Annotated in this window: 42 protein-coding genes, 1 tRNA gene and 2 pseudogenes (1 of these 45 cut by a window edge); 23 read left to right on the top strand and 22 right to left on the bottom strand. The window is 61.7% G+C overall.

What is annotated here, in order from left to right; genetic code table 11:
• The first annotated feature begins 167 nt into the window (after window positions 1-167).
• Genes HX839_RS27850 through HX839_RS27840 form a run of 3 tightly spaced genes read left to right on the top strand, consistent with a single transcriptional unit; the run spans window position 168 to window position 3,733 of the window.
• Window positions 168-827: a paraquat-inducible protein A gene (locus HX839_RS27850; protein WP_003214364.1), complete on the top strand. Its 660-nt coding sequence runs from the start codon at window positions 168-170 to the stop codon at window positions 825-827.
• Complete coding sequence (locus HX839_RS27845) at window positions 814-1,437, top strand: paraquat-inducible protein A (RefSeq protein ID WP_003214366.1); 624 nt, start codon at window positions 814-816, stop codon at window positions 1,435-1,437. Before HX839_RS27850 ends, HX839_RS27845 begins: the two co-directional genes overlap by 14 nt.
• On the top strand, window positions 1,430-3,733 hold the full coding sequence (locus HX839_RS27840) for a PqiB family protein (protein WP_003214369.1): 2,304 nt from the start codon (window positions 1,430-1,432) through the stop codon (window positions 3,731-3,733). The genes HX839_RS27845 and HX839_RS27840 overlap by 8 nt, the downstream gene beginning before the upstream one ends.
• A gap of 170 nt (window positions 3,734-3,903) precedes the next feature.
• Here the strand turns inward: HX839_RS27840 and mksF are convergent, their stop codons facing one another.
• The 3 genes from mksF to mksB are packed head-to-tail and all read right to left on the bottom strand — an operon-like array spanning window position 3,904 to window position 8,715.
• Window positions 3,904-6,744 (bottom strand): Mks condensin complex protein MksF, encoded by a 2,841-nt coding sequence (mksF, locus tag HX839_RS27835; RefSeq protein ID WP_008437530.1) that lies wholly within the window; start codon window positions 6,742-6,744, stop codon window positions 3,904-3,906.
• Complete coding sequence (gene mksE, locus HX839_RS27830; protein WP_003214375.1) at window positions 6,741-7,448, bottom strand: Mks condensin complex protein MksE; 708 nt, start codon at window positions 7,446-7,448, stop codon at window positions 6,741-6,743. Before mksE ends, mksF begins: the two co-directional genes overlap by 4 nt.
• The gene (gene mksB, locus HX839_RS27825) at window positions 7,438-8,715 is read right to left on the bottom strand and encodes an Mks condensin complex protein MksB (protein ID WP_003214377.1); all 1,278 of its coding nucleotides are present in this window, start codon (window positions 8,713-8,715) and stop codon (window positions 7,438-7,440) included. Before mksB ends, mksE begins: the two co-directional genes overlap by 11 nt.
• Window positions 8,716-8,921: 206 nt before the next feature.
• Between mksB and HX839_RS27820 the strand changes: the two genes are divergently transcribed.
• Both HX839_RS27820 and rimI read left to right on the top strand, forming a co-directional pair.
• On the top strand, window positions 8,922-9,659 hold the full coding sequence (locus tag HX839_RS27820) for a hypothetical protein (RefSeq protein ID WP_003214379.1): 738 nt from the start codon (window positions 8,922-8,924) through the stop codon (window positions 9,657-9,659).
• A complete protein-coding gene (gene rimI / locus HX839_RS27815) occupies window positions 9,652-10,104 on the top strand; it encodes a ribosomal protein S18-alanine N-acetyltransferase (RefSeq protein WP_003214382.1) in 453 nt (150 codons plus the stop codon). Before HX839_RS27820 ends, rimI begins: the two co-directional genes overlap by 8 nt.
• A gap of 135 nt (window positions 10,105-10,239) precedes the next feature.
• Here the strand turns inward: rimI and HX839_RS27810 are convergent, their stop codons facing one another.
• Complete coding sequence (locus tag HX839_RS27810; RefSeq protein WP_003214383.1) at window positions 10,240-10,644, bottom strand: hypothetical protein; 405 nt, start codon at window positions 10,642-10,644, stop codon at window positions 10,240-10,242.
• 150 nt (window positions 10,645-10,794) lie between these two features.
• Here HX839_RS27810 and can point away from each other — a divergent pair, with 150 nt between their 5' ends.
• Complete coding sequence (can, locus tag HX839_RS27805; protein WP_003214385.1) at window positions 10,795-11,439, top strand: carbonate dehydratase; 645 nt, start codon at window positions 10,795-10,797, stop codon at window positions 11,437-11,439.
• Here can and HX839_RS27800 read toward each other — a convergent pair.
• The 3 genes from HX839_RS27800 to acpA all read right to left on the bottom strand — a co-directional run bounded on the left by HX839_RS27800 (window position 11,436) and on the right by acpA (window position 15,124).
• The gene (locus HX839_RS27800) at window positions 11,436-11,960 is read right to left on the bottom strand and encodes a hypothetical protein (RefSeq protein ID WP_003214386.1); all 525 of its coding nucleotides are present in this window, start codon (window positions 11,958-11,960) and stop codon (window positions 11,436-11,438) included. The two genes, can and HX839_RS27800, sit on opposite strands and share 4 nt — an antisense overlap.
• A gap of 171 nt (window positions 11,961-12,131) precedes the next feature.
• Complete coding sequence (locus HX839_RS27795; RefSeq protein ID WP_177047080.1) at window positions 12,132-13,301, bottom strand: hypothetical protein; 1,170 nt, start codon at window positions 13,299-13,301, stop codon at window positions 12,132-12,134.
• A 122-nt stretch (window positions 13,302-13,423) separates the two neighbouring features.
• On the bottom strand, window positions 13,424-15,124 hold the full coding sequence (acpA, locus tag HX839_RS27790; RefSeq protein ID WP_177068020.1) for an acid phosphatase: 1,701 nt from the start codon (window positions 15,122-15,124) through the stop codon (window positions 13,424-13,426).
• Between the two features lie 159 nt (window positions 15,125-15,283).
• Here acpA and HX839_RS27785 point away from each other — a divergent pair, with 159 nt between their 5' ends.
• Window positions 15,284-15,574, top strand: a complete 291-nt coding sequence (locus HX839_RS27785; RefSeq protein WP_003214393.1) for a nucleotidyltransferase family protein — start codon at window positions 15,284-15,286, stop codon at window positions 15,572-15,574.
• A pseudogene (locus tag HX839_RS27780) lies at window positions 15,571-15,916 on the top strand (DUF86 domain-containing protein). Before HX839_RS27785 ends, HX839_RS27780 begins: the two are co-directional and overlap by 4 nt.
• 23 nt (window positions 15,917-15,939) lie before the next feature.
• Here the strand turns inward: HX839_RS27780 and HX839_RS27775 are convergent.
• Window positions 15,940-17,358: a short-chain fatty acid transporter gene (locus tag HX839_RS27775; RefSeq protein WP_008437512.1), complete on the bottom strand. Its 1,419-nt coding sequence runs from the start codon at window positions 17,356-17,358 to the stop codon at window positions 15,940-15,942.
• Between the two features lie 189 nt (window positions 17,359-17,547).
• Between HX839_RS27775 and HX839_RS27770 the strand changes: the two genes are divergently transcribed.
• Window positions 17,548-18,831 carry an MFS transporter gene (locus HX839_RS27770; RefSeq protein ID WP_102368096.1) on the top strand — a complete coding sequence of 428 codons (1,284 nt, stop codon included), beginning with the start codon at window positions 17,548-17,550 and terminating at the stop codon, window positions 18,829-18,831.
• 105 nt (window positions 18,832-18,936) lie between these two features.
• On the opposite strand, the gene HX839_RS27765 is transcribed toward HX839_RS27770, so the two are convergent.
• Window positions 18,937-20,307, bottom strand: coding sequence for a gluconate:H+ symporter (locus HX839_RS27765; protein WP_177039573.1), 1,371 nt, complete (start codon window positions 20,305-20,307; stop codon window positions 18,937-18,939).
• A gap of 217 nt (window positions 20,308-20,524) precedes the next feature.
• Between HX839_RS27765 and HX839_RS27760 the strand changes: the two genes are divergently transcribed.
• Window positions 20,525-21,430: a cation diffusion facilitator family transporter gene (locus HX839_RS27760; RefSeq protein WP_177068019.1), complete on the top strand. Its 906-nt coding sequence runs from the start codon at window positions 20,525-20,527 to the stop codon at window positions 21,428-21,430.
• A gap of 3 nt (window positions 21,431-21,433) precedes the next feature.
• Here HX839_RS27760 and HX839_RS27755 read toward each other — a convergent pair whose 3' ends face one another.
• Complete coding sequence (locus HX839_RS27755) at window positions 21,434-22,108, bottom strand: heavy metal response regulator transcription factor (RefSeq protein WP_008437506.1); 675 nt, start codon at window positions 22,106-22,108, stop codon at window positions 21,434-21,436.
• 161 nt (window positions 22,109-22,269) lie between these two features.
• Here HX839_RS27755 and HX839_RS27750 point away from each other — a divergent pair, with 161 nt between their 5' ends.
• The 3 genes from HX839_RS27750 to HX839_RS27740 are packed head-to-tail and all read left to right on the top strand — an operon-like array spanning window position 22,270 to window position 27,804.
• Complete coding sequence (locus HX839_RS27750) at window positions 22,270-23,493, top strand: TolC family protein (RefSeq protein WP_177068018.1); 1,224 nt, start codon at window positions 22,270-22,272, stop codon at window positions 23,491-23,493.
• Between the two features lie 18 nt (window positions 23,494-23,511).
• The gene (locus tag HX839_RS27745; protein ID WP_003214413.1) at window positions 23,512-24,624 is read left to right on the top strand and encodes an efflux RND transporter periplasmic adaptor subunit; all 1,113 of its coding nucleotides are present in this window, start codon (window positions 23,512-23,514) and stop codon (window positions 24,622-24,624) included.
• A gap of 18 nt (window positions 24,625-24,642) precedes the next feature.
• Window positions 24,643-27,804, top strand: coding sequence for a CusA/CzcA family heavy metal efflux RND transporter (locus HX839_RS27740; RefSeq protein WP_177068017.1), 3,162 nt, complete (start codon window positions 24,643-24,645; stop codon window positions 27,802-27,804).
• A 37-nt stretch (window positions 27,805-27,841) separates the two neighbouring features.
• On the opposite strand, the gene HX839_RS27735 is transcribed toward HX839_RS27740, so the two are convergent.
• The 4 genes from HX839_RS27735 to HX839_RS27720 form a co-directional block, all read right to left on the bottom strand.
• Window positions 27,842-29,245 carry a heavy metal sensor histidine kinase gene (locus tag HX839_RS27735; protein ID WP_177020529.1) on the bottom strand — a complete coding sequence of 468 codons (1,404 nt, stop codon included), beginning with the start codon at window positions 29,243-29,245 and terminating at the stop codon, window positions 27,842-27,844.
• Window positions 29,242-29,916, bottom strand: a complete 675-nt coding sequence (locus HX839_RS27730; protein WP_003214417.1) for a heavy metal response regulator transcription factor — start codon at window positions 29,914-29,916, stop codon at window positions 29,242-29,244. The genes HX839_RS27735 and HX839_RS27730 overlap by 4 nt, the downstream gene beginning before the upstream one ends.
• Window positions 29,917-30,135: 219 nt before the next feature.
• Window positions 30,136-30,321, bottom strand: a complete 186-nt coding sequence (locus HX839_RS27725; protein ID WP_008437498.1) for a hypothetical protein — start codon at window positions 30,319-30,321, stop codon at window positions 30,136-30,138.
• A gap of 160 nt (window positions 30,322-30,481) precedes the next feature.
• Window positions 30,482-31,810 carry an OprD family porin gene (locus tag HX839_RS27720; RefSeq protein ID WP_134325732.1) on the bottom strand — a complete coding sequence of 443 codons (1,329 nt, stop codon included), beginning with the start codon at window positions 31,808-31,810 and terminating at the stop codon, window positions 30,482-30,484.
• A 238-nt stretch (window positions 31,811-32,048) separates the two neighbouring features.
• Between HX839_RS27720 and HX839_RS27715 the strand changes: the two genes are divergently transcribed.
• The 4 genes and pseudogenes from HX839_RS27715 (at window position 32,049) to HX839_RS27705 (ending at window position 34,434) form a co-directional block, all read left to right on the top strand.
• Window positions 32,049-32,381: a DUF2790 domain-containing protein gene (locus HX839_RS27715; protein WP_008437494.1), complete on the top strand. Its 333-nt coding sequence runs from the start codon at window positions 32,049-32,051 to the stop codon at window positions 32,379-32,381.
• Between the two features lie 49 nt (window positions 32,382-32,430).
• Window positions 32,431-33,264: pseudogene (locus HX839_RS31955) on the top strand (PAS domain-containing protein); the annotation flags it as partial.
• A 108-nt stretch (window positions 33,265-33,372) separates the two neighbouring features.
• A complete protein-coding gene (locus tag HX839_RS31950; RefSeq protein ID WP_371132413.1) occupies window positions 33,373-33,804 on the top strand; it encodes a methyl-accepting chemotaxis protein in 432 nt (143 codons plus the stop codon).
• Between the two features lie 54 nt (window positions 33,805-33,858).
• Window positions 33,859-34,434 carry a flavin reductase family protein gene (locus HX839_RS27705; RefSeq protein WP_177068016.1) on the top strand — a complete coding sequence of 192 codons (576 nt, stop codon included), beginning with the start codon at window positions 33,859-33,861 and terminating at the stop codon, window positions 34,432-34,434.
• A 164-nt stretch (window positions 34,435-34,598) separates the two neighbouring features.
• Here the strand turns inward: HX839_RS27705 and HX839_RS27700 are convergent, their stop codons facing one another.
• Complete coding sequence (locus HX839_RS27700) at window positions 34,599-35,483, bottom strand: LysR family transcriptional regulator (protein ID WP_177068015.1); 885 nt, start codon at window positions 35,481-35,483, stop codon at window positions 34,599-34,601.
• 121 nt (window positions 35,484-35,604) lie between these two features.
• Here HX839_RS27700 and HX839_RS27695 point away from each other — a divergent pair, with 121 nt between their 5' ends.
• A complete protein-coding gene (locus tag HX839_RS27695; protein WP_214499967.1) occupies window positions 35,605-36,975 on the top strand; it encodes an MFS transporter in 1,371 nt (456 codons plus the stop codon).
• A gap of 121 nt (window positions 36,976-37,096) precedes the next feature.
• Here the strand turns inward: HX839_RS27695 and HX839_RS27690 are convergent, their stop codons facing one another.
• On the bottom strand, window positions 37,097-37,897 hold the full coding sequence (locus tag HX839_RS27690) for an AraC family transcriptional regulator (RefSeq protein ID WP_003214430.1): 801 nt from the start codon (window positions 37,895-37,897) through the stop codon (window positions 37,097-37,099).
• Between the two features lie 137 nt (window positions 37,898-38,034).
• Here HX839_RS27690 and HX839_RS27685 point away from each other — a divergent pair, with 137 nt between their 5' ends.
• Both HX839_RS27685 and ddlA read left to right on the top strand, forming a co-directional pair.
• Complete coding sequence (locus HX839_RS27685; RefSeq protein WP_177051842.1) at window positions 38,035-38,673, top strand: LysE family translocator; 639 nt, start codon at window positions 38,035-38,037, stop codon at window positions 38,671-38,673.
• A gap of 43 nt (window positions 38,674-38,716) precedes the next feature.
• Entirely contained in the window at window positions 38,717-39,811 is a 1,095-nt protein-coding gene (ddlA, locus tag HX839_RS27680) for a D-alanine--D-alanine ligase (RefSeq protein WP_102604729.1), read from the top strand.
• 97 nt (window positions 39,812-39,908) lie between these two features.
• Here the strand turns inward: ddlA and HX839_RS27675 are convergent, their stop codons facing one another.
• Together HX839_RS27675 and ggt are read right to left on the bottom strand one after the other, a co-directional pair.
• Window positions 39,909-40,637 carry a polyphenol oxidase family protein gene (locus tag HX839_RS27675; protein WP_177068014.1) on the bottom strand — a complete coding sequence of 243 codons (729 nt, stop codon included), beginning with the start codon at window positions 40,635-40,637 and terminating at the stop codon, window positions 39,909-39,911.
• Between the two features lie 23 nt (window positions 40,638-40,660).
• Window positions 40,661-42,487, bottom strand: a complete 1,827-nt coding sequence (gene ggt / locus HX839_RS27670; RefSeq protein ID WP_177068013.1) for a gamma-glutamyltransferase — start codon at window positions 42,485-42,487, stop codon at window positions 40,661-40,663.
• 197 nt (window positions 42,488-42,684) lie between these two features.
• Between ggt and HX839_RS27665 the strand changes: the two genes are divergently transcribed.
• The gene (locus HX839_RS27665; protein ID WP_218173695.1) at window positions 42,685-43,575 is read left to right on the top strand and encodes a bifunctional helix-turn-helix transcriptional regulator/GNAT family N-acetyltransferase; all 891 of its coding nucleotides are present in this window, start codon (window positions 42,685-42,687) and stop codon (window positions 43,573-43,575) included.
• Between the two features lie 165 nt (window positions 43,576-43,740).
• Window positions 43,741-44,781, top strand: coding sequence for a DMT family transporter (locus tag HX839_RS27660; RefSeq protein ID WP_177068011.1), 1,041 nt, complete (start codon window positions 43,741-43,743; stop codon window positions 44,779-44,781).
• Window positions 44,782-44,862: 81 nt separating this feature from the next.
• On the opposite strand, the gene HX839_RS27655 is transcribed toward HX839_RS27660, so the two are convergent.
• The 4 genes from HX839_RS27655 to HX839_RS27640 form a co-directional block, all read right to left on the bottom strand.
• Window positions 44,863-44,939: transfer RNA gene (locus HX839_RS27655), tRNA-Met, on the bottom strand.
• 269 nt (window positions 44,940-45,208) lie between these two features.
• Entirely contained in the window at window positions 45,209-45,529 is a 321-nt protein-coding gene (locus HX839_RS27650; RefSeq protein ID WP_177068010.1) for a DUF6124 family protein, read from the bottom strand.
• A gap of 481 nt (window positions 45,530-46,010) precedes the next feature.
• Window positions 46,011-46,322 carry a DUF6124 family protein gene (locus HX839_RS27645; protein ID WP_371315659.1) on the bottom strand — a complete coding sequence of 104 codons (312 nt, stop codon included), beginning with the start codon at window positions 46,320-46,322 and terminating at the stop codon, window positions 46,011-46,013.
• Window positions 46,323-46,352: 30 nt separating this feature from the next.
• Window positions 46,353-46,673: a DUF6124 family protein gene (locus HX839_RS27640; protein WP_177068009.1), complete on the bottom strand. Its 321-nt coding sequence runs from the start codon at window positions 46,671-46,673 to the stop codon at window positions 46,353-46,355.
• A gap of 427 nt (window positions 46,674-47,100) precedes the next feature.
• Between HX839_RS27640 and HX839_RS27635 the strand changes: the two genes are divergently transcribed.
• Window positions 47,101-47,612, top strand: partial view of an MFS transporter gene (locus HX839_RS27635; RefSeq protein WP_063033153.1) — the 5' portion only. The gene runs 706 nt beyond the window's last position; only the first 512 of its 1,218 coding nucleotides appear in the window; the start codon lies at window positions 47,101-47,103; its stop codon lies beyond the right edge, outside the window.

Here is a 47,612-nt window from a genome sequence, read left to right as displayed (position 1 = left end):
AATTCCGAAACCCCTGATTGCTAACGCAATCAGGGGTTTTGTTTTGCGCGGTCGGAAACTTTACCGACATGCTCGATATACAGCGGCACCCCGACAAATTTGCACAGTTATTTCTGAACCAGAACACTAGAATAGGCACCTAATCTTTTTTAGAGTCCGAGCCCTATATGCCCGACCCGGTTGATGCCCTTGAGGCGTCAGACTTACCGCTGGACGAACTCGTGGCATGCCATGAGTGCGACTTGTTGATGCGCAAGCCGGAGCTTGCCCGCGGTGAAAAGGCCCAATGCCCGCGCTGCGGCTACGAGCTGTACGCTCACCGCCACAACGTTGTTGAACGAAGCCTGGCGTTAGTGCTTGCGGCGCTATTGTTGTACGTCCCCGCGAACTTTTTACCCATCATGCAGCTCAATCTACTCGGGCAGTCCTCGCAGGACACCGTATGGACCGGCGTGGTCGGCCTGTTCGACACCGGCATGCAGGGCGTCGCCGTGGTGGTGTTCCTCTGCAGCATGGGCATTCCATTGCTCAAGCTCCTGTGCCAACTGGCGGTATTGCTGAGCATCCGCTGGAACATCGGCCGTAGCTACGGTCTGCTGTTTTATCGCATCTACCATCATCTGAAAGACTGGGGGATGCTCGAGGTCTACCTGATGGGCGTGCTGGTGGCGATCGTAAAGCTGGCCGACATGGCCACCATCACCGTTGGGCTGGGCCTGGCCTGCTTCGTAAGTCTGTTAATGGTCCAGATACTGCTGGAGGTGGTCATGTCACCTCACCAGATCTGGGAAGCGCTGTCAGGAGAGGATGCTCATGCGGGCGATTGATGCGGGCATTCTGATCTGTACCGAATGCCACGAACTAAACAAACAAGACCCGGACACCGACGAGCAAACCTGCACCCGTTGCGGTGCGCTGGTCCATGCTCGCCGGCCGAACAGCCTGACACGCACCTGGGCGCTGCTGATCACGGCAGCCATCTTGTACATCCCGGCCAATTTGTTGCCGATCATGACCGTAAGCTCCCTGGGCCAAGGCGATCCGAGCACCATCATGTCCGGCGTGATCCAGTTGATGCAGCACGGCATGTTCCCGATCGCCGCTGTAGTGTTCATCGCCAGCATTCTGGTGCCCACCTTCAAGCTGGTGGGCATCGGCTTGTTACTGTTCTCGGTGCAGCGTCACCAGCCACTTTCCGCGCAACAACGCATTATCATGTACCGCTTTATCGAGTTCATTGGCCGTTGGTCCATGCTGGATATCTTCGTGATTGCCATCCTGGTGGCGGTCGTAAACTTTGGGCGACTTGCCAGTGTCGAGGCCAATCTCGGTGCCGTAGCGTTCGCCAGTGTGGTGATCTTGACGATGCTTGCCGCAGTAACTTTTGATCCCCGACTGATTTGGGATAACACGGAGTCGGACGACGACCATGAGTGATTTGCCTAAGGCTAAAACCCGCCCAGCTTCCAACTGGTCGGCCATTTGGGTGCTGCCCCTGATTGCCCTGATCATCGGTGGCTGGTTGGGATGGCGTGCGTACAACCAGCAAGGTATCGAGATTCAGGTACGCTTTGAAAGCGGCGAAGGCATCCAGGCCAACAAGACCGAAGTGGTCTACAAAGGCATGTCCGTGGGTAAGGTCAAAACCCTGGCCCTGGATGACGAAGGTAACAATCGCGGGGTGATTGCTACCATCGAGATGAACAAGGATGTGGAGCAATACCTCAAGACCAACACCCGCTTCTGGCTGGTAAAGCCAAGTGTCAGCCTGGCCGGGATCACCGGCCTGGAAACCCTGGTCTCGGGTAACTACATCGCCGCCAGCCCAGGCGATGGTGAGCCGACGCGCAAGTTCAAGGCCCTGTCCGAAGAACCGCCTTTATCCGACGCCAAGCCCGGCCTGCACCTGACGATCAAAGCTGATCGACTCGGCTCGCTGAACCGTGGCAGCCCGGTGTTCTACAAGCAGATCCAGGTCGGCCAGGTCAAAAGCTACCTGCTCTCCGAAGACCAGACCACCGTTGAAATCAAGGTTTACATCGAGCCGACCTACGCCAGCCTGGTGCGTAAACACACGCGTTTCTGGAACGCCAGCGGCATCAGCATCGACGCCAACCTTTCCGGCGTAAAAGTCCGCAGTGAATCCCTGGCCAGCATCGTTGCCGGCGGTATCGCCTTCGCCACGCCGGAGAACCGCAAGGACAGCCCACCGACGGACCCGAGCCTGCCGTTCCGCCTGTACGAAGACTTCGATGCAGCCGCGGCGGGCATCAAGGTCAAAGTCAAACTCACCGACTTCGAAGGCCTCCAGGCGGGCCGCACCCCGGTGATGTACAAAGGCATCCAGGTCGGTAGCTTGAAGACCCTGAAGATCGACCCGGATCTTTCCAGTGCCAATGCCGAACTGACCCTCGACCCACTGGCCGAAGACTACCTCGTTCAGGACACCCAATTCTGGGTAGTCAAGCCGTCTATCTCCCTGGCGGGCATAACCGGGCTGGAAGCGTTGGTCAAAGGTAACTACATCGCCATCCGTCCCGGCGACAAGGGCACCGCGCCACAACGGGAGTACGTCGCCCGCGCCAAGGCGCCGCCACTGGACCTGCGTTCCCCCGGCCTGCACATGGTGCTCTTCACCGACAACCTCGGTTCCCTGGATGTCGGCAGCCCGATCCTCTACAAGCAGGTCAAGGTCGGTTCCGTGCAGAGCTACCAGTTCTCCCGCAAGAACAAGCAACTGGTGATCGGCGTCCATATCGAGAAAGAATACGAAGGCCTGGTCAATGGCTCGACCCGTTTCTGGAATGCCAGCGGCGTGACCCTGACCGGTGGGCTTACCGGCGGCATCCAGGTGAAAAGCGAATCCCTGGCCAGCCTGATGGCGGGCGGTATCGCCTTCGAAACCCCGGAGCCGAATGTGCCGCTGAAAAAGCGCATCCCACGTTTCCGTCTGTTCCCGGATCGCGAAGCCGCCAACCAGCACGGTACATTGGTGACCATCAAGGTCGACCGCGCCGATGGCCTGCGCCCGGGTACCCCAGTGCGCTTCAAGGGCCTGGACGTAGGCAAGATCGAAAGTGTCGACCTGAGCGCCGACATGCAATCGGTGCTGCTCAGCGCGCGTATCACCCAGGTGGCCGACCGCATCGCACGGGCCGGCAGTCAGTTCTGGGTGGTCAAGCCTGAACTGGGCCTGATGAAAACGTCGAACCTGGAAACCCTGGTGACCGGCCAGTACATCGAAGTACAGCCAGCGACCAAAAGCATCGGCCCACAGAAGAGTTTCGTCGCGCTGGACAAGCCGCCAGAAGCCGTTCATCAGGAGGAGGGCCTGAGCCTGGTACTCAGCGCCGCACGCCGTGGCTCGTTGAAGGAAGGCGTTCCGGTCACTTACCGCGAAGTCACCGTAGGCAAAGTTACCGGCTACGAGCTGGGCCAGACCGCCGACCGTGTGCTGGTTCACATCCTGATCGAGCCCAAGTACGCGCCTCTGGTGCGCAGTGGCAGCCGGTTCTGGAACACCAGCGGCTTCGGGCTCGACTTCGGCTTGTTCAAGGGCGCGACTGTTCGCACGGAGTCCCTGGAGACCCTGGTCGCCGGCGGCATCGCCTTTGCCACGCCGGACGGCGAGCGTATGGGCAACGCTGCACGGCCCCAGCAGACCTTCCCGCTGTTCGACAAGTTTGAAGATGAATGGCTGACCTGGGCGCCTAAAATCCCGCTCGGCAAATAGATCGAGGCGCGGCCTTCGCGAGCAAGCCCGCTCCCACATTTGACCCAGTTCCCATTGAAGGAACCCGATTGAATGTGGGAGCGGGCTTGCTCGCGAAGAGGCCCTCAAGAACACCAAAAAAAGGCCGCGATCCAGAAGATCGCGGCCTTTTTGCATTTCAGCGCAACTGATTAAACCTCATCCAGCTCCGGCTCATCCGCCTGCACATTCACCGTTGCCTTCACCACATCGTGACGACGGATGTACTTCCAGTCCGCCTCATCAATGTAGATCCCGTTCGGCCCGCTGCCGCCTTCCAGGTCGATCGCCACCTGGGCGGAAACCTGCGGCTTCACACTGGCCAGAATCGGCACGAAGCCCAGCTGCAAGCTGGTTTCCAGCAACGCCGCCTGGTTCTTCTCATCGATATCCGCCGCCTCGTCGAGGTAGTACGGCAAGCGCACGCGCCCGGCCTGGTCGCGGTCCATCAAGTGCAGCAACAAATACATGTTGGTCAGCGCCTTGATGGTCATGGTGGTGCCGTTGGAGGCGGCGCCATCGATGTCGGTGTGAATGATCGGCTGGCCGTTGACCTTGGTGATCTCGAACGCCAGTTCGAACAAGTCCTTGAGGCCCAACTGGTTATGATTGGCCGCTACCAGGCGCGCCAGGTATTCCTTGGCCTCTTCGTTCTTGTTGTCCTGTTCGGCGCTCTGGCTCAGATCGAACACCGACAGGGTTTCGCCTTCTTCATACTGACCGGCACTGTGGATGATCTGGTCGATATGCTTGAGGGCTTCCTTGTTCGGCGCGAGCACGATGCGGAAGCTCTGCAGGTTGGACACCTGGCGCTTGTTGATCTCACGGTTGAACAACGCCAACTGGTGCTCAAGGCTGTCGTAGTCGCTGCGGATATTGCGCAAGGTGCGTGCGATATCCGTGACCGCCGCCCGCCGGGCCTTGCCCAGGGTCAGCGCTTCATCGGTACGGTGCGCATAAGCGTTGATCAACAGATGCAGGCGGCGCTCCATATCGTCTTCACTGTCGAACTTGGCCACGCCCTTGAGGCGCACCTGTGCGTACAGCGCGTCGATCTGGCCATCAGCGCGCAGCAGGCCTTGCCAGCTGTCCTGGTAGTCATTGAGCAGCGGCAGCAGGTTGTCCATGGAGTCGTCGACCGGGTCCATGAACGGCGTACCAAACGGCAAGTCTGCCGGCAGCAACTGACGACGACGCAACGCGTCATCCAGGGTGCGCTGCTTGGCTTCCATATCACCAATCTGCCTTCCTACCAATTGCAGCTTGGCCGACAGTTGCTGGACGCGCTCGGTAAACGCATCGCTGGAGCGTTTCAATTCGTCCTGGGCCGCTTCCATCTGCGCCAGGCTTTCCAGCTTTTCGCCTTCCTCGGCGCTCAGGGTTTGTGCACGGCGGAAATCTTCCAGCGCCTTCTGCGCGTCCAGTACCTGTTGGTACAGCGCTTCAGTCTGGGTCTTGCTCGCCGCGCGGTCGGCCGCCACGGCTTGCTGGGTTTTCAGTTGCTTGAGTTCTTTTTCCAGACGCTCTTTCTGGTCGCGCAACGCGGCGCGGTCAGCCAGTGCCTGCAACGCCGGTGGCTCGATGTGCGAGATGTCGATGGCCAGCCCCGGCACTTCAAAACGCTCGCCCTTGAAGCCATCAAGGATCTGCTCCAGGGATTTCACCCACAGGCCGTCCTCGTCCAGCGTGATGCCATGCTCACCCAGCGGCAAGCTGAACAGCGAACTGTTGAACAGGCGCATCAGACGCTCGACATCCTGCTGCGAGAATTCTTCCCGCAGCTTGGCGTAGCTGTTGTTGTCGGCGTGATCGAGTTGCTGCTTCACCGACTTCAGGCGTTTTTCCAGGTCCCGCAGACGTTCGTCCAGATCCTCGGCGCTGAACTGACGCGACTGCGCCAAGGCCCCGGCCAGTTCATCGTGAGCATCCTTGGCGGCCAGCAGTTGCTGCTCCAGCACCTTGACGTCATCCACCAGCGCGAAGCGGTGCTTGAGCACTGACAGCTCACCCAGCCAGCGCTGAATCCCGCTGATTTCCCGCTCCAGGCGCATCAGCTCCTGAGTGCCGCCGCGCTGGTCGTTCTGCAGCGAATCCTGCTCGTTGCGGTAATGCTCGGCCTGGATCGTCAGTTCTTCCTTGCGCGCACTGGCGTAGTCCGACCAGGTGCCCAGCAACGAATCCAGCAGCGGTGACAGGCGATGCAGCTTGCCCCGCAGAATGTCCCGCTGCTTCACGCCGTTGGCCAAGGCTTCTACCAGAGGGCCGGCAGCCACCAGCGAGTTGTAGTCCTGCTCCATGCGTCGTACATCGCGGAAGGCTTCTTCGCACGCCGCGATGTAATCGACACTGCCGGAACGCAGGCTGTGTTCGAACGCATCCAGAAACAGCTGCTTCAACTTGGCCGCGGTGATTTCCCGCATGTGCAGCAAATTGATAAACAGCGCGCGGAAGGTCTTCAGGCTCTGCTCGCTGGTGGAGCGCAGCGGAATCAGGGTCAGGTCCAGCGGGATCGACGTATGGCCGCCCACCAGCAAACGCCGCAGCTCATCGGGCTTGAGCTCATAGGCTTTCAGGCCTTCGCGCTCAAGGTTGGTGAACAGCTCTTTCTGGCGCAGGCAGGTGTCGTTCTTCTGGTAGTGCGCCAGGTCCAGCTTGCCGGCGTAGGCAAAGAACTGGTGACCGAAACCACCGCCCGGGCCGCGACCGACCACGCCGATCACGTGCGGGCCATGGGGAAGCGAGACTTCCACGAGGATGTAGCTGGTGTCGGTGGCAAAGTAGAAACGCCGGGATTGCTCCAGGGTGTACTTGCCGAAACTCATGTCCGACATGCGCGCCAGAATCGGGAACTGCAAGGCGTTGATCGACGCCGATTTGCCGAGGTTGTTCGCGCCGTACACCGACAGCGGTTCTTCCAGCGGGAACAAACCCAGGCTGTAACCGGCGGTGTTCAAAAGGGCGAAGCGGCGAATGCCGTAGCGTTCCTTGCTCATGCGTCGGTCTCCTGTTCTTCGGCAATGGCGCGGGCCAGGGCGTCTTCTTCGCTTTCTTCTGCAAAGTCACTCAAGTCCAGCGGGTCATCGGTCTTCAGCAGTTTTTCATCGCTGTCTTCGTCGATGATCACCGGGGCCGGCAACGGCAATACGCTGTGGATGCTCGCGGCCAGGTCGCGGTCTTGCTGGACCGAGAGGCACACATCGAGGAAGCGGTGCATCGGCGGCAGGAAGCGGTAGATGCCGTTCTCTTCACCGGCAAAACCCAGCTGGGTCATGCGGCGCATGATTTTTTCTTCCAGTTCCTCGACGGTCTGCACTTCGGCCTGGATAAACAGGTCGCGGTACTTTTCCAACAACGACGGCAGTTCGTCACGGCCCAGGCTGCCACCGTCGAGCACGGCGATCGGGTCGCGGCCCTGGTCGGCCAGGTGCTCGACGATGATGAAGGTGAACAACGCCAGGCGCTGGGCGGTCTTGTTGACCTGCGCGGCGGCCACGGCCGAGTCCGGCACGAAGTAGTAGAAACCCCGCGTGTCGCACACCAACTCAAAGCCCAGGGCCTTGAACAACGTGCGGTACTGGTCCTGGAAGTTCGACAGTTGGGCGTACAGCTCCGGGTCCCGGCGGCTGACGTGGTAACCCTTGAACAGCTCGCGAAAGATCGGCGCCAGCTGGGACAGTTCGGATAGATCAAGATGCATGAGGGGTGCTCGCAGAATTCCCGGCCGTATCAATACTGGCTGGAAGCAGGGCGAATGAGCGCAGGCTGACCTGGTGCTCGTGAGTGTGGTAATCCCGTCGTTCCAGACGTTCGCGCTTGAAGCGTTTTTCCCGCGACAGGCGTGAGAACCAGTACAGCAACTCGTCGGTTGCGCCGTCCGGTTCCTGCTCCAGCAGCCAGGTCATCAGGTCCGGCATCGGCAGCGCGTCTTCACAGCGCTCGAGCATTTCCTTGACCGTGCGCGGTGCGCGAGGGGCTTCGCCCTTGTGGGATTTATGCGCCTTGGGGAAACGCGCCGGCTTCGGTTCGAAGTTGGCCAGGGCGTACACGTAGGCTTCGACCTGGCTGGCACTGCCGAGAAAGGTGCTTTGCGGCCGGGTGAACATCGGCATCGCCGCTTGCGGCACCGCGTCCAGGCCCTTGCGGCGAATCGCCGACAAGGCCAGCGCCGCGCCCCGGGTCACGGCGTTGTGCCGGCGTGCTTCTTCCCGCAACGGCAGCAGCAGTTCCCGGGCGTGACGCAAGGTCAGTTGGGCGCTGGTCTGCATTTCGAGAATGCGCGCGTGGGTGCGCAGCAGCATGTCGTCGTCCACCAGGTGGCCGAGGCGCTGCTGCTCGGTGAGCATGCGCAACAGTACGTTTTCCACCTTGCGCACGCCTTGTTCGAAGGCGCCGTCGGCGTTCACCAGTTGAATCATCGGCTCGACGTATTCGTCCCAGGTCGCCAATACTTCGGCGTAGCGCTGGCGCAACGGGATCTGCCGGTCGCTGGTCTTGGCGCGATCGGCCACGGCAGCGAGGGCCTGTTCGTCGTTGGCGAGTTTTTTCAGCACGTCGCGCACGCGCATGTCCAGCAGGCGCAATTGGCGCGCCAGGTCATGGCCGTCGCGGATGTCGAAGGCGTCCTGGATATAACCCGCCAGGCGCTCAAGGTGGCGCAGGTAGGCTTCGATTTCCAGGCACAGGCCTAGCCGGTGCTCCTTGCGAAGATACGCCAGGAAGTCGTGGATCTGTGCGTTGAGCTCGAAACGGTTCGGGCTCTTGGCGACAGGCACCAGGATATCCAGGCGAATCCACACGTCCAGCAGGCTGGTGATGTCCTGTGGCGTGCTGTCCAGTTGTTGGGCGGCCAGCTGGGCGCGCAGTTCGCTGAGGCTCAGGGTGCCTTGGTCGAAGTGTTCGCACAGTGGCTCAAGCAGGGCCCAGTGTTCGGCGAGGGCGCGCAAGACGCGCTTGGGTTCGATCATCGGAATGGCCGGCTGGTTAGCGATTAAAAGCAGCGATTGTACTGCATCGGGGGTGGGATTTATCCACAGCCGGTCGTGAGGCGCTCACCGGAACGATCAACTGCGGGCGATCTTCGTCGAAGGGCGGTAGAATCCCTGTTCTTTAGTTATCCACAAGTGGCCGACCTTTGCTTATCGAGTCCCGACGTCGCGCTTACTTGACCGCCATGCAGGTGGTCAACTGGCTGCCGCGCACTGAATTACCGTTCGCCGCCCCTTCGCGGCCCGAGCTGTTGGAGGCCCCGGAACCGTTCGAGGCTTTCGAGCCTTCGGGTGAGGAGGCGGCTGCGCCGGTGCCGCTGGTCAAGCCCGTGGCAGAAACCCCGGTGGTCCGGCCAAAGGTCGAAGTGCCGCGCCCGTCGCCGGTGGCCAAGCCGGTCGTCGCCGAAGAGGCGCCTGCCGTGGTCAAGGCTCCGGTCGTACCGCCGCCACGCTTTGCCCTGCAACTGCTGCGGGCCGGGCGATGCCTGCTGCTGGTGGAGTTACCCACAGGCGAGCGCTTCCAGGCCCGCGACCCGGCCTATCTGCTGCTCAAGGACATGTTGCGCGCCGCCGGCCTGCCCGACAGTCCGCAAATCGTTGGCGAGCCGGTGCGCTGGCCGCTGCTGGCCCGGGGCACCATGGACCAGGGCCCGGAAGCTGCACGGGATTTTGTGCAAGGTTTTGTCTCGGCGCGCCTGGAAGACGAACCCTGCGTGTGCCTGTGGCTGATCGGCCTGCCCGCCGTGCGTTTTGCCGGCGAAGCGAATGCCGAGGCCTGGTACCGCGAACTGCAGGTCGAAGGCCTGGGCTCCGTCTGGGCCCTGCCGGGCCTGGAACTATTAATGGAAGAGCCACAGCGTAAGGCTGATGTCTGGCAAGCCATGCGCCGGCTGATGGCGCGCTGGAAAAGTACCGATGAGTGAAGCTTTATCCTTCCGCCCGATGACCGAGGCGGACCTCGACGCTGTACTGAAGATCGAATACGCAGCGTTCAGCCACCCCTGGACCCGCGGGATTTTTCTCGACGGGCTGGGCAAGTACCAGATCTGGCTGATGTTCGAAGGTGAGCAGCAGGTGGGCCACGGGGTGGTGCAGATCATCCTCGATGAAGCGCATTTGCTGAACATCACCGTCAAGCCGGAAAACCAGGGCCGTGGCCTGGGCTTGAGCTTGCTGGAGCACCTGATGTCCCGGGCCTACGAGGCCAAGGCGCGGGAATGTTTCCTGGAAGTGCGCGACAGCAACACCGGCGCGTTCCGGCTGTACGAGCGTTATGGTTTCAACGAAATTGGCCGTCGGCGGGATTATTACCCCGCCGTCGGTGGCCGCGAAGATGCGGTGGTGATGGCCTGCACCCTGGTCGACTAAACACAGGGCCCAATGTGGGAGCGGGCTTGGTGGGAGCGGGCTTGCTCGCGAAGGCGATGGTCCAGTCGCCAGATGTAATGACTGACACACCGCCTTCGCGAGCAAGCCCGCTCCCACATTCAGTTCGGCAGGGTGTCAGCGGTTGCCGTCTACTGGATCGATATCGGCCAACTCGGCCTCATCCAGGCCATTGCCGCCGCCGATCTCGTCTTCATCGACGATACTCAAATCGTAATCCGCCGGATGGTCTTCACCTGCTTCCTGCGCATCCCGCGCGCCATCCTCATGGATCAGCGTTTCCGGGCTCATGTCATCATCGGTTGAGTCATGATCGTCAGTGGAAGCACCGGTCATCCCGGCTTCGCGCACCCGTTCGTCGGGCATCAGGTGCTCACGCTCCCGAGGCGGAATTTCGTCGCCGATTTCCGCAGTCGGCTCCTCCTTGTCAAAATCCAGCTCGCGCATTTCGCCCATGCGATCTTCGTTGTCATCAATCGGTTCCGGCTGTGTAGCGCCGTAGGGACGTCGTGATTCAGTCATGGCGATTCCTCATACTGTGGGGCTTATAGTGTGTGGACAGGCATGGCTCCCCAAGATTCAAGAAATTGCCGCCGGCTATCTTTATTGTTGGCGTGACCCGGACGGGCGGTCGAGTGTCAAAACTGCGCATCATTCCTGAGGCTTTCCCTGATGAACGAACTACAAGACTTGCTTGATAACAACGAACGCTGGGCGGATGCGATCAAACAGGAAGATCCCGAATTCTTCGCCAAGCTCGCCCGCCAGCAAACCCCGGAATACCTGTGGATCGGCTGTTCCGACGCCCGCGTGCCGGCCAACGAGATCGTCGGCATGCTGCCTGGCGACCTGTTTGTGCACCGCAACGTGGCCAACGTGGTATTGCACACCGACCTCAATTGCCTGTCGGTGATCCAGTACGCAGTCGACGTGCTCAAGGTCAAACACATCCTGGTGACCGGCCACTATGGCTGCGGTGGCGTACGCGCCTCGATGCAGGACAACCAGTTGGGCCTGATCGACGGCTGGCTGCGCACCATCCGTGACCTGTACTACGAAAACCGCGACGTACTGGCCCAGTTGCCCACGGAAGAGGAACGCGTAGACCGCCTGTGCGAACTGAACGTGATCCAGCAGGTGGCCAACGTCGGCCACACCAGCATCGTGCAGAACGCTTGGCACCGCGGGCAGAGCCTGTCGGTTCATGGCTGCATTTACGGGATCAAGGACGGCCGCTGGAAAAGCCTGAACACCACCATTAGTGGCTTCGAGCAACTGCCGCCGCAATACCGCCTGCGCCCGCTGGGTGCGGTCTAAGGGCTTTTGCGTTCGCGCCACTGCTCCATGAATTGCTGACCCTCGGGATTCAACGGCTCCTTCATGCCGGTGATCCAGCCCCGACAGTTGAGCTCGCCGCACTGGCAGCGAAACTGTCGGAACAATACGTCCTCGGTGTGGGCGTAGTCCATGGTCAGCAGGGCGCCAGCGGGAATGGGCTGAACGGACCACAGTTCCAGGTATGTCATGTCGAGAAACGCGTTCGGGTTGCACGAGTGCGAAAGCAAGCCGCTGAACCACGGGTCGTACAAGTGGATACGCGAGGACATCTGCACCGTATGCAGGCGCCGCTCATTCAATGCGTAGCCGGACACCCTGGCGATACACAGGCGGCTGTCAAAGGCGACGCGGGTCTTGATTCCGTCGCCTGAACCGTCTCGGGTACGCACCACTTCATAGTCGCGAGCGCGGGGGTAGCCGTGTTCGGCGAGGGCGGTCGCGAACGGGTAAAGACACTTGCTCACAGCGGTTTTAGCCTTGTCCATGGCTTGAGTTTTCATGACTCTCCAGGAGGGGCTGCATCGACCTGCCGGTGGTGTCTTGACTGCCAGTCTTGCAGCGGATGGGCGCGGCTCAAGACTCGCTTAAGTGGGAGCCAATTTCTACTGTCAAATCTGACAGTAGAAATTGGCTATCTTTTATGTAGGAAAACGCCCTTCTGGCAGCCTGCTTCAGAGCGCCGGTGCTTCAATCGCCGGTTCTGGCACTGCGCTTTTCAATTGCCTCAGCTGGGTCTTGATCGCCGGCTGGGCACACTTGGCGTTCGCTTGATCGGGCGTCAGCTCGCGGATAGAGGTGTAGAACAGTTCGCAGGTCTGCTCCTTGCGCGTTACCTGCCAGGTGTTCATGCAGCCTTTGAGCTGCACATTCGGATCGCTGGCGGGCTTCTGGCCCATCGAGGCCTGCCAGCAGGCGGCGCTCAAGTCCTGGCCCATCACCTTCAAACCGGCCTCGTCGGCCTTTTGCTCGTCACCGTCATAGGTGTCGGGGTTGGCGGCATACCAGATGTAGCTTGGGTGATTGGCACCCAGTACGGCGACCTGGCTCCCGACGGCCGGGCTGATTTGCGCCAGGCCCAGTACGGCAACGGTTTGCCCGTATTGCTGCTTGATCCAGCTGCGCACCGGCGCGCCGAAGGCCACCATCGGCAACGCGCCGCCCGCGTGCTGGCTCAGCTCCTTGACCATCCGCGTCTGGTAGTCGGTGAAGTAACCGTACACACCTTCCAGGTCCTTGCCCGCCGTGGCAGGGGCGGCGATCGGGGCGATGTCGATGATGGTCTGGTATTCCGGCGTCTGGGTCGCCGGGATGCCGTTGGCCGTGAGCAAGGTCGCCCAGCGGTCGGTGGTGGCCGACTCCAGGTAGTCCTGGAAGTGGGTCAGGGAATAATCCGGCGGGAAGTGCAGCAGCTCGATGCTCTTGCGGTTTTCCAGGGCCATGCCCAGCGGCAGGAACAGGTACCAGTTGAACTGCCATTTGCCATCACCATTGAGTTTGCTGGCGCCCTGGTAAGCCAGGTCGGCGGTATCGAGCAAGGTGGTCAACGGCTGGCCATAACCGTCTGGCACACCGCTGAACGTGGCCAGCACCTGGTCATGCTCGGTTTTGACGCTGACTTTGCCCCGGCTGTAACCGTCGCGTTGCAGGCTCTGGTTCAGGTAGTGCTCGACGGTCTGTTCCAGCGTCCAGGGACGAAAACAGATGACGCTGCAATTGTTCGGGTACGCGAACAACTGGGTGACCCGTTGCGGGGTACCCAGCGGTACGGTGATGTCAGCCTGTACGACCGCACTCAAGGTCAGTGCGGCCAGGGTGAAGGACAACCTGGTGAGTTTGAACATGGATGGTTCCCTGTCAGCGAAAGCCCGTCTGCGCGGGGTGAATGCCCACCCTCACACAGTAGCGGTTGACCGGGAAAAGCGCGTAGAAAAACTACGCGCTTGTCGCTTTTGAGCAAGTGCGTCTACACCTTGAAGTGCAGGGCGTTGGTCAGGTCACCCATGGGTTTCTGGCCGCGCGCGGTCATGGCGTCGTCACGCTGCTTGAGCCCGTCGAGGGTTTCCAGCTGGAACACCCGGGTGATCAGACGCAGGATCGACGCGGTGTCGTAGACGGTATGGTCCACCGTGCCCTTGCGCGCGAACGGCGAGACCACCAGTGCCGGAATCCGCGTGCCCGGGCCCCAGCGATCGCCTTTTGGCGGTGCAACGTGGTCCCACCAGCCGCCGTTTTCATCGACGGTGACGATCACCACCATGTTCTTCCACTGCGGGCTTTCCTGCAGCACCTTCAAGGCGCGGGTGATATGCCGGTCGCCCGAAGCGACGTCGGCGTAACCGGCGTGCATATTCAGGTTGCCCTGGGGTTTGTAGAAGGTCACCGCAGGCAGCTTGCCGGCCTGGGCATCGGCGAAGAACTTGTTGGTGCTGGCGTCATCCCCCAGGCCGCCATCGCGCAGGCGTTTATTGCGCTCAGCCGGGTTTTCCGGGCCTTGCTGCTTGAAGTAGTTGAAGGGCTGGTGGTGGTACTGGAAGTTCGGAATCTTCGGAATGCCGCCCGAGTCCTTGAACTGATCCAGCGTTGCTTGCCACGCACCGGCGTACCAGGCCCAGTCGACGTTCTTTTTCGACAGTTTGTCGCCGATGTGCTCGTGGGTTTGTGGCACCAGCACGTTAGGCAAGTCGGGCTTGGAGTAATCCGGGCGCTCGGGGTCGCGAATCCAGGTAGGCCAGTAAGGCGGGGCCAGGGTGTTCACGCCGAAACCGTCCGGGGTCAGTGCGCTGGGGCCGAATTGCGGCGGGCCGGTCATGGCGCTGGCCGGGGACTTGTCCAGAGGCTTGAGGCGCGGGTCGGTCGGGTCGTCGCTTTGCAGCGTGGCGATCTGTGCCTTGGCCACCGATTGCGCAGCGTTTGGGTACACCGGCGGGGTGGCGCTGATCAGGTATTGGTGGTTGAGGAACGAGCCGCCAAACGCGCCCTGGAAGAAGTTATCGCAGAGCACAAACTCCTTCGCCACGTCCCACAAGCGCAGGGCGTAACGGCTCTGGGCGTAATGGCCCATCAGCAGGCCGCCGGAGTCGCCCCAGGCGACGAACGCATCGTTTTTACCGCCATTGATCTGCATCTGGTTCTGATAGAACACGTGCCACAAATCCCGGGTGACCAGGCTCAGGGGCTGGTCTTCGCCATTCGGGCCTTTGAGGGCGAACGGAGCGTTGGGCAGGTTTTCCTGGTATTGCACTTCGCTGGGGTACGTGACGCCATCCACGGTCTGCGGGCCAACTTGCAACACGCCGCCCCATGTCGGGGGCAGGGTGCTCAGCAGGCTGCCGTCGCGGTCGCGCTGCTGATAGTCCGCAGGGGCGAGGGCCGACAATGGTTTCTCGACCCCGGGGAAATCCGCAAACAGGTTGTTGAAACTGCGGTTTTCGGCGTAGATCACCACCACGGTTTTAACCTGTTCGTGCAGGGCCTTGTCCAGCTCTTGCTGCGTCAGCGGGCGATCCACCGGCTTGCCCGGTGCCTCGCTGGTATTGCCGCAGGCACTCAGGGTCGCACCCACGCCCAGCACGGCCGCGCCTCCCAGGAAGCGCCGCCGGCTGCTGTCGACTGGCGGTTTGGCTTCAATGTCTTGGGAAGGGCGGTCTTTGTGCTCGTCGCTCATTGCTGGGAGTCCATGCGGGTTAGTTGTTGCAATATGTTTCGCCGGAACGGTAGCAATGGAATGTGACGGAACGAAGACAGCAGTGTGATCATGTGGGCATGCTTCCTGATCCCAAGCACTGCTAGACTGGCCCGATATTGCATACCGCAGAGGTGCCCCATGAAACCTTCAACTGCCCTGGATCTCAAGAGGGCTGCCGTGCGTGAAGTAGTAGGACGTTTCCATACCTCCAACCCAAGGGTGTTTGGGTCCGTTTTGTTGGGGACTGATAAAGACGGCAGTGATCTCGATTTACTGGTTGATGCGCTACCGGGAGCGACCCTTTTTGACCTTGGTGGGCTGCAGGTGGAGTTGGAAGACTTGCTCGGGGTAAACGTCGATTTGCTGACGCCTGGCGATCTGCCTCTGAAGTTTCGTGCTCAAGTCTTGGCTGAGGCCCGGCCCGTATGATCTCAAATCGGATTGGCGACTACCTGGAGCACATGCGCCAGGCATCGTCCGACGCGATCGACCTTTGTCGAAGGGGTGAGCAAACCTGAGTTTTTTGAAGACAAGCGTACCCAGCAAGCCGTGATCATGAGTTTGATCATCATCGGCGAAGCGTCGACCAAAATAATGGATCAACATCCAGAGTTTGCAGCCGCCCAACCGCAGGTGCCTTGGCGCAGTATGCGCGGGATGCGCAACCGGATTGCCCATGGTTACTTCGACATAAATCTTGAAGTGGTATGGGACACGGTTCAGCACGCGCTACCTGAGCTGCTGAACAACCTGCCAGCCGCACCCGCCTGAAGAGCGGGTGCAGCTTCAGATAATTAAGGCATCACCGGCGGCAAATATTTAAGCGTCGTGCCCAACGCCCACAGCAGGAACAACACCAGCGGCGTATGCACCAGCAGCTGCACAAACGAAAAACCGATCAAGTCCCGCGCCTTCAACCCCAGCACGCCCAGCAGCGGCAGCATATAGAACGGGTTGATCAGGTTCGGCAGCGCTTCGGCGGCGTTGTAGATCTGCACCGCCCAGCCCAGGTGATATTCCAGGTCATTGGCGACCTGCATCACGTACGGCGCCTCGATGATCCACTTGCCGCCGCCCGACGGGATGAAGAAGCCCAGCACCGCCGAGTACACGCCCATCAACAGCGCGTAGGTGTCGTGGGACGCGATCGAGGTGAAGAAGGTCGAGATATGGTGCGCCAGGGTCGCGCCGTCACTGCCTTTCACCACGGTCATCAGCGCGGCAATCGAGCCATATAGCGGGAACTGGATCAGCACCCCGGTGGTGGTGGGTACCGCACGGGCCACCGCATCGAGAAAACTGCGCGGACGCCAGTGCAGTAGGGCACCGACCATCAGGAACAGGAAGTTATAGGTGTTCAGCCCCGAGATCGCGCTGATCGCCGGTTTGGTCGAGAATTCATGGAACAACCAACCGGCGGCCAGCAACGCCAGCAGGATGGTCAGCAACGGGCTGTGCTCCAGCCACTCGCCCGGACGGGTCGGCGGTTGTGGCTTGGGCATGTTGAAGGCCGGGTCGATACCGCAAGCCTTGGCGTCACGGGCGGAGTTCGGCCCGGGCGCGGTGGCGTAGGCGATGATCAGCGACACCACGATCAGCGCCAGCAACAGCACGCCGGACTGCCACAGAAAGATGGTGTCGGTGAACGGGATCATCCCGGTGATCGACAGGATCGACGGCGGCAAACTGGCCGGGTTGGCCTGCAACTGAGCCGCTGACGACGACAGCCCCAGCGCCCAAACGGCACCCAGGCCGAGGTAGGCCGCAGCACCGGCCGCGCGGTAATCCATGCGCAAATCCGTACGCCGGGCCAGCGCACGCACCAGCAAACCACCGAACACCAGGGACAGGCCCCAGTTGAGCAACGAGGCGACCATCGAAATCAGCGCCACCCAGGCCACGGCAGAACGGCCGTTCTTCGGGATGCGCGCCAGGCGGTCGATCAACTTTACGGCGGGCGGGGAGCTGGCGACCACGTAACCGCCAATCACCACAAAGGCCATTTGCATGGTGAACGGGATCAAGCTCCAGAAACCGTCACCAAAGGCCTTGGCGGCCTCGGTCGGCGCGGCGCCCATGCCCAGGGTCGCCACCGCGACAATGATCACGGCGAGGGCGGCAAACACCCAGGAGTCCGGAAACCAGCGCTCGGCGAAGTTTGAACAACGCAGGGCGAATCGGGCGTAGCGGCTGTCTTCGATAGCATCGGCCACGTTCAGTACCTCTATTTGTATTTATTATGGGGGGCGGCAGTTTTGCTGCATGTTCCTCTACGGCTATTCATTTGGGAATGTAGTTATCTTCATTGATCAATGAGTAAAGCAAATATATCCGGCGAGATTGCCATCACCGGGCCCAGCTCATAACCTGCAGGCCATTTTGTTTGTCTGCCGAGCTTTTCCATGACTGCCACCTCTTATCCACAGGCGCAGCGTTTCTCCCGCTCCGACTACAAAACCCTGGGCCTGGCTGCCCTGGGCGGGGCCCTGGAAATCTACGACTTCATCATCTTCGTATTTTTCGCGCTGACCCTCAGCCAGTTGTTCTTCCCGCCGGAAATGCCCGAGTGGCTGCGTCTGCTGCAAAGCTTCGGCATCTTTGTCACCGGCTACCTCGCGCGCCCGCTGGGCGGAATCCTGATGGCACACTTCGCCGATCACCTGGGGCGCAAACGAGTGTTCAGCCTGAGCATCCTGATGATGGCGCTGCCGTGCCTGCTGATCGGCATCATGCCCACCTACGCACACATCGGTTATTTCGCACCGTTGATCCTGCTGGCGCTGCGCATCCTCCAGGGTGCGGCAGTGGGCGGGGAAGTGCCCAGCGCCTGGGTGTTTGTCGCCGAACACGCTCCGGACAACCATCGTGGTTATGCCCTGGGCTTCCTCCAGGCCGGGCTGACCTTCGGCTACCTGCTCGGCGCGCTGACGGCGACGCTGCTGGCGCAAGTCTTCACCCCGGCCGAAATCCTCGACTACGCCTGGCGCTTCCCGTTCCTGCTCGGCGGCGTGTTCGGCGTGATCGGTGTCTGGCTGCGGCGCTGGCTCAGCGAAACCCCGGTGTTCCTGCAAATGCAGGCCCGTCGCCAGGCCGGCGCCGAACTGCCGCTGCGCACCGTCCTGCGTGAACACCGCAGCGCGCTGTTGCCGGCGATGATCCTCACCTGCGTGCTCACCTCGGCCGTCGTCGTGCTGGTGGTGATCACCCCGACCATGATGCAGAAAACCTTCGGCATGAGCCCCAGCCACACCTTCGCCTTGAGCGCGCTGGGCATCGTGTTCCTGAACATCGGTTGTGTGCTGGCCGGGCTGCTGGTGGACCGCATCGGCGCCTGGCGCGCGGTGTTGGTCTATAGCCTGCTGCTGCCGGTGGGGATTGCCGTGCTCTATGCGAGCCTGATTGCCGGTGGCGTGTGGCTGGGCGCAGCGTATGCAATTGCCGGCTTGAGTTGCGGGGTGGTGGGCGCGGTGCCGTCGGTGATGGTCAACCTGTTCCCGGCGCAGGTGCGGGTGTCGGGGATTTCCTTCACCTACAACATTGCCTATGCGCTGTGGGCGAGTACCACGCCGCTGATGTTGATCGCGTTGATGCCGACCAGCCCGTGGATCTGCGTGGGGTATTGCGTGGCGATGGGCGCGGTGGGCGCAGTGAGTGCGGCGCATTTTGGCAAGCGCCTACCCACCTGATCGTTCCCACGCTCTGCGTGGGAACGCCTCCCTGGACGCTCCGCGTCCGCTCGTGTAACGCGGAGCGTCACGGATGCATTCCCACGCGGAGCGTGGGAACGATCATTACGTCAGGAAGTGCCACATCAGCAATGTGCCCACCAGGCCCACCACCGACACAATGGTCTGCAACACCGACCACACCCAGATCGTCTGCTTCAGCTGCAAGCCGAAGTACTCGCGCACCATCCAGAAGCCGGCATCGTTGACGTGGCAGAAGAACACCGAGCCGGCACCAATCGCCAGGGCGACCAGTGAGCTTTGCGTCGCCGCCAATCCCGCCATCATCGGCGCCAGGATGCCCGCCGTTGTCGTGGTGGCGACGGTCGCCGACCCCGTGGCCTGACGCAGCGCCACCGCAATCAACCAGGCCAGCAACAGGTACGGCATGTGCGCGCCTTCGGCCACCTTGCTGATGGTCTGGCTCACGCCGGCATCCAGCAGGGTTTGCTTCAACCCGCCACCGGCGCCGATGGTCAGCAACAGCACCGCGATCGGCGCCAGCGCCTTGCGCAGGGTGTTGCCGACATCGGCCCGCGGCATGCCGCTGGCCCAGCCCAGGCAGATCACCGCGGCAATCACCGCCAGGCCCAGCGCGATCAACGGCTCACCGAGGAACTTCAAGGTCAGTGCCACCGGGCTTTCCGGCGACATGGCAACCTTGGCCAGGGTGCTGCCGAGCATCAGGATCACCGGCAACAGGATGATCAGCAGCGACACAGCAAAACTCGGCTGGCGCGGCGCCTTGGGCGGAGCACTGAACAGCGCGCCAATGTCGGCCGGCTCATCCACGTGCATGCGCTTGGACAGCCAGTTGCCGTACAACGGGCCGGCCAGAATCACGGCCGGTACCGCCAGGCAGAAGCCCAGCAACATGGTCAGGCCCAGGTCGGCGTGCAACGCGCTGACCGCAATCAGCGGCCCCGGATGCGGTGGCATCAAGGCGTGCAGGGTGGTCATCCCCGCCAGCGCCGGAATTGCGATTTTCAGCAGCGGCTGGTTCGAACGCTTGGCCATCACAAAGATGATCGGCACCATCATCACCAGGCCCACTTCGAAGAACAGCGGCAAGCCAATCACCATCGCCACCAGCGCCATCACCCAGGGCAACGACTTGCCCTTGCCCAACCCCAGCAGGGTGGTGGCGATACGGTCGGCAGCGCCGGACTCAGCCATCAACGCGCCGAGCATCGAGCCCAGGGCAATGATGATCCCGGCTTCACCGAGGATCGCCCCGGCGCCTTTGCTGAACGCCTTGGCCACTTCTTCCGGCGGCAAGCCGGCGCCGACACCGGCGATAAACGTACCGATCAGGATCGACAGGAAGGGCGGCAGCTTGGTCGCGCTGATCAACACAATGATGCTGGCGATGGCCAGTAATACGCAGAACATGAGGCGGGTGTCGTGAACCATCCACGCGGCAGTCGATAACTCCAAAACGGGACTCCTTATCGAACAGGTTGGCTAATGTGTTTCTTTTTGTTTCCTGCTCGAAAAGCATACCTGATACAACGGTTCCAGAGCGTTCATGTTCAATTTTGGTGCGCATGGCTTAACGCTCAGCTGACGGCGAGATGACAATTTTGCAACTCGTGCCGGTGGTTTTGGCCTATAGCTCTATGATCAACCGGACGACCACCCACGAGGATATTTCATGAGCGCAGGACACAGCCACGCCCAGGTACGCGCCGGCCACGAACGGCTGTTATGGATCGCATTGGCACTGACCGGCAGCTTTATGATCGCCGAGGTGATCGGCGCCTTTATCACCGGCAGCCTGGCGCTGTTGTCCGATGCCGCGCACATGATGACCGACGCCCTGGCGCTAGGGATTTCCCTGGTGGCGATCCAGGTCGCCAAGCGCGCCGCCGACCGCAAGCGCACCTTCGGCTATGCGCGTTTCGAGATCCTGGCGGCAGCGTTTAATGCGCTGCTGCTGTTCGGCGTTGCGTTCTACATCCTGTATGAGGCGTATCAACGCTTGCAGGCGCCCGCCGAGATCCAGTCCACCGGCATGCTGGTGATCGCGGTGCTGGGGCTGGTGGTCAACCTGATTTCCATGGGATTGCTGAGTGCGGCCAGCGGCGAAAGCCTGAATGTGAAGGGCGCTTACCTGGAGGTCTGGAGCGACATGCTCGGCTCCATCGGCGTGATCATCGCGGCGCTGGTGATCATGTACACCGGCTGGGGCTGGGTGGATTCGGTGGTGGCGGCAGCGATTGGCTTCTGGGTGTTGCCCCGCACCTGGACGCTGCTCAAGGAAAGCATGAACGTGCTGCTGCAAGGTGTGCCGGATGGCATTGATATCGACAAGGTGGAGCAGGCGATTCGCGGCGTTCCCGGGGTCAAGGACGTGCACGACCTGCATATCTGGGCCCTCACCAGCGGCAAGAACGTGCTGAGCACTCACTTGGTGGCGGATTCTGCCCAAGGCAGCGAGCAACAGATCCTCAGCCAGGTGACGGAGTTACTGCATGAACAATTCGATATTTCCCACGCCACGATCCAGATCGAGGGCGAAGGTTTTCAGCATGACGAGCACGACGAGGTGCACGCCTGACCGTCACTCACGGTCTTCCAGCACATAACCCACGCCGCGCAAGGTATGGATCAACTTGCGCTCGAACGGGTCATCGATCTTCGCCCGCAGGCGGCGGATCGACACTTCCACCACATTGGTGTCGCAATCAAAGTTCATGTCCCACACGAACGAGATAATTTGCGTGCGCGACAGCACCACGCCGCTCTGGCGCATCAGCAGGTGCAGCAGGGCGAACTCCTTGGTGGTCAGGTCGATGCGCTGCAAACCGCGAAACGCCCGGTGGCGGCCCTGATCCAATTCCAGGTCGGCCACCCGCAACACATCCGGCACCGGCGAATGCACGCTGCGGCGCATCAAGGTGCGCACCCGCGCGAGTAATTCGGGGAACTCAAACGGCTTGACCAGGTAATCATCGGCGCCCAGGTCCAGGCCCTTGATCCGGTCGGCGAGGCGGCCCTGGGCGGTCAGCATCATGATGCGGGTGCTGCTGTTCTGGCGGATGCGTTGCAGCACGTCCCAGCCATCCATCAACGGCAAATTCACGTCGAGCATCACCAGGTCGTAGGCGTGCTGGCGAGACAAATGCAGGCCGTCGGCGCCAGTGGCGGCACAGTCGACGATATAGCCACTTTCGCTCAATCCCTGATGTAGATAATCGGCGGTTTTAGGTTCGTCTTCGATAACCAGAATACGCATGTCGAGGATCCCGCTGGGCAGTGGAAAATTTGCCCGGAGCTTAAAGCAAAAGCCCGCGCCAGAGCCGTTGCTAACGGATTTGTAATGTTCTGGCCACTCCTCTGATAAGTACCGAAAGTTACATTGCCCACCTGTTAATTCATGGGCATGGAACTCTTGTTATGCCAACTTTTGTCCGCACGTTTATCGGCGCTTCGGTGCTGTTGCTGATGACGGTCCAGGGCGCAAACGCGCAAACCCTGACCCTCGAATCGGCCCTGCAAACCGCCTTCGCCAACAACCCCGACATGGCCGCTGCGCAGTGGGAAATCGACATCGCCCAAGGCGGTCGCCAGCAGGCCGGTTTGATCCCGAATCCGGTGGCCTCCTGGGACGCCGAAGACACCCGCCGCAACTCGCGCACCACCACCGTGAAACTGAGCCAAACCCTGGAGCTGGGTGGCAAGCGCGGCGCCCGGATTGATGTCGCCACCCGCGCTCAGGAGGCGGCCGCACTCACCCTGGAACAGCGTCGCAACGGGCTGCGTGCGGAGGTCATCGACGGTTACTACGGCGCACTTCGCGCCCAGGAACGCCTCGACCTGGCCCAGCGCTCATTGGCATTGGCCGAGCGCGGCCTGGTGGTGGCCAATGGTCGCGTCACCGCCGGCAAAACGTCCCCGGTGGAAGCCACCCGGGCCCAGGTGCAACTCTCGGAAATCCGCCTGGAATTCAACCGCGCGCAGATGGGCTTGAGCGATGCCTACCGGCGCCTCGCGGCCAGTACTGGCGCGGCCAGCACCGATTTCCAGGCCGTCGCCACCCAAGCCCAGGCCGCCCCGGCATTACCGTCGCCCGCGCAGCTGCTGGCGCGCCTGGAACAGACCGCCGAACTGCGCCTGGCCGAGCTGCAAATCGTCCAGGGCGAAGCGGCCCTGGGCCTGGAAAAAGCCCAGCGCATTCCCGACCTCGACGTGTCCATCGGCAGCCAATACGACGCCAGCGTGCGCGAGCGGGTCAACGTGGTGGGCGTGTCGATGCCGATCCCGCTGTTCAACCGCAACCAGGGCAACGTGCTGGCCGCGAGTCGCCGCGCCGACCAGGCCCGCGACCTGCGCAACGCTACCGAACTGCGCCTGCGCACCGAAACCCGCCAGGCCCTGGACCTTTGGCAAACCGCGAATACCGAAGTGCGCTCGTTCAACCAACAGATCCTGCCCGCCGCCCAAAGCGCGGTGGACAGCGCCACCCGCGGTTTCGAGATGGGCAAGTTCAACTTCCTCGACGTACTCGACGCCCAGCGCACCTTGATTGCGGCCCGCACCCAATACCTCGCGGCGACCGCCCAGGCCACCGAAGCCTGGGTGCGCATCGAACGGATTTACGGCGACCTTGCCCGGTTTTGATTTTTTCAGGAGCGTTCCATGAACAACAAACACAGGATGGCGCTGGCCGTTGCGCTGATGCTGGCGTGGCCGGCCATCAGCGGTGCGGCAGAGGCGGAAGAAGAAGGCAAGATCGAGCTGACCGAACAGCAGGTCCAGGCCGCCGGTATTCAACTGGCCCCGGCGCAATCCCGGCAGATCAGCACTGTGCTTTCGCTGCCGGGCGAGGTGCGTTTCGACGAAGACCGCACCTCCCACATCGTGCCGCGTGCTGCCGGCGTGGTGGAGTCGGTGAAGGTCAACCTCGGCCAATCGGTGAAGAAGGGCGAGCTGCTCGCGGTGATCGCCAGCCAGCAGATTTCCGATCAGCGCAGTGAACTGGCGGCCAGTGAGCGCCGGGTGGTACTGGCCCGCACCACCTTCCAGCGCGAGCGCCAGTTGTGGCAGGACAGGATCTCCGCCGAACAGGATTACCTGCTGGCGCGCCAGGCGCTGCAAGAGGCCGAAATCGCCCTGAACAATGCCCGGCAAAAGATGAACGCCCTGAGCGGCAGCGCCGTATTGGTCGGCGGCAATCGCTACGAACTGCGGGCGCCGTTCGACGGCGTAGTAGTGGAAAAACACCTGGGTGTCGGCGAAGTGGTGAGCGAGACCAGCAACGCCTTCACCCTGTCGGACCTGTCCCAGGTGTGGGTCACCTTCGGCGTGTTCCCCAAGGATTTGAACAAGGTCCGGGTCGGCAAACCGGTGAAGGTCACGTCCTCGGAAATGGGCACCGAAGTACTTGGCACCGTGGCCTATGTCGGCAACTTGCTGGGGGAGCAGACCCGCACCGCCACCGTACGCGTCACGGTGCCGAACCCCGACGCTTCGTGGCGTCCAGGGCTGTTCGTTTCCGTGCAGGTCGCCACCGACACCTACCCGGCCAAGGTCACCGTCCCCCAGGAGGCGATCCAGACCGTCGAGGACAAACCCTCGGTGTTCGTGCGCACCAGCGACGGCTTCATGACCCGGCATATCGAACTGGGCGTCAGCGAAAACGGTTTCGTCGAAGTGCGCCAGGGCCTCGACGCCGGCGCGCAGGTGGCCACCGTCGGCAGCTTCATCCTCAAGTCCGAGTTGGGCAAGGCCTCGGCCGAGCACGCCCATTGATCCTGCGAGTGATTTCCCATGTTTGAGCGCCTTATCCAATTCGCCATCGAGCAGCGCATCATCGTGCTGCTGGCGGTGCTGTTGATGGCCGGTGTCGGTATCGCCAGCTATCAGAAATTGCCCATCGACGCCGTGCCGGATATCACCAACGTCCAGGTGCAGATCAACTCGGCGGCGGCGGGTTTTTCGCCGCTGGAAACCGAGCAGCGCATCACCTTTCCCATCGAGACCGCCATGGCCGGGCTGCCGGGCTTGCAGCAGACCCGCTCGCTGTCGCGCTCGGGCTTGTCCCAGGTCACGGTGATTTTCAAGGACGGCACCGACCTGTTCTTCGCCCGCCAGCTGGTCAACGAACGCTTGCAGGTGGCTCGCGAGCAACTGCCCGATGGCATCGAAAGCATGATGGGGCCGATCTCCACCGGGCTCGGGGAAATCTTCCTGTGGACCGTGGAGGCGAAAGACGGCGCGCGCAAGGAGGACGGCTCAGCCTATACGCCGACCGACCTGCGGGTGATCCAGGACTGGATCATCAAGCCGCAACTGCGCAACGTGCCGGGGGTGGCCGAGATCAACACCATCGGCGGGTTTGCCAAGGAATACCAGATCGCCCCGGACCCCAAGCGCCTGGCGGCCTACAACCTGACCTTGGGCGACCTGGTCACGGCGCTGGAGCGCAACAACGCCAACGTCGGCGCCGGCTACATCGAGCGCAGTGGCGAGCAATTGCTGATCCGTGCGCCGGGGCAAGTCGCGTCCATCGACGACATTGCCAACATCGTCATCACCACTTCCGACGGTACGCCGATTCGGGTGCGCAACGTCGCCCAGGTCGACATTGGCCGCGGGCTGCGTACCGGTGCCGCCACGGAAAATGGCCGCGAAGTGGTGCTGGGCACGGTGTTCATGTTGATCGGCGAAAACAGCCGCACGGTGTCCCAGGCGGTCGCGAAAAAACTCGAAGAGATCAACCGTTCGCTGCCTGAAGGTGTGGTGGCCGTCACCGTCTACGACCGCACCAACCTGGTGGAAAAAGCCATCAGCACCGTGAAGAAAAACCTCTTCGAAGGGGCGCTGCTGGTGGTGGCGGTGCTGTTCCTGTTCCTCGGCAATATCCGCGCTGCGCTGATCACCGCGATGGTGATTCCCCTGGCCATGTTGTTCACCTTTACCGGGATGTTTACCAACAAGGTCAGCGCCAACCTGATGAGCCTCGGCGCGCTGGATTTCGGGATTATCGTGGATGGCGCGGTGGTGATCGTCGAAAACGCCATCCGCCGCCTGGCCCACGCCCAGCAGCGCTACGGGCGATTGCTGACCCGCAGCGAGCGCCTGCATGAAGTGTTTGCGGCGGCCAAGGAAGCGCGGCGCGCGCTGATCTTCGGGCAACTGATCATCATGGTGGTGTACCTGCCGATCTTCGCCCTCACCGGGGTGGCCGGGAAGATGTTCCACCCGATGGCGTTCACCGTGGTGATCGCGCTGCTGGGGGCAATGATTCTGTCCGTAACCTTCGTGCCGGCGGCCATTGCGCTGTTCGTCACCGGCAAGGTCAAGGAAGAGGAAAACCTGGTGATGCGCAGCGCACGCCGTGTCTACGCGCCGGTGCTGGATTGGGTGATGGCGCGCCGGCCGCTGGTGTTCGGCCTGGCGGTGCTGGCCATCGTTGCGTCGGGCCTGGTGGCCAGTCGCATGGGCAGCGAATTTATCCCCAGCCTCAGCGAGGGTGATTTCGCCCAACAAGCGTTGCGGGTGCCGGGCACCAGCCTGACGCAGTCGGTACAGATGCAGCAGCAACTGGAAAAGACCTTGATGGCCGAGGTGCCGGAAATCGAGCGGGTATTCGCCCGCACCGGCACCGCGGAAATCGCCTCCGACCCGATGCCGCCGAACATCTCCGACAGCTACGTGATGCTCAAGCCCAAGGACCAGTGGCCCGACCCGAAGAAGTCCCGCGAGGCAATCATCGCCGACATCCAGCGCGCCAGTGCGATTGTGCCGGGCAGCGTGTATGAACTGTCGCAACCGATCCAGCTGCGCTTCAACGAACTGATTTCCGGCGTGCGCAGTGACGTGGCGGTGAAGGTGTTTGGTGACGACATGGCGGTGCTCAACAAGACCGCCGGGGAAATCGCCGAGACCTTGCAAACCCTCAAGGGCGCCTCGGAAGTGAAGGTGGAACAGACCTCCGGCCTGCCGGTGCTGACCATCAATATCGACCGCGACAAGGCTGCGCGTTTCGGCCTGAACGTGGGCGATGTGCAAGACACGATCGCCGTCGCCGTGGGTGGGCGCCAGGCCGGGACGATGTACGAAGGCGACCGGCGTTTTGACATGGTCGTGCGTTTGTCGGACGCGCTGCGCACCGATATCGAAGGCCTGTCGCGGCTGTTGATTCCGATCCCGGCGCTGGCGAATAACGCGGCGGGGCAGTTGGGCTTTATCGCGCTGTCGGAAGTCGCCAGCCTGGACCTGGTGCTCGGCCCCAACCAGATCAGCCGCGAAAACGGCAAGCGCCTGGTGATCGTCAGCGCCAACGTGCGTGGGCGCGATATCGGCTCGTTTGTCGAGGAAGCCGGGACGGCCATCGACACTCAGGTGAAAATCCCCGCGGGCTACTGGACCACCTGGGGCGGCCAGTTCGAGCAGTTGAAGGAAGCTTCCGAGCGCTTGCGCATCGTGGTGCCGGTGGCGTTGCTGCTGGTGTTCGGGTTGCTGTTCATGATGTTCAACAACCTCAAGGACGGGCTGCTGGTGTTCACCGGGATTCCCTTCGCGTTGACCGGCGGGATCATGGCGCTGTGGCTGCGGGACATTCCGTTGTCGATCTCGGCGGGCGTGGGTTTTATCGCGCTGTCGGGGGTGGCGGTGCTGAACGGGTTGGTGATGATTGCGTTCATTCGCAACCTGCGGGAAGAGGGGCGCTCATTGTCGGTGGCCATCAACGAAGGCGCCCTGACGCGCTTGCGCCCGGTGTTGATGACGGCGTTGGTGGCGTCGCTGGGGTTTATCCCCATGGCCCTGGCCACCGGCACCGGCGCCGAAGTACAGCGCCCGTTGGCGACGGTGGTGATTGGCGGGATTATCTCGTCGACGCTGCTGACCCTGCTGGTATTGCCGGCGCTGTATCACTGGGCGCACCGGCGTGAAGAACAGGAAGACCGCCCGATGCCTGGCCAATAACCTGTGGTGAGGGAGCAAGCTCCCTCACCACAATGGGTTATTGGCAGATAGCGTTGGTATGAAGGGGAAACACCAACCGAAACACAGTGAAATCTCCGGGCTCGCTGCTGACTTCTGCCCGGCCTTGATGCAGGGTCATGATCGACCGCACGATGGCCAGCCCCAGCCCGGTCCCCCCTTCGGAGCGGGCGCGGCTGCTGTCGACGCGGTAGAAACGCTCGAACAGGTTCGGCAGGTGGTGCGCTTCAATCCCCGGGCCCGGGTTGCCCACCGACAGCGAGACTTGCTGCCCGTGGGTTTCCACCTGCAACGACACCGTGGAAGCGTGTGGCGTATGACGGATGGCATTGGACAACAGGTTGGAAATCGCCCGCTGAATCATCAGGCGGTCGCCATGCACCGAGGCATCACCGTGAAGGCTCAGGCTCAGTTGCTTGTCTTCGGCACTCAACGCAAACAGTTCCATCACCCGGCGTGCTTCAGCGGCCAGGGACACGGGCGCAAACGAAACCCGCGCCGCCGGGTGGCTGACCTGTGCCAGGAACAGCATGTCGGAAACGATCCGCGCCAGCCGCTCCATTTCTTCGGTGCTGGATTCCAGCACCGCCTTGTACTCCTCGGGCGGGCGCTCCCGGGACAACGTCACCTGGGCCTTGCCCATCAAGTTGGTCAGTGGCGCGCGCAGTTCATGGGCCAGGTCATCGGAGAACTGCGACAGCTGCTGCACACCGCCATCCAGGCGTTGCAGCATGAAATTGATGCCCTGCGCCAACTCGCCCAACTCGTTGGGCAAGTTATCCACAGCCAGGCGGTGGGTCAGATCCTGTGTGGTGACCTTGGCCGCGACGCGGCTGAACTGTTGCAGCGGTGCGAGCCCGCGTTGCACCACCCACCACGCGCCGATGCCGATCAGCAGCAACAGCAGCGGCAGGGCGATCACCGTGGAACGCAGGTAAGCACTGAGCAATGCCTGATCGTCCATGCGGTCCAGGGACAGCAGCACCCGCACGCGTTCGCCGCTGGACAGGCGCATCAGGCTGGAGGCGCTGAGCACCTGGTTGCCGTTGCTGTCGTCCCAGTTCAGGTAACCGAGGGTCTGGCGTGGTGCGAAGTCGGTCAGCAACGGTTCCTGTGGCTTGGCACCGACGCTCAGCAGCACCGCTTCATCGGGTGCGGTGCCGACGATGGTCAGGTAGAAATTGTCATGCCCCATCACCAGGTCCATCAGCGAATGCGGGCGGGCCTTTATGTCGCGGGTGTCCAGGCCGAGGGCGAGGCTGTGCTGGATCTGCTCCATCTTGCTTTCCAGGCCCTTGCGCGCCAGTTTCTCAAGCTCGTGGGTCAGCGCCAGGTAGGCCAGTGTCGCGAGCAGCACCACCAGGCCCGCGCCCATCAGGCTCACCGTCAGCCCGAGGCGCATCGACAGGCTGCTGGCTTTCATTGGCGGGCCTCCAGCACATAACCCACGCCGCGAATGGTATGGATCAGCTTGACGTCACTCTGGTCGTCGACCTTGGCCCGCAGGCGGCTGATGGAGACCTCCACCACGTTGGTGTCGCAGTCGAAATTCATGTCCCACACCAGGGAAATAATCTGCGTGCGGGTCAGCACTTCGCCGGACTGACGCATCAGCACATGCAGCAGCGCGAACTCCTTGGTGGTCAGGTCAATGCGCCGGGTGCCGCGATAGGCGCGGTGGCGGCGCGGGTCCAGTTCAAGGTCCGACACGCGGAAGACTTCCGGCACCGGTATGTGCTCGCTGCGGCGCAACAGCGTACGCACCCGGGCCAGCAATTCGGGGAATTCGAAGGGTTTGACCAGGTAATCATCGGCGCCCATGTCCAGGCCCTTGATCTTGTCAGTCAGCCGGCCACGGGCTGTGAGCATCATCACCCGTTGGTTGCTGTCGCGGCGCAGTTGCTCAAGCACTTCCCAGCCGTCCTTGGCCGGCAGGTTTACATCGAGAATCACCAGTTCATAAGCGTGTTGCCCGGCCAGGTGCAGGCCGTCCACGCCGCTGGCGGCGCAGTCGACAACGTAACCGCTTTCGGTCAGGCCCTGCTGCAGGTAGGCGGCGGTTTTTTGCTCGTCCTCAACCACAAGGATACGCATGGGGGTTTACCTTTTACTGATAGAGAGAGACTGAAATTCGAATTTTCCGAAGCCTGAAGGCTGAAGTAGCTACAGGGTCAATCAGCCAGTTTGTGACTGGTTGTTGCGTTGCAGAACGGGCGGGCAAAAAAAACGCCCCATCCGGGGCGTTAAAAATTCATCTCTTTCCAAAGGAGCTACACAAAAGCTTCAGAGATGAATGTGCTCGGTGTGCGCCGTTCAGATCGACTGCTTCTGTGCGTCGGCGGGCGCGGTCTCGGCCACGGACTGTTCACCGTGGACCTGTTGCTGTTGCTGGCGGAACTCGGCGAGGAACTGCCGGGAGCGGTCGGCGCCGTCGTCGGCGAATGCGAGGGTGGAAGTGGCGCCGAGAAAACTGATCAATAACAGGTGGGATGGCTTCATGACGTGTCTCCAAATAAGGCGTGTGCCGTTAGTTGTGACCAGTATATGAAGCGCAACTTAACGAGAAGGTGAGGCGCATATTACAGTTCTGACAGGCTTCAATTTGTGAACAGATGTTATTCAACGGCAAATGAATGTAAGCATTTGCCGTTGTGTTCATTTACAGAATTGCCAATGGGTATTCGACAATCAACCGAACTTCTTCCAAGTCCGACTCAAAGGCACTTGAGCGAACGGTCGCCTGGCGCAAACGCAGCGACAGGTCTTTCAAGTTACCGCCCTGCACCACGTACTTCGCCTCGATATCCCGCTCCCAGCGGCGTTGATCGGTCAGCGGGTCGCCGGCCGCGTCACGGCGCATGTACACGCTGTTGGCGTTGCTGTAGTCGGCGCCGGTACCTTTGCCATAGCGGGTCATGAAGGTCAGGCCAGGAATGCCGAAGGCCTGCATGTCGAGGTTATAGGCGAGCATCCACGAGCGTTCCCTGGGCGAGTTGAAGTCGCTGTACTGGATCGAGTTGTTGAGGAAGATCGAGTCCGACATGCGCAGGTAGTCAAAGTCGTCATCGCCGTTGTTGCGCTGGTGCGACAGGGCCAGGCTGTGGGCGCCGACCTTGACCCCGAGCCTGGCGCTCCAGATGTTGTTATCGAACTCGCCAAGGCGTTTCTTGCCCTCGTCCACGGCCTTGTAATAGTTGAAGTCGCCAAACAGCGACACGTCATCGTTCAGCGGGTAGCTGGCGGCGCTGCCGAAGTAGTACTGGTCCCAGGCATCCTTCAGGCGGCTGGTGTACAGGCTGACGCTGAGGTGTTTGTTCACCTGGTAGTCGCCGCCGGCATAGCCGATCCAGGGTGAATCCACCTTGCCCGCATAAAACGTCGCGAAGCCTTTATCCATGCCGCTCTGGGTGGGCTGGCTCATGCCGCTCAAGTGCCCGGCCTGCAAGCTCAAGCCGTCAATGCTGGTGTTTTGCGCGGTGACGCCACGGAAGCTTTCCGGCAACACCCGCGAGTCGCCGTAGGCCACCACCGGGGTCAGCGGGAACACGTCACCGGCCTTGATCACGGTATCCAGCAGGCGCACTTTTACCGCGCCGCCGAGCTTGCTGTAGCCGTCCTCGGGGTGGTTGTCGCTGTCTACCGGCAGTACGCCGAACGAGCCCTTGCCGCCGCTGCGACCGGTGCCGGAGTCGAGTTTCAGGCCATACATCGCAAACGCATCGAGGCCGAAACCCACCGGACCCTGAGTGAATCCGGATTCGAACTTGCCGATAAAACCCTGGGCCCAGGCTTCGGAATAGCCATTGCCGGTGGGGCTCGACTGGCCCTTGCGGTCATCGCGGTTGAAGTAGAAGTTGCGGGCCAGCACGTTCAAGGTGCTGCCTTCGATAAACCCTTCGGGTTTTTCTTCCACGGCCATGCCTGACAGCGGGGTGAGCCCCGCCAGGGCGGCAATCATGGAGAGTGAAAATGTGCGGTTAGTGCTCATGTAGCGCTCCTCGGTAGTGGCAGCTATCAGCTTCTTATCGATGGGGCATTCTTGTTGTGATGGTGCCCGGGCAGATAGTTGCAAACACGAGATAACGGCGAGGTGGCGCACAGATTACAATTTTGGAATTTCAATAAAACATAACGGATAAGTAATCTTTCGGTGAACGTTGCGACAGGCTTGGTTAGTTATTCTTGCTCTGAACTTTTAATTCAATAAGTCAGACGAGGACGCCCTCATGAATACCCTGAAAACCACTGTCGCTGCATTGGCCCTGATCGTTTCCGCCAGCGCGATGGCCGAAGGTGGAGGCGACCGCACCTTCGCCCAATTGATGCAAAACAATGAGCAAGCCATGGCCGCCTACGCCGCCAGAAAGGGCAAGCCCGCGCCCGAGGTGCTGGTGTATCGCTACGGCATGAAGCTGGACATTGCCAGGGTGGTGAATGTCACGCCGCCGATCCGCTCGTGCAGCGCGGTGCCGTCACGCATGACCTACGAAGACTCCACCGGCAAGCTCAACACGCTCCACTACCAAGTGATGGGCATCTGCCGTAACAACGGCAGTTGAGGGGCTGAAAAAATATAGTTGGGCAATGGGCTAAAGCTCTCTTAAGAAAATGCCGGCAGCGCCGATGCAGGTCAGATCCCGCCCTCATTTGCCCACCGGTGCCTCCATGTTCAACACCCGTCTCAAGCAGGAGCTGTCTGCTCTTCGCGAAGAATTATCCAGTTTGCAGCAGGTCAAGGAGAGCCTGGAAAGCGAAATGATGGCCCTGACCCTGGATCCCGAAGGGCGCATCGAGTCCGTCAATGCCATCTTCCTTCAAGAGATGGCTTACCAGGCAAGCCAGCTGCAAGGCCGCCTGATCGAGGATCTGGTGCCGGCGCACGTCAAGCACGACACCTTTCAACTGCGCTTCACGAACGCCCTGGTGCGTGGCGAACACTTCGCCGGTTCCGTACGCCTGATGCGCGGCAACGGCAATGAGGCGTGGCTGCGCTCCATCGTGCAACCGGTGCGTGGCAGTGACGGGCGTATCAAGCATATTTCGATGTACTCCAGCGACCTGACCCGCACTATCGAGGCGTCCCGCGAGCACGAAAACCTGATCACCGCGCTGGTGCGTTCCACGGCAGTGATCGAGTTCGACCTCAACGGTAATGTGCTGACGGCCAACGACCGTTTCCTCAACGGCATGGGTTACAGCCTGGCGCAGATCCAGGGCAAACATCACCGGATATTCTGTGAGCCGCAGGATGCCGGCAGCGTCGAGTACCAGCAGTTCTGGAAGCGCCTGAACGCCGGTGAATTCGTCGCGGGCCGCTTCAAGCGAGTGGACAGCCACGGGCGGGTGGTGTGGCTGGAGGCTTCGTATAACCCGGTGCTCGACGCCAACGAGCGGCTGTACAAAGTGGTCAAGTTTGCCACGGTGATCACCGACCAGGTCAACCAGGAACAGGCCGTGGCCGACGCGGCCAACATCGCCTACAGCACCTCGCTGCACACCGACAGCAGCGCCCAGCGCGGCACCACCGTGGTCACCCAGGCGGTGGAGGTGATGCGCGACCTGGCCAAGCACATGGAGCAGGCGGGTGAGGGCATTGAAGCGCTGAACGCCCAGTCCCAGGTGATTGGCAGCATCGTCAAGACCATCAGCGGCATCGCCGAGCAGACCAACCTGCTGGCGCTCAACGCCGCCATCGAAGCCGCCCGTGCCGGTGAGCAAGGCCGTGGTTTTGCGGTGGTGGCCGATGAGGTTCGGCAACTGGCGTCGCGTACCAGCAAGGCCACCGAGGAAATCGTCGGCGTGGTGCGCCAGAACCAGGACATGGCCCGCGATGCAGTGGCGCTGATGACCGATGGCCGCCTGCAGGCCGAGCAAGGGCTGGCATTGGCGGCCGAGGCGGGCACGGTGATCGTCGAGATCCAGGACGGCGCCCAGAAAGTGGTCAGCGCTGTAGGGCAATTCGCCAATCAACTGAGCAGCTAGTCACCCGGGCTCATGCTTGAGGTATCGTAGGTTTTTTTTCCGAGCCTTTCGTCCATGAGCCCTAACCATCGCCGTCCCGTCCCGCTGTCCAAGGCCTACCGCTTGCTCAACCACGGCCCGACCGTACTGGTCAGCGCCGCGCACAACGGCCGGCGCAACATCATGGCCGCGGCATGGGCGATGCCGCTGGATTTCGAGCCGCCCAAAGTCGCCGTCGTGCTGGATAAGGCCACCTGGACCCGGCAACTGCTCGAAGGCGCCGGCACTTTCGTGCTCAACGTACCGTGTGCGGCCCAGGCCGATATCGTGCAGACCGTGGGCAACACCACCGGCAGCGAGACCGACAAGTTCGCCGCATATGACTTGCAGACGTTCAGCGGCGAACACACCGAAGCGCCGATGCTTGAAGGCTGCGTGGCGTGGCTGGAATGCCGCTTGCTGCCGGAACCGCATAACCAGCAGACCTACGATCTGTTCCTCGCCGAAGTGGTGGCCGCCCAGGCTGATGAGCGCGTATTCAGCGACGGTCGCTGGCATTTCGAAGGGCAGGATGCGCTGCGTACCTTGCACCATGTGGCGGGCGGGCATTTCCTGACGATTGGTGAGCCGATTGATGGGCGACAGCTTTAAGCCCAGTGCCAATTCTTCCGGTAAAGCCTGGTTTTGTGGCGAGGGAGCTTGCTCCCGCTGGAGCGCGAAGCGGTCCCATTGTTTCCTGCCAATACACTTGGTCGGTAGATATACGACTGCTGCGCAGCCGAGCGGGAGCAAGCTCCCTCGCCACAAAGGTTGTGCTACCACTGCGCCTTGCTGAGCGCCTCGGCAAACGCCATCAACTTCGGCGAGTACTGCCGCGATGGCGGATACACCAGCGATATCGCCCGACTGCGCCCGGCAAAGTCCTCCAGCAAGGGCACCAGGCGCCCGGCCGCCAGATCTTCCCGCACCGCAAAGTCCATCACCTGGGCGATGCCGAATCCGCCCAGCGCGCCGTCCACCAGCGCATCGCCGATATCAAAGATCAACCGCCCCTCGACACTCACGTCCTGCACCTTGCCATCGAGCATGAACTGCCAGTCCACCAGCCGGCTGGTGCGCAGGTTGCGCACGGTCAGGCAATTATGGTCCTGGAGTTCATCGACGGTCTGCGGCGTACCAAAACGCGCGAGATAAGCCGGGGCGGCGACGGTGACCCAGCGCAGCGGTGGCAGTGCCCGGGCGATCAGGCGTTGGTCCTGGATGTCGCCGGTGCGCAGCAAGGCGTCAAAGCCTTCGTCGACGATGTCCACCAGGCGGTCGGTCATTACCGCTTCAATGCGCAGCTCGGAGTATTGCAGGGTCAGCTCGCCGATCACCGGCATCACCACCTTGCGGCCAAACAACGAGGGCGTGCTGATCTTCAGCAAACCGGACGGTGAGGCACGGCGGTCGAGCATTTGCCGCTCGGCTTCGGCCAGTTCAGCCAGCAGCGGCGCGCTGCGTTCATACAGCATCTGCCCGTCGGGCGTGAGGCTGACGCTGCGGGTGTTGCGTTGCAGCAGGCGCACACCCAGCTGGTTTTCCAGTCGGGAAATGGCCCGGGACAAGCCCGATTGGGTCAGCCCCAGGTCTCCGGCGGCGCGAGTGAAACTGCGGGTTTCGGCGACGCGCACCAGCAGGCGAACAGCATTCAGATCCATGATTAAAGTCATTACTGAAAGAGTGATAGGGGTATTTATCATCTGTTGGGCATGAAAGAAACTGGCGCCTCTCATTTTCAGGCAGGACACTGTGATGTCTTCTTCTCGACCCTCTGGCTGGATGCTGTTGCTGCTGGCAACCGCGCAACTGATCATCGCCCTCGACGCGACCATCGTGTTTGTCGCGCTGCCGCAAATCGGCAGCCACCTGGGTTTTTCTGCCCAGCAATTGCAGTGGGTGGTCAGTGCCTACAGCGTGGCGTTTGGTGGCTTCCTGTTGCTGGGCGGTCGGGCGGCGGACCTGTTGGGCAAGCGGCGCTTGTACATGCTTGGCCAGTCGCTGTACGCGCTGTCTTCCCTGGCGGCGGTGCTCGGTGGCAGCGCCTTGCTGCTGGTGCTGGCGCGGGCGGTGCAGGGTGTGGGTGGGGCGCTGTTGTTCCCGGCCACGCTGGCGCTGATCAACACCCACTACGCCGAAGGGCCCGCGCGTAATCGGGCGTTTGCCGTGTGGAGCGCGGCGTCTGCGGCGGGCCTGGCATTGGGCGCGTTGCTCGGCGGCGTGCTGACCCAGGCCTGGGGCTGGGAAGCGGTGTTCCTGGTGAACGTGCCATTGGCCGGTGCCTGTGCCCTGGCGGCGCGCTACTGGATTCCCGCCGATGGCGAGCGGGCCCGCGGGCGCAACTTTGATATCAGCGGTGCGTTGACCGTGACGCTGGGCGGCACCTTGCTGGTGTTCTCCCTGGTGCAGGGGCCGGAGTGGGGCTGGGCGGCGCCGTCGACCCTGGGCTGCATGGCCCTGGCGTTGGTGCTGCTCGGGTTGTTTGGGTGGATCGAACACCGGGGCCGTGATCCGTTGATGCCGCTTCGCTTGTTGGGCTATCGCGAGTTGCGCATGGCCATGGTGTTGACGGCGGTGTTCATGAGCAGCTTTGGCGTGCAGTACTACTTTCTGGCGGTGTACTACCAGCAGGTCTACGGCTACAGCGTGTTGCAGGCGGGGTTGGCGTTTTTGCCGGCGACGCTGGTGTGCACCGCGGGTATCTGGCTGGCGGAGCGTTCATTGGCGCGGCTGGGGTTGCGCAACACCCTGGTCAGCGGCCAGTTGGCGGGCGCGGTGGGTATCGCTTTGGTATGTGTGGCGTTGCCGACGGGGGCGGGGTTCTGGTCGTTGCTGCCGGGGATTTTCATCCTGAGTATTGGCCAGGGCATGACCTGGACGGCGATGTGGGTGGCCGCCGGGCTGGGCATCCGGCCGGGCGAGCAGGGCGTGGCGGCAGGCATGGCGTCCACCAGCCAGCAGATTGGCGGTGCGTTGGGGCTGGCGTTGCTGGTGTCGTTGGCGAATGCCGGAGGGTCGACGGGCGCGGCGCAGGCGGGCGGGATTGAACTGGCGTTGTGGTGGAGCGCGGCGATTGCCCTGGCAGGTGCGGTGCTGGCGTTGGCCCTTAAAGAACGAGCGCCAGCGTCGAATACGATTTCGGCAGCGACATAGTTCAACTGTAGGAGCTGGCTTGCCTGCGATAGCGGAGTGTCAGCCAACAATTTATTAACTGATCCACCGCTATCGCAGGCAAGCCAGCTCCTACAGGTTGATCGCATTTCAAGGCGGGATTTCAGCGCCCGAGCATCTTCACCCAGCGCGACGGCGGCATGCCGAAAGTGCTGCGGAACTGGCGGGTCATGTGGCTCTGGTCGGTGAAGCCGGCGGTCAGTGCCGCATCTACCAATGACTGGCCCTGGCCCAGCAGGCTGCGCACCAGGTCCAGGCGGCGCATGGTCAGGTAGCGATAGGGGCTGGTGCCGAACAACAAACGAAAATCCCGCGACAACGCCCAGCGGTCGCGGTTGGCGTATTCCGCCATTTCATCGAGGGTAATCGGCCGGCCCAGGGCACTGTGGATAAATTCCCGTGCGCGCTCGGCGGCCCGGTAGTCGAAGGTCTTGCGATTGACCGTGATGCCCGACGCGTTATTCAGCGCCTGGGCCAAGTCAAACATCGCGTCCTGTTCCTGCAGCGGGTCAATCGGGCAATCCAGGCTTTGCAGCAACACTTCACTGGCGCGGTACAGCCACGGGTCGCTGGACAATCCGCCGGGGATGAACGGTAACGGCTTGCCGCCGAGCACCTGCTGGATCAGCGCCGGCTCCACGTAAATCATCCGGTATTTGAAACCTTCCTCGCTGCCGGCCCAGCCGTCATGCACTTCATCGGGATGGATCACCATGGTCCGCCCCGGCAGGCTGTGGGTCATGCCGCCGCGATAATGAAAACTCTGCACACCGAACAGGGTACGGCCGATGGCATAGGTGTCGTGGCGATGGGGGTCGAAGCCAAACCCGGCAAAATACGCCTCGATGCGCTCCAGGCCACTGGCGTGGGGCGCGCGGTGCAGCCAGTCGATATTGGTCGCCATGATGAGTTGTCGCGCAAAGAGATGGAAATACGGTAACCCAGTCTGAATCCGCTGTCTGCCGGGGTCTTGTACGATTGTGCAGGGCGGGTACCGGGCATATGATCCTTATTCCTGCACTGCCCTCGGCGGAATCCCACATGGAATTGTTCAATCCGGCCTACGCGGCTCCTCTGGTCTCGCTGGCCCTGCTCTGGACCGTCGCGGTCGTCACGCCCGGCCCGAACTTCTTCAACACCGCGCAACTGGCCGCCAGTTGTTCACGCCGCCATGGCGTGGTGGCGTCGGCTGGCGTGGCCACCGGCACGGTGATCTGGGGGCTGGCGGGTGGGCTGGGGATCAAGTCGCTGTTCACCGCAGCACCCATGTTGTACCTGGCGTTCAAGATCATCGGCGGCTGCTACCTGATTTACCTGGGCTTGAAACTGTTCCGGCGCTCGGCACCGTCGATGGCCCAGAACCTGTTGCCCGACGAACCTCGGCGTTCACTGTTCTCCGCCTGGCGCCTGGGTTTGCTGGGCAACCTGTCCAACCCCAAGGCGGCGCTGTTCGTCGCGACGATCTTTGCATCCACCATGCCGCAGTCACCGTCGCCGACGCTGCTGACCCTGGCCGTGATCACCATGGCGACCTTGTCATTCAGTTGGTACTCCTGCGTGGCGCTGGTGTTTTCCAGTGAGCGGATGGCCAACGTCTATGCCCGCTCGCGCAAGTGGCTGGACCGGTTTGCCGGTGGTTGTTACGTACTGTTCGGGGCCACGCTGGTAGCGAATCGCTGACGGCTCATGGTAAGAAGCCTTACTTTCAAACGTGAGGCCGATCATGAGCAAGCTGCGGGTAGGGATTATTTTTGGTGGCCGTTCGGCCGAGCACGAAGTGTCGCTGCAATCGGCGCGCAACATCGTCGATGCACTGGACCGTTCGCGCTTTGAGCCGATCCTGATCGGCATTGACAAGGCCGGCCACTGGCACCTCAACGACACCTCGGGCTTTCTGCTCAACGAAGAAAACCCGGCGCTGATCGCCCTCAATCAATCCAATCGTGAACTGGCCGTGGTGCCGGGCAAGGCCAGCCAGCAACTGGTGGAAACCGCCAGCCAGGCCTCGTTGGAACATGTCGATGTGATCTTCCCGATCGTCCACGGCACCCTCGGCGAAGACGGCTGCCTGCAAGGCCTGCTGCGCATGGCCGACTTGCCGTTTGTCGGCTCCGACGTGCTGGGCTCGGCCGTGTGCATGGACAAGGACATCAGCAAACGCCTGCTGCGCGATGCCGGGATTGCCGTGACACCGTTCATTACCCTCAACCGTCGCACGGCGGCGCGAACCACCTTCGAACAAGCCCGGCAGAAACTCGGAGTGCCGATGTTCGTGAAACCGGCGAACCAGGGTTCGTCCGTGGGTGTGAGCAAGGTGGGCAGCGAGGCTGAATATCATGCCGCCGTAGAACTGGCCCTCGGGTTTGATGAGAAGGTGTTGGTGGAGTCGGCGGTCAAAGGCCGGGAAATCGAATGCGCCGTGTTGGGTAACGAGAATCCCATCGCCAGCGGCTGTGGCGAGATCGTGGTGCGGGACGGGTTCTATTCCTACGACAGCAAATACATCGATGACCAGGCAGCCCAGGTGGTGGTGCCGGCGGATATCAGCGTTGAAGACAGCGAGCGTATTCGTGCGTTGGCTATCGAAGCGTTTGAAACCCTGGGCTGTGCCGGGCTGGCGCGGGTGGATGTGTTTCTGACGGATGAGGGGGAGGTGCTGATCAACGAGATCAACTCGTTGCCGGGCTTTACGCGCATCAGCATGTACCCGAAATTGTGGCAGGCGGCTGGCATGAGCTACAGCGAGCTGGTGAGCCGGTTGATCGAGCTGGCGCTGGAGCGGCATGCGGGGCGTAAGGGGTTGAAGATCAGCCGCTAAAGATCAAATGTGGGAGCTGGCTTGCCTGCGATAGCGGTGGATCAGTGAATAAAATATTGACTGACACTCCGTCATCGCAGGCAAGCCAGCTCCCACACTAGATTTGCGCAGTCCTGGAAATCCACGAATACAGCAACGTCTTGCGCTCCGTACTGTCATGGGTCCTTCGGCGGTAACTCGCAAACGCCGGCGAGGTGCAATACGTACACACCTCGCTCACCTCAACCTGCTCAGGTTTTATCCCTGCCGCCTCCAGCAAGATCAGCGCATACCGGCCCAAATCAAACCACGCACTCAACGCCTGCCTGGGGGCTGGCGGCTGAATCTGCGGTGCCAACAACGGCCCCGGCTGCTCAAACGTCCACGGCGCATTTCCATCCCGCCACAAATGCCCCTGGCTCGCCTGCAACTGCGCCACAAACTCGCCACTCACCTCATAACAACACGGCTTGATCGACGGCCCGATCGCAATCCGCAACTGGTCCAACGCCACTCCCTCGGCGGCAAACCGTTGCATGGCATTGGCGATGATCCCGCCTTGCAGCCCCTTCCAGCCGCCATGAATCGCCGCGACAAAATCCCCGCTCTCCGAGGCCATCAGCAACGGTAGGCAATCGGCGGTGATCACCGCAATCGGCTGCACATCCCGGCTGAAAACCCCGTCAGCCTCCACCGTATTGGGCGTAAGCTCCGGGTGCCATTCAATGGTCGTGGCGCTGTGCACCTGCTTGCAGATGAACACCTCGTCGGGCCGCAATGGATCGTCAATCGTACAAAACCCATGGTCGACGCCAGCCAGGGCGCCGAGGTTATTTGCCTTGTGCACGCGCAGCTCTCCAGTGAGTCAATTCAATCCCCCAGCGCTTCGCCTTCACGGCGTGGATCAGCCCCGCCGACCAACGACGCCTTGCCCTGCGCATCGCGCACCCTGACGATCGCCTGGGCGCCGCTGGTCATGTCGATTTCGCTCAGGGCGTGGCCCTTGTCCTTGAGCGCCTGTTTCAGCTGAGCACTGAACAACCCGGCTTCCAGCTCGGTCGCGCCGTTGCGGCTGCCGAAGTTGGGCAGGCCGACGGCCGCTTGCGGGTCGAGGTTCCAGTCGAGCATGGCCACCAGGGATTTGCTCACATATTCGATGATCTGCGAACCGCCCGGCGAACCCACCGTGGCCACCCACTCACCGCTCTGGCGATCAAACACCAGGGTCGGTGCCATCGACGAACGCGGGCGCTTGCCCGGCTCGATCCGGTTGGCCACCGGCTGGCCGTTCTCTTCGGGGATGAAGGAGAAGTCGGTCATCTGGTTATTCAGCAAAAAGCCCTGGACCATTACATGGGAACCGAATGCGGACTCCACCGTGGTGGTCATCGACACCGCGCCACCCACGTCATCCACCGCCACCACTTGCGAGGTGGAAATGCGCAACGGCGAGCGATCCGGCGCGTAGGCCACTTCAATTCCCGCAGGCTTGCCCGGCTTGGCGACGCCCATGCTGCGCTCACCGATCAATGCGGCCCGCCCGGCCAGATAGTCCGGCGCGACCAGCCCGGCCACCGGCACCGGCACGTAGTCGGAATCCGCCACGTACTGGGCGCGGTCGGCATAGGCCAGGCGGTCGGCCTCGGCGATCAGATGCACCGCTTCAGGCACCGGTTCCAGGCCGGCCGGGGAGTCGCTCTTCACCGGCTTCAACAGCCCAAGCGTCATACGCGGGTCGCGGGTTTCCAGGGCCTGCAACGTGCCGAGGATCTGCGCAATGGCGATCCCGCCCGACGACGGCGGCGGCATGCCGCAGACTTTCCAGCGTTTGTAGTCGGTGCACAACGGCGCCCGCTCAACTGCGCTGTAGCCCTTGAGGTCGGTCAGCGTCAGGCTGCCGGCGTTACTGTTGCCTTGCACCTTGCGGGTGATTTCGTCGGCAATCGGGCCGTAGTACAGCGCGTCCGGCCCTTCCTTGGCGATGCGCTTGAACACGTTGGCCAGCGCCGGGTTTTTCAGCAGCGTACCGGTGGCCTTCGGGCTGCCGTCGGCATTCAGGAAGTACGCGGTCATTTCCGGCGAGCGGCTGATGTAGCGGTCAGCGGCAATCAGGCTGTGCAGGCGCGCAGAGATCGGGAAACCCTCTTCGGCCAGGCGAATGGCCGGCTCAAACAGTTTGGCCCATTGCAGGTGGCCGGTCTTTTTATGGGCCATTTCCAGGGCACGCAACACCCCCGGGGTGGCCACCGAACGCCCGCCAATCTGCGCCTGCGGGAACGACATCGGCGTGCCATCGGCGTTGAGGAACAACCGCTCGGTAGCGCCCGCCGGTGCGGTTTCGCGACCGTCGTAGGCGTGCACCTGCTTGCCGTCCCACAGCATGATGAACGCGCCGCCGCCGATCCCGGAGGACTGCGGCTCCACCAGGGTCAGCACGGCCTGCATGGCAATCGCGGCGTCGATGGCCGAGCCGCCCTTGCGCAATATCTCGCGCCCGGCTTCGGCGGCCAGCGGGTTGGCGGCGGCGGCCATGTGGCGCTCGGCGTGGCGGGGGCTCATGTCGGTGCGATAGCCCGAGCCGAGCTCCGGGGCGGGCGGCAGTTCCGGCGCGGTGGCGCTGTGGCAGGCGGCGAGGGTGAGGGCGGCGGTGATCAGCGAGAGGGTGAAAAGGCGTTGGCGGTGAAAAATCGAAAACACGCGATGACTCCGTTCATTTGAGAATGATCTGTTGTCCGTGGGGAGGGAATGTACCTCAGTGGTTTGCAGGTTGGGAGATTGATCTGTATTTGGTTGTGCGGTACAACTATGTCCCTCGTCATTCGGGCAAGAGGTTTCCCCCCGTGAACCGTTCCAAGCCAGACCTTATCGATCAGATCCGCTGTGCCTCGCGTCTTATGGTGCGAGAGCTGGGCTTCATGCAGCCGAAGTTGGCGGCCAGCAGTTACCCACCGTCATCGGTGCACACGATTGTTGAAATCGGCGAGCATGGCGCGCTGACAGCGGCTGAACTGGTCATGTTGCTGGGGCTGGAAAAGTCGTCGGTGAGCCGCATGGTGCGCAAGCTGGTCGAGGCGGGCGAGCTGGAAGAGTTTGCCAACGAGGACGATGCCCGTTCGAAAAAGCTGCGGCTCACCACACGAGGCCAGAAGACGTTACGCGACATCGAAACGTTTGCCCGGCGCCAGGTGGGCGAGGCGATTGGCGACTTGTCCAGCGAACAGCAACAGGCCGTCAGCCGTGGGCTCGATCAATACGCCGCAGCCCTGCAAACCCAACGTACTGGCGCCCGGCAGTCGAGGTACTACCGCATTGCCCATGGCTACCGGCCAGGCATCATCGGGCGTATCGCGCAGATGCACGCCGAGTACTACGCCCAGCATGCGAATTTTGGCCAGCCGTTTGAAAGCCTGGTGGCGGCGGACATGGCCGAGTTGATGGGGCGCCTGGCCAACCCGCGCAACCAAGTCTGGGCAGTGCTGGACGCAGAGCAGATCGTCGGTTCGATCGCGATTGATGGCGAGGGCGAAAACGGCGAGGCGATCCTGCGCTGCTTCATCCTCGACCCGTCTGCCCACGGCCAGGGCTTGGGTAAACGGTTGTTGCAAGAGGCGCTGGATTTCTGTGACGGGCACCGGTTCCCGGCGGTGCGGTTATGGACGTTCAAGGGCCTGGATGTGGCGCGCAAGCTCTATGAAAACGCGGGCTTTGTGCTGGAGTCGGAACAGGAGGGGCAGCAGTGGGGCAAGTCGGTGGTGGAGCAGTGTTTTGTGCGGCAAGGGGTTTGACATACAGCGCCCCAGTAAGAGGCGCTCAGTGCTGATGCCGGTAGCGGGGAATGTTATGCGTCACCTTCTTGTGGTTCGCCAGCCAGGCTGGCATTCACATAATTCTTACCCGGGCACGGCTATGATGCTCGTCCTTATGCAATAAGCCTGACAGGGCGATCCATTATGAATGTTAGCGTTCTCTACGCGTTGGCGGCGGCGGCGTTGTTCGGCGCCAGCACTCCGCTTGCCAAGCTCCTGGGGGTGGATACGCCGCCCATCCTGTTGGCCGGGCTGCTCTATCTGGGCAGCGGCCTGGGCCTGGCCATCGTTCGGTTTGCTCGCGACCACGGCTGGAAACGGCCCGGGCTTGCAGCCGGAGAGTGGCCCTGGTTGGTGGGCGCGATTGTCTTTGGGGGCGTGCTTGCGCCTGTGGCGCTCATGTATGGCCTCACCCGTACCGCGGGCGCCACCGCATCGCTGATGCTCAATCTTGAGTCGGTGCTCACGGCCGTGCTGGCGTGGGTCGTGTTCAAAGAGAACGCAGATCGCCGCATCGTGATCGGCATGATCGCTATTGTTCTGGGCGGGATCGTTTTGTCATGGCCGCACGGGACAGCGACGGCTCATGATTGGACGGGGCCGCTGGCCGTGGCGTTCGCCTGTTTTTGTTGGGCCATCGACAATAACCTGACCCGTAAGGTCTCTGCCTCGGATGCGCTGTTTATCGCCGGCAGCAAAGGCTTGGCGGCGGGTGTGGTCAATTGCTGTTTGGCGTTGGCCATCGGGTCGCAACTGCCAGCGGTGGCCACGCTCGGGTCAACCATGGTGGTTGGGCTGCTTGGGTATGGCGTGAGTCTGGTGCTGTTTGTGCTCGCTCTGCGCGGGCTTGGCAGTGCGCGCACCGGCGCCTATTTTTCCACGGCTCCTTTCCTGGGCGCGGTCATCTCGATTCTGATCCTGGGCGAGTCGGTTTCGCTGATGTTCTTGCTCGCGGCCGCCTTGATGGCCATCGGGGTGTGGATTCATCTGATGGAACATCATGCGCACGAGCATCAGCACGATCCCCTCACACACGGTCATCGCCATGCACACGATGAGCACCACCAGCATGTGCATAACTTTGCGTGGGACGGTACCGAGCCACATAGTCATGCCCATGAGCACGCACCGATCCAGCACAGTCATGCGCATTTTCCCGATGTACACCATCGGCATAAACACTGACGTCTGTGGGGCAATAGGGCGGTTTACTTTTCTGCAGGCATAAAAAAACGGCCTACCTTTCGGTAAGCCGTTTTTAGTACTTGGTGGCTACACAGGGACTTGAACCCCGGACCCCAGCATTATGAATGCTATGCTCTAACCAACTGAGCTATGTAGCCAAGTGGCGCGCATTATTCGCGGAGAACGGGAATGCGTCAAGCGCTTTTTTTGAAAATTTATCTACGCTATCAACTGTTTAACGGGAAACACCGGGTTTGGTGACGAGCGGTTGGGGTTTGCGCAGGTCCCAAGGCAGCGAAGATCAAAAGGTGGGAGAGGGCTTGCTCGCGAATGCGGTGTGTCAGTCAGCAGAGGTATTGGCTGGTCCACCGCCTTCGCGAGCAAGCCCGCTCCCACATTTGATCTGCGGTGTTCTGGCGTTCGCGCGTCAGGTTTTGCGCGGGTGCAGGCACTCTATCGAGCGGTCGACCATGGCCTTGGCGATTTCCAGCAGGTGCCACACGGCGAGCACTTTGGCGCGCTCGGGGCTTTGCAGTTGTTCGCCACAGTCGAGCGCGGTGGCTGAGGCGCTGTGCAGCAGGTCGGCGGTGTAGAGCAGGGAGTCTTCGAAGCTGATTTCGTCGCTGATGGCGTAGAAGTTTGTCGAGGGTTGCGGCGGGTCGGTGGGTAAGTAGTGGTCGAGCGCTCGGTTGAAGGCGGCGCGGTCTTTGGCTTGGTCACGGGGTGGATCGGGGACAATTTTAAACATGGCATAGCTCCTGATTAACTTGGAGCCGTACCGTTCGCGACTAAACGAAGGGTGGCGGCTGTACGCAGGTTAGTCGACCGGCTAATCAGGAAAACCCGGCGCACCCGAAGGTGCCCTGCGCACAGCCACCATGAGACCTCATGAAAGCATGCGCCTGATATAAGTCCGGGCGACTAAACCCGATCACTGAAAACCAGCGACGGACCGAAGACTAGCCACCGACTCCCCCAGGCACAAGGCCGAAAGATTCTCTAGGAAACGTCCCGCAAATTAAAGGGATTCATCTTGCTGGCTCTTTACAAACCATTTAGCGCCATGCGCCAGGGGGCAGTTCAGAGCGTAGGAACGATCAAGATCAAAAGGTGGGAGCGGGCTTGCTCGCGAATGCGGTGTGTCAGTCAGCAGAGGTATTGGCTGGTCCACCGCATTCGCGAGCAAGCCCGCTCCCACATTTGATCTACTGTGTTCTGGCGTTCGTGCGTCAGGTTTTGCGCGGGTGCAGGCACTCTATCGAGCGGTCGACCATGGCTTTGGCCATTTCCAGCAGGTGCCACACGGCAAGCACTTTGGCGCGCTCGGGGCTTTGCAGTTGTTCGCCACAGTCGAGCGCGGTGGCCGAGGCGCTGTGCAGCAGGTCGGCGGTGTAGAGCAGGGAGTCTTCGAAGTTGATTTCGTCGCTGATGGCGTAGAAGTTGATCGTTCCCACGCTCCGCGTGGGAATGCCGCTTCGGACGCTCCGCGTCCCGCGGTCGACGCTATGTGCCAGGGTGACGCGGAGCGTCACGGGATGCATTCCCACGCAGAGCGTGGGAACGATCAGTCGTCAGGTTTTGCGCGGGTGCAGGCACTCTATCGAGCGATCCACCATGGCTTTGGCCATTTCCAGCAGGTGCCACACGGCAAGCACTTTGGCACGCTCGGGGCTTTGCAGTTGTTCGCCACAGTCGAGCGCGGTGGCCGAGGCGCTGTGCAGCAGGTCGGCAGTGAAGAGCAGGGAGTCTTCGAAGCTGATTTCGTCGCTGATGGCGTAGAAGTTTGTCGAGGGTTGCGGCGGGTCGGTGGGCAAGTAGTGGTCGAGCGCTCGGGTGAAGGCGGCGCGGTCTTTGGCTTGGTCACGGGGTGGGTCGGGGACGATCTTGAACATGGTGTAGCTCCTATTGACCTGAAGAAGCTGCCACCGTCGCTGCTAAACGAGAAGGGTGGCGGCTGTACGCGGGTTAGCAGACCAGTCAATAGGAAAACCGGCGCACCCGAAGGTGCCCCACGCACAGCCACCATAAACTGGGGCGTAAAGCGTGTGCCTATTGAGTTCAGGCTGCTAAACCCGATCACTGAAAACCAGCGACGGACCGAAGACTAGCCACCGACTCCCCCAGGCACAAGGCCGAAAGATTCTCTAGGAAACGTCCCGCAAATTAAAGGGATTCATCTTGCTGGCCCTTTACAAACCATGACCGCTGCATCGATTCATCTACTCGTTAGCCTGCTAACGGGATAGCCTTCCTGCACCCAAAAGTGGCACATTGTCGCACCTGCACCTGTGCATCCATCTGCTGTACGGAAAACCTCCCATGGCTCTGAGCAATTCCCAGCCCTCCGTGGCTACGGCGCCTGCCGCCGGGCAAACCAGCCCGTTGGTGATGCGTGTAATCGGCGCGGTGGCGCTGGCGCATTTGATCAATGACTTGATCCAGTCGGTACTGCCCTCGATCTACCCGATGCTCAAGGCCAATTACGGCCTGACGTTCACCCAGGTCGGCCTGATCACCCTCACGTTCCAGCTCACCGCGTCCCTGCTGCAGCCGTGGGTCGGTTATTACACCGATCGCCATCCCAAGCCGTACCTGTTGCCCTGCGGAATGATCTGCACGCTGGTGGGCATCCTGATGATGTCCCAGGTGGGCAGCTTCCCCCTGATCCTGCTGGCGGCGGGGCTGATCGGCATCGGCTCGTCCACCTTCCACCCGGAAGCCTCCCGCGTGGCGCGCCTGGCCTCGGGCGGGCGTTATGGTTTGGCGCAGTCGACGTTCCAGGTGGGCGGTAATGCCGGCTCGGCCTTCGGCCCGTTGCTGGCGGCGGCGAT

The sequence above is a fragment of the Pseudomonas sp. I8001 genome, from assembly GCF_013385345.1.
Classification (GTDB): domain Bacteria; phylum Pseudomonadota; class Gammaproteobacteria; order Pseudomonadales; family Pseudomonadaceae; genus Aquipseudomonas.
This window is presented reverse-complemented; position numbering and strand designations above follow the sequence as displayed.

What these genes read in the sequence shown, in the direction of transcription:
- HX839_RS27850 (WP_003214364.1), top strand. Translation starts at nt 168, where the DNA reads ATGCCCGACCCGGTTGATGCCCTTGAGGCGTCAGACTTACCGCTGGAC.
- HX839_RS27845 (WP_003214366.1), top strand. Translation starts at nt 814, where the DNA reads ATGCGGGCGATTGATGCGGGCATTCTGATCTGTACCGAATGCCACGAA.
- HX839_RS27840 (WP_003214369.1), top strand. Translation starts at nt 1,430, where the DNA reads ATGAGTGATTTGCCTAAGGCTAAAACCCGCCCAGCTTCCAACTGGTCG.
- mksF (WP_008437530.1), bottom strand. Translation starts at nt 6,744, where the DNA reads ATGAGCAAGGAACGCTACGGCATTCGCCGCTTCGCCCTTTTGAACACC.
- mksE (WP_003214375.1), bottom strand. Translation starts at nt 7,448, where the DNA reads ATGCATCTTGATCTATCCGAACTGTCCCAGCTGGCGCCGATCTTTCGC.
- mksB (WP_003214377.1), bottom strand. Translation starts at nt 8,715, where the DNA reads ATGATCGAACCCAAGCGCGTCTTGCGCGCCCTCGCCGAACACTGGGCC.
- HX839_RS27820 (WP_003214379.1), top strand. Translation starts at nt 8,922, where the DNA reads ATGCAGGTGGTCAACTGGCTGCCGCGCACTGAATTACCGTTCGCCGCC.
- rimI (WP_003214382.1), top strand. Translation starts at nt 9,652, where the DNA reads ATGAGTGAAGCTTTATCCTTCCGCCCGATGACCGAGGCGGACCTCGAC.
- HX839_RS27810 (WP_003214383.1), bottom strand. Translation starts at nt 10,644, where the DNA reads ATGACTGAATCACGACGTCCCTACGGCGCTACACAGCCGGAACCGATT.
- can (WP_003214385.1), top strand. Translation starts at nt 10,795, where the DNA reads ATGAACGAACTACAAGACTTGCTTGATAACAACGAACGCTGGGCGGAT.
- HX839_RS27800 (WP_003214386.1), bottom strand. Translation starts at nt 11,960, where the DNA reads ATGAAAACTCAAGCCATGGACAAGGCTAAAACCGCTGTGAGCAAGTGT.
- HX839_RS27795 (WP_177047080.1), bottom strand. Translation starts at nt 13,301, where the DNA reads ATGTTCAAACTCACCAGGTTGTCCTTCACCCTGGCCGCACTGACCTTG.
- acpA (WP_177068020.1), bottom strand. Translation starts at nt 15,124, where the DNA reads ATGAGCGACGAGCACAAAGACCGCCCTTCCCAAGACATTGAAGCCAAA.
- HX839_RS27785 (WP_003214393.1), top strand. Translation starts at nt 15,284, where the DNA reads ATGAAACCTTCAACTGCCCTGGATCTCAAGAGGGCTGCCGTGCGTGAA.
- HX839_RS27770 (WP_102368096.1), top strand. Translation starts at nt 17,548, where the DNA reads ATGACTGCCACCTCTTATCCACAGGCGCAGCGTTTCTCCCGCTCCGAC.
- HX839_RS27760 (WP_177068019.1), top strand. Translation starts at nt 20,525, where the DNA reads ATGAGCGCAGGACACAGCCACGCCCAGGTACGCGCCGGCCACGAACGG.
- HX839_RS27755 (WP_008437506.1), bottom strand. Translation starts at nt 22,108, where the DNA reads ATGCGTATTCTGGTTATCGAAGACGAACCTAAAACCGCCGATTATCTA.
- HX839_RS27750 (WP_177068018.1), top strand. Translation starts at nt 22,270, where the DNA reads ATGCCAACTTTTGTCCGCACGTTTATCGGCGCTTCGGTGCTGTTGCTG.
- HX839_RS27745 (WP_003214413.1), top strand. Translation starts at nt 23,512, where the DNA reads ATGAACAACAAACACAGGATGGCGCTGGCCGTTGCGCTGATGCTGGCG.
- HX839_RS27740 (WP_177068017.1), top strand. Translation starts at nt 24,643, where the DNA reads ATGTTTGAGCGCCTTATCCAATTCGCCATCGAGCAGCGCATCATCGTG.
- HX839_RS27735 (WP_177020529.1), bottom strand. Translation starts at nt 29,245, where the DNA reads ATGAAAGCCAGCAGCCTGTCGATGCGCCTCGGGCTGACGGTGAGCCTG.
- HX839_RS27730 (WP_003214417.1), bottom strand. Translation starts at nt 29,916, where the DNA reads ATGCGTATCCTTGTGGTTGAGGACGAGCAAAAAACCGCCGCCTACCTG.
- HX839_RS27725 (WP_008437498.1), bottom strand. Translation starts at nt 30,321, where the DNA reads ATGAAGCCATCCCACCTGTTATTGATCAGTTTTCTCGGCGCCACTTCC.
- HX839_RS27720 (WP_134325732.1), bottom strand. Translation starts at nt 31,810, where the DNA reads ATGAGCACTAACCGCACATTTTCACTCTCCATGATTGCCGCCCTGGCG.
- HX839_RS27715 (WP_008437494.1), top strand. Translation starts at nt 32,049, where the DNA reads ATGAATACCCTGAAAACCACTGTCGCTGCATTGGCCCTGATCGTTTCC.
- HX839_RS31950 (WP_371132413.1), top strand. Translation starts at nt 33,373, where the DNA reads ATGCGCGACCTGGCCAAGCACATGGAGCAGGCGGGTGAGGGCATTGAA.
- HX839_RS27705 (WP_177068016.1), top strand. Translation starts at nt 33,859, where the DNA reads ATGAGCCCTAACCATCGCCGTCCCGTCCCGCTGTCCAAGGCCTACCGC.
- HX839_RS27700 (WP_177068015.1), bottom strand. Translation starts at nt 35,483, where the DNA reads ATGGATCTGAATGCTGTTCGCCTGCTGGTGCGCGTCGCCGAAACCCGC.
- HX839_RS27695 (WP_214499967.1), top strand. Translation starts at nt 35,605, where the DNA reads ATGCTGTTGCTGCTGGCAACCGCGCAACTGATCATCGCCCTCGACGCG.
- HX839_RS27690 (WP_003214430.1), bottom strand. Translation starts at nt 37,897, where the DNA reads ATGGCGACCAATATCGACTGGCTGCACCGCGCGCCCCACGCCAGTGGC.
- HX839_RS27685 (WP_177051842.1), top strand. Translation starts at nt 38,035, where the DNA reads ATGGAATTGTTCAATCCGGCCTACGCGGCTCCTCTGGTCTCGCTGGCC.
- ddlA (WP_102604729.1), top strand. Translation starts at nt 38,717, where the DNA reads ATGAGCAAGCTGCGGGTAGGGATTATTTTTGGTGGCCGTTCGGCCGAG.
- HX839_RS27665 (WP_218173695.1), top strand. Translation starts at nt 42,685, where the DNA reads ATGGTGCGAGAGCTGGGCTTCATGCAGCCGAAGTTGGCGGCCAGCAGT.
- HX839_RS27660 (WP_177068011.1), top strand. Translation starts at nt 43,741, where the DNA reads ATGAATGTTAGCGTTCTCTACGCGTTGGCGGCGGCGGCGTTGTTCGGC.
- HX839_RS27650 (WP_177068010.1), bottom strand. Translation starts at nt 45,529, where the DNA reads ATGTTTAAAATTGTCCCCGATCCACCCCGTGACCAAGCCAAAGACCGC.
- HX839_RS27645 (WP_371315659.1), bottom strand. Translation starts at nt 46,322, where the DNA reads ATGCATCCCGTGACGCTCCGCGTCACCCTGGCACATAGCGTCGACCGC.
- HX839_RS27640 (WP_177068009.1), bottom strand. Translation starts at nt 46,673, where the DNA reads ATGTTCAAGATCGTCCCCGACCCACCCCGTGACCAAGCCAAAGACCGC.